This is a genomic window from Brevibacillus thermoruber 423 (assembly GCF_000454065.1).
Lineage (GTDB): Bacteria > Bacillota > Bacilli > Brevibacillales > Brevibacillaceae > Brevibacillus > Brevibacillus thermoruber.
This window is the reverse complement of record NZ_ATNE01000017.1, coordinates 1-56,777: the sequence shown is the minus strand read 5'-3', so window position 1 is coordinate 56,777 and position 56,777 is coordinate 1. Positions and strand designations below refer to the sequence as shown.

General features: G+C 58.2%; 62 protein-coding genes and 1 rRNA gene (1 of these 63 running past the window's edge). 59 read left to right on the top strand and 4 right to left on the bottom strand.

Translation table 11 applies throughout. From position 1 onward, the window contains the following. The 5 genes from ftsH to nadA all read left to right on the top strand — a co-directional run. Positions 1-1,440: the 3' portion of an ATP-dependent zinc metalloprotease FtsH gene (ftsH, locus tag M516_RS0104175; protein ID WP_029098005.1), read on the top strand. It extends 486 nt beyond the left edge of the window; only the last 1,440 of its 1,926 coding nucleotides appear in the window; its start codon lies off the left edge, out of view; it ends in the stop codon at positions 1,438-1,440. Positions 1,441-1,885: 445 nt separating this feature from the next. Beyond that, positions 1,886-2,251, top strand: coding sequence for a hypothetical protein (locus M516_RS0104170; protein ID WP_029098004.1), 366 nt, complete (start codon positions 1,886-1,888; stop codon positions 2,249-2,251). A 201-nt stretch (positions 2,252-2,452) separates the two neighbouring features. Continuing rightward, positions 2,453-2,866 carry a hypothetical protein gene (locus M516_RS0104165; protein ID WP_029098003.1) on the top strand — a complete coding sequence of 138 codons (414 nt, stop codon included), beginning with the start codon at positions 2,453-2,455 and terminating at the stop codon, positions 2,864-2,866. A 234-nt stretch (positions 2,867-3,100) separates the two neighbouring features. Next, positions 3,101-3,964, top strand: coding sequence for an HAD family hydrolase (locus tag M516_RS0104160; protein WP_029098002.1), 864 nt, complete (start codon positions 3,101-3,103; stop codon positions 3,962-3,964). Positions 3,965-4,058: 94 nt separating this feature from the next. Next, positions 4,059-5,003, top strand: a complete 945-nt coding sequence (nadA, locus tag M516_RS0104155; RefSeq protein ID WP_029098001.1) for a quinolinate synthase NadA — start codon at positions 4,059-4,061, stop codon at positions 5,001-5,003. A gap of 132 nt (positions 5,004-5,135) precedes the next feature. Here nadA and M516_RS0104150 read toward each other — a convergent pair whose 3' ends face one another. Beyond that, the gene (locus tag M516_RS0104150) at positions 5,136-5,627 is read right to left on the bottom strand and encodes a PCYCGC motif-containing (lipo)protein (RefSeq protein WP_029098000.1); all 492 of its coding nucleotides are present in this window, start codon (positions 5,625-5,627) and stop codon (positions 5,136-5,138) included. Positions 5,628-5,796: 169 nt separating this feature from the next. On the opposite strand from M516_RS0104150, the gene M516_RS0104145 reads away from it, so the two are divergent. The 8 genes from M516_RS0104145 (at position 5,797) to M516_RS24255 (ending at position 13,698) form a co-directional block, all read left to right on the top strand. Then, entirely contained in the window at positions 5,797-6,810 is a 1,014-nt protein-coding gene (locus M516_RS0104145) for a metal ABC transporter substrate-binding protein (protein WP_029097999.1), read from the top strand. A 159-nt stretch (positions 6,811-6,969) separates the two neighbouring features. Beyond that, positions 6,970-7,740 (top strand): metal ABC transporter ATP-binding protein, encoded by a 771-nt coding sequence (locus tag M516_RS0104140; RefSeq protein ID WP_029097998.1) that lies wholly within the window; start codon positions 6,970-6,972, stop codon positions 7,738-7,740. 31 nt (positions 7,741-7,771) lie between these two features. Beyond that, positions 7,772-8,611, top strand: a complete 840-nt coding sequence (locus M516_RS0104135) for a metal ABC transporter permease (protein ID WP_029097997.1) — start codon at positions 7,772-7,774, stop codon at positions 8,609-8,611. 31 nt (positions 8,612-8,642) lie between these two features. Continuing rightward, on the top strand, positions 8,643-9,065 hold the full coding sequence (locus M516_RS0104130; protein WP_029097996.1) for a Fur family transcriptional regulator: 423 nt from the start codon (positions 8,643-8,645) through the stop codon (positions 9,063-9,065). Positions 9,066-9,396: 331 nt separating this feature from the next. Continuing rightward, entirely contained in the window at positions 9,397-11,019 is a 1,623-nt protein-coding gene (gene nadB, locus M516_RS0104125; RefSeq protein ID WP_029097995.1) for an L-aspartate oxidase, read from the top strand. Further along, positions 11,009-11,854 carry a carboxylating nicotinate-nucleotide diphosphorylase gene (gene nadC, locus M516_RS0104120; protein WP_029097994.1) on the top strand — a complete coding sequence of 282 codons (846 nt, stop codon included), beginning with the start codon at positions 11,009-11,011 and terminating at the stop codon, positions 11,852-11,854. The genes nadB and nadC overlap by 11 nt, the downstream gene beginning before the upstream one ends. 11 nt (positions 11,855-11,865) lie before the next feature. Then, positions 11,866-12,630 (top strand): type III pantothenate kinase, encoded by a 765-nt coding sequence (locus M516_RS0104115; protein WP_029097993.1) that lies wholly within the window; start codon positions 11,866-11,868, stop codon positions 12,628-12,630. 378 nt (positions 12,631-13,008) lie between these two features. After that, the gene (locus M516_RS24255; protein ID WP_051188097.1) at positions 13,009-13,698 is read left to right on the top strand and encodes a hypothetical protein; all 690 of its coding nucleotides are present in this window, start codon (positions 13,009-13,011) and stop codon (positions 13,696-13,698) included. 260 nt (positions 13,699-13,958) lie between these two features. On the opposite strand, the gene M516_RS0104100 is transcribed toward M516_RS24255, so the two are convergent. From M516_RS0104100 to M516_RS22700, 3 genes are all read right to left on the bottom strand, one after another. Beyond that, positions 13,959-14,354, bottom strand: a complete 396-nt coding sequence (locus M516_RS0104100; protein WP_029097990.1) for a hypothetical protein — start codon at positions 14,352-14,354, stop codon at positions 13,959-13,961. A gap of 250 nt (positions 14,355-14,604) precedes the next feature. Then, the gene (locus M516_RS0104095; protein ID WP_029097989.1) at positions 14,605-15,033 is read right to left on the bottom strand and encodes a GNAT family N-acetyltransferase; all 429 of its coding nucleotides are present in this window, start codon (positions 15,031-15,033) and stop codon (positions 14,605-14,607) included. A gap of 36 nt (positions 15,034-15,069) precedes the next feature. Further along, positions 15,070-15,432 carry an FmdB family zinc ribbon protein gene (locus M516_RS22700; protein ID WP_035288849.1) on the bottom strand — a complete coding sequence of 121 codons (363 nt, stop codon included), beginning with the start codon at positions 15,430-15,432 and terminating at the stop codon, positions 15,070-15,072. A gap of 310 nt (positions 15,433-15,742) precedes the next feature. Between M516_RS22700 and cpaB the strand changes: the two genes are divergently transcribed. The 46 genes from cpaB to M516_RS0103850 all read left to right on the top strand — a co-directional run. After that, positions 15,743-16,468, top strand: coding sequence for a Flp pilus assembly protein CpaB (cpaB, locus tag M516_RS0104085; RefSeq protein ID WP_029097988.1), 726 nt, complete (start codon positions 15,743-15,745; stop codon positions 16,466-16,468). Continuing rightward, complete coding sequence (locus M516_RS0104080; RefSeq protein WP_029097987.1) at positions 16,468-17,868, top strand: CpaE/TadZ family protein; 1,401 nt, start codon at positions 16,468-16,470, stop codon at positions 17,866-17,868. Before cpaB ends, M516_RS0104080 begins: the two co-directional genes overlap by 1 nt. A 12-nt stretch (positions 17,869-17,880) precedes the next feature. Further along, the gene (locus M516_RS0104075) at positions 17,881-19,365 is read left to right on the top strand and encodes a TadA family conjugal transfer-associated ATPase (RefSeq protein ID WP_029097986.1); all 1,485 of its coding nucleotides are present in this window, start codon (positions 17,881-17,883) and stop codon (positions 19,363-19,365) included. Between the two features lie 12 nt (positions 19,366-19,377). Further along, positions 19,378-20,277: a type II secretion system F family protein gene (locus M516_RS0104070; RefSeq protein ID WP_029097985.1), complete on the top strand. Its 900-nt coding sequence runs from the start codon at positions 19,378-19,380 to the stop codon at positions 20,275-20,277. Between the two features lie 4 nt (positions 20,278-20,281). Then, positions 20,282-21,190: a type II secretion system F family protein gene (locus M516_RS0104065; RefSeq protein WP_029097984.1), complete on the top strand. Its 909-nt coding sequence runs from the start codon at positions 20,282-20,284 to the stop codon at positions 21,188-21,190. Positions 21,191-21,255: 65 nt separating this feature from the next. Next, a complete protein-coding gene (locus tag M516_RS0104060; protein ID WP_029097983.1) occupies positions 21,256-21,432 on the top strand; it encodes a hypothetical protein in 177 nt (58 codons plus the stop codon). After that, positions 21,429-21,908 carry a prepilin peptidase gene (locus tag M516_RS0104055; protein ID WP_029097982.1) on the top strand — a complete coding sequence of 160 codons (480 nt, stop codon included), beginning with the start codon at positions 21,429-21,431 and terminating at the stop codon, positions 21,906-21,908. The genes M516_RS0104060 and M516_RS0104055 overlap by 4 nt, the downstream gene beginning before the upstream one ends. 4 nt (positions 21,909-21,912) lie before the next feature. Further along, positions 21,913-22,332, top strand: a complete 420-nt coding sequence (locus M516_RS0104050; RefSeq protein WP_029097981.1) for a TadE/TadG family type IV pilus assembly protein — start codon at positions 21,913-21,915, stop codon at positions 22,330-22,332. Next, a complete protein-coding gene (locus M516_RS0104045; RefSeq protein ID WP_152523341.1) occupies positions 22,329-22,838 on the top strand; it encodes a hypothetical protein in 510 nt (169 codons plus the stop codon). Before M516_RS0104050 ends, M516_RS0104045 begins: the two co-directional genes overlap by 4 nt. A 93-nt stretch (positions 22,839-22,931) precedes the next feature. Next, a complete protein-coding gene (locus M516_RS0104040) occupies positions 22,932-23,549 on the top strand; it encodes a DUF4046 domain-containing protein (RefSeq protein ID WP_029097979.1) in 618 nt (205 codons plus the stop codon). 106 nt (positions 23,550-23,655) lie between these two features. After that, on the top strand, positions 23,656-23,934 hold the full coding sequence (locus M516_RS0104035) for a hypothetical protein (RefSeq protein ID WP_029097978.1): 279 nt from the start codon (positions 23,656-23,658) through the stop codon (positions 23,932-23,934). A gap of 149 nt (positions 23,935-24,083) precedes the next feature. After that, the gene (locus M516_RS0104030; RefSeq protein WP_238550913.1) at positions 24,084-24,839 is read left to right on the top strand and encodes a hypothetical protein; all 756 of its coding nucleotides are present in this window, start codon (positions 24,084-24,086) and stop codon (positions 24,837-24,839) included. A gap of 3 nt (positions 24,840-24,842) precedes the next feature. Continuing rightward, the gene (locus M516_RS0104025; RefSeq protein ID WP_029097976.1) at positions 24,843-25,715 is read left to right on the top strand and encodes a CpaE/TadZ family protein; all 873 of its coding nucleotides are present in this window, start codon (positions 24,843-24,845) and stop codon (positions 25,713-25,715) included. After that, positions 25,712-26,500 carry an SAF domain-containing protein gene (locus M516_RS0104020; protein ID WP_029097975.1) on the top strand — a complete coding sequence of 263 codons (789 nt, stop codon included), beginning with the start codon at positions 25,712-25,714 and terminating at the stop codon, positions 26,498-26,500. The genes M516_RS0104025 and M516_RS0104020 overlap by 4 nt, the downstream gene beginning before the upstream one ends. Beyond that, entirely contained in the window at positions 26,497-27,618 is a 1,122-nt protein-coding gene (locus tag M516_RS0104015) for a CpaE/TadZ family protein (protein WP_029097974.1), read from the top strand. The genes M516_RS0104020 and M516_RS0104015 overlap by 4 nt, the downstream gene beginning before the upstream one ends. Continuing rightward, entirely contained in the window at positions 27,615-28,964 is a 1,350-nt protein-coding gene (locus M516_RS0104010; protein ID WP_029097973.1) for an ATPase, T2SS/T4P/T4SS family, read from the top strand. The genes M516_RS0104015 and M516_RS0104010 overlap by 4 nt, the downstream gene beginning before the upstream one ends. Next, positions 28,961-29,860: a hypothetical protein gene (locus M516_RS0104005; protein ID WP_029097972.1), complete on the top strand. Its 900-nt coding sequence runs from the start codon at positions 28,961-28,963 to the stop codon at positions 29,858-29,860. Before M516_RS0104010 ends, M516_RS0104005 begins: the two co-directional genes overlap by 4 nt. Next, complete coding sequence (locus M516_RS0104000; RefSeq protein ID WP_029097971.1) at positions 29,860-30,699, top strand: hypothetical protein; 840 nt, start codon at positions 29,860-29,862, stop codon at positions 30,697-30,699. Before M516_RS0104005 ends, M516_RS0104000 begins: the two co-directional genes overlap by 1 nt. Positions 30,700-30,942: 243 nt before the next feature. Continuing rightward, a complete protein-coding gene (locus M516_RS0103990) occupies positions 30,943-31,143 on the top strand; it encodes a hypothetical protein (protein ID WP_029097970.1) in 201 nt (66 codons plus the stop codon). Between the two features lie 209 nt (positions 31,144-31,352). Continuing rightward, positions 31,353-31,721, top strand: a complete 369-nt coding sequence (locus M516_RS0103980) for a hypothetical protein (protein ID WP_238550912.1) — start codon at positions 31,353-31,355, stop codon at positions 31,719-31,721. Position 31,722: 1 nt separating this feature from the next. Then, the gene (locus tag M516_RS25415) at positions 31,723-31,875 is read left to right on the top strand and encodes a hypothetical protein (protein ID WP_162836733.1); all 153 of its coding nucleotides are present in this window, start codon (positions 31,723-31,725) and stop codon (positions 31,873-31,875) included. Next, a complete protein-coding gene (locus tag M516_RS0103970) occupies positions 31,875-32,291 on the top strand; it encodes a hypothetical protein (protein WP_029097968.1) in 417 nt (138 codons plus the stop codon). Before M516_RS25415 ends, M516_RS0103970 begins: the two co-directional genes overlap by 1 nt. 120 nt (positions 32,292-32,411) lie before the next feature. Beyond that, positions 32,412-32,975, top strand: coding sequence for a hypothetical protein (locus M516_RS0103965; protein WP_029097967.1), 564 nt, complete (start codon positions 32,412-32,414; stop codon positions 32,973-32,975). A 265-nt stretch (positions 32,976-33,240) separates the two neighbouring features. Beyond that, on the top strand, positions 33,241-34,185 hold the full coding sequence (locus M516_RS0103960; protein WP_029097966.1) for a sigma-70 family RNA polymerase sigma factor: 945 nt from the start codon (positions 33,241-33,243) through the stop codon (positions 34,183-34,185). A gap of 308 nt (positions 34,186-34,493) precedes the next feature. Next, a complete protein-coding gene (gene hslO, locus M516_RS0103955; protein ID WP_029097965.1) occupies positions 34,494-35,366 on the top strand; it encodes an Hsp33 family molecular chaperone HslO in 873 nt (290 codons plus the stop codon). 24 nt (positions 35,367-35,390) lie between these two features. Then, complete coding sequence (locus M516_RS0103950; RefSeq protein WP_029097964.1) at positions 35,391-36,293, top strand: peptidyl-prolyl cis-trans isomerase; 903 nt, start codon at positions 35,391-35,393, stop codon at positions 36,291-36,293. 78 nt (positions 36,294-36,371) lie between these two features. Then, positions 36,372-37,304 carry a cysteine synthase A gene (gene cysK / locus M516_RS0103945; protein WP_029097963.1) on the top strand — a complete coding sequence of 311 codons (933 nt, stop codon included), beginning with the start codon at positions 36,372-36,374 and terminating at the stop codon, positions 37,302-37,304. 143 nt (positions 37,305-37,447) lie between these two features. Beyond that, a complete protein-coding gene (locus tag M516_RS0103940; RefSeq protein ID WP_420796314.1) occupies positions 37,448-38,968 on the top strand; it encodes an anthranilate synthase component I family protein in 1,521 nt (506 codons plus the stop codon). Continuing rightward, the gene (gene pabA / locus M516_RS0103935; protein ID WP_029097961.1) at positions 38,965-39,549 is read left to right on the top strand and encodes an aminodeoxychorismate/anthranilate synthase component II; all 585 of its coding nucleotides are present in this window, start codon (positions 38,965-38,967) and stop codon (positions 39,547-39,549) included. Before M516_RS0103940 ends, pabA begins: the two co-directional genes overlap by 4 nt. Positions 39,550-40,010: 461 nt before the next feature. Beyond that, complete coding sequence (locus tag M516_RS0103930) at positions 40,011-41,351, top strand: MFS transporter (protein WP_029097960.1); 1,341 nt, start codon at positions 40,011-40,013, stop codon at positions 41,349-41,351. Positions 41,352-41,484: 133 nt separating this feature from the next. After that, on the top strand, positions 41,485-42,951 hold the full coding sequence (locus M516_RS0103925; RefSeq protein WP_044898857.1) for an aldehyde dehydrogenase family protein: 1,467 nt from the start codon (positions 41,485-41,487) through the stop codon (positions 42,949-42,951). Between the two features lie 30 nt (positions 42,952-42,981). Then, positions 42,982-44,160: an iron-containing alcohol dehydrogenase family protein gene (locus M516_RS0103920; protein ID WP_051188096.1), complete on the top strand. Its 1,179-nt coding sequence runs from the start codon at positions 42,982-42,984 to the stop codon at positions 44,158-44,160. Between the two features lie 52 nt (positions 44,161-44,212). After that, positions 44,213-45,067 (top strand): R2-like ligand-binding oxidase, encoded by an 855-nt coding sequence (locus tag M516_RS0103915; RefSeq protein WP_029097957.1) that lies wholly within the window; start codon positions 44,213-44,215, stop codon positions 45,065-45,067. A 69-nt stretch (positions 45,068-45,136) separates the two neighbouring features. Continuing rightward, positions 45,137-46,543 (top strand): UbiD family decarboxylase, encoded by a 1,407-nt coding sequence (locus M516_RS22695; RefSeq protein ID WP_051188095.1) that lies wholly within the window; start codon positions 45,137-45,139, stop codon positions 46,541-46,543. Between the two features lie 242 nt (positions 46,544-46,785). Continuing rightward, positions 46,786-48,429 carry a PhoX family protein gene (locus tag M516_RS0103905; RefSeq protein ID WP_029097956.1) on the top strand — a complete coding sequence of 548 codons (1,644 nt, stop codon included), beginning with the start codon at positions 46,786-46,788 and terminating at the stop codon, positions 48,427-48,429. A gap of 23 nt (positions 48,430-48,452) precedes the next feature. Beyond that, entirely contained in the window at positions 48,453-48,665 is a 213-nt protein-coding gene (gene tatA, locus M516_RS0103900) for a twin-arginine translocase TatA/TatE family subunit (protein ID WP_029097955.1), read from the top strand. A 107-nt stretch (positions 48,666-48,772) separates the two neighbouring features. Next, positions 48,773-49,495: a twin-arginine translocase subunit TatC gene (gene tatC / locus M516_RS0103895; RefSeq protein ID WP_029097954.1), complete on the top strand. Its 723-nt coding sequence runs from the start codon at positions 48,773-48,775 to the stop codon at positions 49,493-49,495. Positions 49,496-49,542: 47 nt separating this feature from the next. Then, positions 49,543-50,388, top strand: a complete 846-nt coding sequence (gene pabC, locus M516_RS0103890; protein ID WP_029097953.1) for an aminodeoxychorismate lyase — start codon at positions 49,543-49,545, stop codon at positions 50,386-50,388. Between the two features lie 62 nt (positions 50,389-50,450). Then, positions 50,451-51,647: a dihydropteroate synthase gene (gene folP, locus M516_RS0103885; RefSeq protein ID WP_152523340.1), complete on the top strand. Its 1,197-nt coding sequence runs from the start codon at positions 50,451-50,453 to the stop codon at positions 51,645-51,647. Further along, a complete protein-coding gene (gene folB, locus M516_RS0103880) occupies positions 51,640-52,011 on the top strand; it encodes a dihydroneopterin aldolase (RefSeq protein ID WP_029097951.1) in 372 nt (123 codons plus the stop codon). Before folP ends, folB begins: the two co-directional genes overlap by 8 nt. Beyond that, a complete protein-coding gene (gene folK / locus M516_RS0103875; RefSeq protein WP_029097950.1) occupies positions 52,008-52,538 on the top strand; it encodes a 2-amino-4-hydroxy-6-hydroxymethyldihydropteridine diphosphokinase in 531 nt (176 codons plus the stop codon). The genes folB and folK overlap by 4 nt, the downstream gene beginning before the upstream one ends. Continuing rightward, positions 52,490-52,702: a helix-turn-helix domain-containing protein gene (locus M516_RS24565; RefSeq protein ID WP_029097949.1), complete on the top strand. Its 213-nt coding sequence runs from the start codon at positions 52,490-52,492 to the stop codon at positions 52,700-52,702. Before folK ends, M516_RS24565 begins: the two co-directional genes overlap by 49 nt. 98 nt (positions 52,703-52,800) lie before the next feature. Beyond that, positions 52,801-53,829, top strand: a complete 1,029-nt coding sequence (gene dusB, locus M516_RS0103865; protein WP_029097948.1) for a tRNA dihydrouridine synthase DusB — start codon at positions 52,801-52,803, stop codon at positions 53,827-53,829. Between the two features lie 205 nt (positions 53,830-54,034). Continuing rightward, positions 54,035-54,511, top strand: a complete 477-nt coding sequence (greA, locus tag M516_RS0103860; RefSeq protein WP_029097947.1) for a transcription elongation factor GreA — start codon at positions 54,035-54,037, stop codon at positions 54,509-54,511. A gap of 101 nt (positions 54,512-54,612) precedes the next feature. Continuing rightward, on the top strand, positions 54,613-56,133 hold the full coding sequence (gene lysS / locus M516_RS0103855; protein ID WP_035288841.1) for a lysine--tRNA ligase: 1,521 nt from the start codon (positions 54,613-54,615) through the stop codon (positions 56,131-56,133). Between the two features lie 347 nt (positions 56,134-56,480). Further along, positions 56,481-56,777, top strand: a 16S ribosomal RNA gene (locus M516_RS0103850); the annotation flags it as partial.

Genomic DNA, 56,777 nt, shown 5'->3' with positions numbered 1-56,777 from the left:
AAGAAACGCGTTACGTTTGACGATGTGGCAGGGGCAGACGAAGAGAAGGCGGAGCTGGAGGAAGTCGTCGATTTCCTCAAGGACCCGCGCAAATTCAACGCGGTCGGTGCCCGCATCCCCAAAGGGGTGCTGCTGGTCGGCCCTCCGGGTACGGGTAAAACCCTGCTGGCGCGTGCCGTAGCGGGTGAGGCGGGCGTGCCGTTTTTCAGCATCTCCGGTTCCGACTTCGTGGAGATGTTTGTCGGGGTGGGGGCATCCCGCGTTCGCGACCTGTTTGAAAACGCGAAGAAAAACGCGCCGTGCATTATCTTTATCGACGAGATTGACGCCGTCGGCCGTCAGCGCGGAGCCGGTTTGGGCGGCGGCCACGACGAACGCGAGCAGACGCTGAACCAACTGCTCGTGGAAATGGACGGGTTCGCCGGCAACGAAGGCATTATCATCATCGCCGCGACCAACCGTCCGGACATTCTGGACCCGGCCCTTCTGCGTCCGGGACGTTTTGACCGTCAAATTACCGTAGACCGCCCGGACATCAAGGGACGGGAAGCGGTGCTGAAAGTCCACGCCCGCAACAAGCCGCTCGGCGACGACGTGAAGCTGGACGTCATCGCCCGCGGAACCTCGGGCTTTACCGGCGCCGATCTGGAGAACCTGCTGAACGAAGCGGCTCTCCTGACCGCCCGGAAGAACAAGAAACAGATCAGCATGGAAGAAGTGGACGAGGCGATCGACCGCGTCATCGCCGGTCCGGCGAAAAAATCCCGCGTCATCAGCGAGGAAGAACGCCGCCTCGTGGCGTACCACGAAGCGGGCCACACCATCGTCGGCTATCATTTGAAAAATGCGGAAATGGTGCACAAGGTGACGATCATTCCGCGCGGTCAGGCAGGCGGTTACACCGTGATGCTGCCGAAAGAAGACCGCTTCTTTGCCACCAAGTCCGACCTGCTTGACAAGATCACCGGTCTGTTGGGCGGACGGGTCGCGGAAGAACTGGTGCTGGGCGACATCAGTACCGGCGCGCACAACGACTTCCAGCGCGCGACGGCGATCGCCCGCAGCATGATCACCGAGTACGGCATGAGCCGTCTGGGCCCGATGCAGTTCGGCCGCAACCAGGGACAGGTGTTCCTCGGCCGCGACATCGGCCACGAGCGCAACTACTCCGATCAGATCGCGTACGAGATCGACCAGGAGATGCAGCGCATCATCAACGAGTGCTACGAGCGATGCAAAGAGCTGCTCATCAAGCACCGCGACCAGCTTGAGCTGGTGGCGACCACGCTCCTGCGCGTCGAAACGCTGGATGCGGAACAGATCAAGCGGCTGATCGAAACGGGCAAACTGGAAGAAGACGACGCGGCGGACAACAGCGACGTCGTGGTCAATATCCAGCCCAAAAAGGACGAAGAGACAAACGGAGAACCGAAGGAATAAGGAGCGCCGAGAGCGCTCCTTTCCTTTTCCATACATTTCCCTTTTCTGTATAAAGAAAATATGTTCTCTTGGTAGTTTTTACCTCGGTTTTTTGCCTAGATAGGTGAAGGCGACATGATGACCGGTCAAAGTCACTCAGAGAACAGAAAGGGGAAATGTCTTATGGCTAAATATTTTGATTATATGAAAAATTTGGCCGTCCGCTAAACAATCATTCACTTATTACACGGGAATCAATGGTGGGTTCTTTGCAGCAGACAGCTATGACGAACCACCGACAGAAGGTCGTTCCATTGCGTATAACGAGTTTGACGAAGGAGATAAGGTAACCTATAAAGGACGGACGCTTCCGGAGATCTACGAGTATAACGGTACAGCCAAGAATCAGAAATCCAGAAAAACAGCCGTTCTTTTTGAAAAGAAAGGAACCATCAAGGCTGACTACATGTATGCTCGAAACTTGGATGACGTCAAAGCTCGTTATGACAATATTACCAATGTAATTGGGGGAACCAGCTTTGCGGAATCGGATTGGTCTCCTTTGGCATACCAGTTACCTACCTATCGAACGATTTTCGCTTGGGACGATACAAATACATATCTGATCGCATTCACGGACCCTGTCACTGTTCCTCATGCGAAACAGTCTATTGAGTTTATTGGTTTGGATCCTAAGAATGCCATCGTACTGGATGGATCAGGTTCTACTTCCATTCAGGTATACGATGACGGTAATCAGAAGAAAAACTATTGCTTTTACGGAGAAGATCGTTATCTGTTTAACATCGTCAGGGTGAAAAAGGATTATTAAATCTGTAAGTGAATATATTATATTGGACCAATTCCTATGGGAGTTGGTCTTTTTTCCTGATGAAATCCCGCTTGAGAAACTCGATAAGAAATGGGTAATGCATGATACGTATCTACTTGAAATTCCATAAAAATGAAATCTTAATAAATTTTGTTATTTGTCGCTTTCTTATGGTACTATATATGGAGGGGGAATCTGAAAATGATGAAAAACAAGCAGATATGGGTGTTATTGTTGGGTATTAACCTTATCATGGGTGCTTACATGGCTGCCCTTGAGTTAATTATCAATTACTATGACCCTGGTTTGGACAGTTTCGAGAAGGTTTCCAAACAAATGCCCTTTTTTGCTTTTTTCTACTTGTGGGGTTTGTTTTCAATTGCTACTCTAATCAAAAATGGTTTGAGTGTATGGTTCAAGCGGTGGTTGACCCAAAAAATAAGCGTAAACAGCTTTATTTACTACTCATTGCTGGCGATCATGTTTACCCTTTGGTACATGTATGAGATACACCCTGTTTCTGCCTTTTTGTATCCACTCATTCCCGTATCAGAAACATTACTGTTTGCTCTTGTATTTGAAAGAAATGTACAATTGACAAAAAGAAATGGGTGAGTATAACGAGATTATCTGGATGGACCATTCGGGAACAGCCCCCGGCTTACCGGCACGTGGGCGGGGAGCACTACGTCGCTTGTCATCTGGTGTGATCGGGATTTATGCGTACCTCCTATTGAAACTCGGGACAGAATCGGGTACAGTGAAGGTGGATCAACGGAACACGAACGGAATGAAAAAGTGCAGGAGCGGCAGCCTGCGCTTTTCTTTTAGCAAAAGGAGGAGATCGCGTTGTTTTCCCAACTGCGCTTGGCGGCATTTGACATGGACGGTACGCTGTTGAATGAGGACGCACGGATGACGGAGGCGACCCGGGAGGCGTGCCGCCTGCTTCAGGCCAGCGGCTGCAAGCTGGTGCTGTCGACGGGCAGGACGTACGCGTCGGCCCGGCTTCCGATTGACGACTTTCCGTTTGACGGCTACGTCTGCAGCAACGGGGCGGCCGTGTACGAAGCGGACGGACGGCTGGTACAGCGTACCTTTTTGCCGGCGGACATGGTGCGGGAAGTCGTACATACACTCAGGCAGGAGCTGCTGTATTACGAGCTGCACGACACGGCCAGCAACCGCTGGATGGTGCAGGAAGACCGGGAGCGCATAGAATCGCTGATCGGGGAGGATACTTCGGTGGAAGGGCTGGCGCAGCGCCGCTTTTCGTTTTACGAGTGGTCCCGCGTCGCACCGCTGGAGAAGATGATGCGGCTGGTCTCGACAGGCGAGGCGGAGATCGTCAAGCTGTTCGTCTGGCACCCCGTCCCGGAGCGGCTGGAACCGGTGCGCCGGCAGCTGGAACAGTGGAGCGAGTCCGCGGCGATCACCACATCGGGTCCCTACAACATCGAGGTGATTCCCAAACACGTATCCAAATGGGAGGGACTTCTCTATTTTTGCCGCAAGTGGGGCTTTGCGCCGGAACAGGTCATGGCGTTTGGCGACGCGGACAACGACCGCGAAGCGCTGACCCATGCCGGCTACTCCGTGGCGATGGAGAATGCGGACCCGGCGATCAAGGCAATCGCCCGGTTTATCGCCCCGCACCACAACGAAGACGGGGTCGCCCGGTTTATCCGGGAACGCGTGCTCGGGCGCGGGTAAAAACCAGCAGTTCCCCCAAGGACAATACATTGACAAGGGGGAGCGTTGGGATTACAATGGCCCTAAGTTATGACACCATGTAGGGGGATAATCCATGGAAGCCTTGGCGTTAGAGAAAAAAGCGCAGCGAAATGCTGAGTTACGCGAACGGCTGATGCAGTTGAAAAAGGAACGCAATGCCATCATCTTGGCTCACTACTACCAACGGCCGGAGATTCAGGAAGTGGCTGACTATATTGGAGATTCGTTCGGTTTGGCCCAAAAGGCGAAAGAGACCGATGCGGACGTGATTCTGTTCTGCGGTGTTCACTTCATGGGGGAAAGTGCAAAAATTCTCAATCCCAACAAGAAGGTGATCATCCCCGACGAGCGGGCCGGCTGTCCGATGGCCGACATGGTCAACGTGGAAGGCCTGCGCCGCCTCAAAGCCCAGCACCCCAACGCCAAAGTCGTGGCGTACATTAATACATCGGCAGACGTGAAAGCGGAAACATACATCTGCTGTACGTCCTCCAACGCCAAACGGGTGATCGAGTCAATTGACAGCGACGAGATCATCTGGGTGCCGGATAAAAACCTGGGCCATTACGTCTCCCAGTTTACCGACAAGAAAATGATCATCTGGGAAGGGTACTGCAACACCCACGACCAGCTCTCCGTCGAAGACATCATGACGCTGAAACGGCAGCATCCCAACGCGCTGGTCGTCGTCCATCCGGAGTGCCGTCCGGAAGTGGTCGCCCTGGCGGATTACGTCGGCTCCACGACGGGCATTCTGAAATTCTGCCGCGAGTCCTCCCACAAGGAGTTCATCATCGGGACCGAAGACGGCACGCGCTACATGCTGGAGAAGGACAGTCCGGACAAAACCTTTATCTTCGCGTCCAAGTACCTGGTCTGCCCGAACATGAAGGTAAACAACCTGAAAAAATGCGTGGAAGCCTTGGAAAACATGAAACCGGAAATCTACGTGCCGGAGGATGTCGCCAACCGGGCCCGCGCTTCGCTGGAGCGCATGCTGGAAGTGGCGCCGGCGTAACGAAAAAGGCTAGCAAACAGGCAAAAACCTGCACCCTTGTGCGCAATGCGCGGGGGAGCAGGTTTTTTTGCTTGTGGGGGGTTACGGCATTCATGCAGGGGAAGCGTTCCTTGCGGGATGGGATGCGCGTGATTACGACGGCATCGGGGTTGGCGTCGGTTCGGCGTAGCCTTCCTTGTAGGTGTTGTCGATAAACTGGCGGATTTCCTTGACCGATTTGCCCTCCTGCTTCAGCTTGGACGAGATGACGGCGATTTCCATGCAGACGCCGCAGCGCGTGCCGTGATCGTCCCAGACGATGGAGCCGTCTTCCCTTTCTTCCTTGATAAAGCAGTTGCCGTTGTGCTGGTGGCCGGCGCTTTCCCCGCAGCCGCAGTAGCAGGGGATGGATTTCAGCAGGTCGCGGTTGGCGGCGGCGATTTTGTAGGCCTCTACGATCCGGGGATCCAGGTCGTTCAAAAAGCTGGGCAGTTGGTCCGCCGAGGCGGTCAGTTCCTGCAGGTCTCCGTTGGGGGCGTGCTGCTGGTGACCGGCGTGGCCGCCCTGGGCGTTATCCTGTGAAGCGCAGCCGGCAATCAGGGCTGCGGCCAGGAGACTGATGGCGAGCAACGGTTTCCGTTTCATTCGGGACATACCTCCTCGCGACAATCATATCATATCCTTGTGCAGAAAGTGTGAAGGCAAACAGATAAATCGGAACAAATCCTATTTACATTCCGGGCAACTGTCCGTATAATTAAAAACGACATTTTGTAAATCGTAATGATTATGAATTTGGAGAGGACGAGTGAGGATGAAAAAGAGCCTGTTGGCTATGCTGAGTGTCATCACGGCGGCAGCGCTTGCCGGCTGCGGAGCGCAGGAAGCCTCCCAAAACGCGCCGCAGGCGGATGCGGGCGCGTCCAAACTGAAAGTGTACACCTCCATCTACCCGCTGGAGTTCGCGGCCAAGCGGATCGCCGGCGATCACGCCGACGTGGTCAACATCGTGCCGACCGGCGTCGAACCCCACGATTTCGAACCGACGGCCCAGGACATGGTTGGTCTGTCGGGAGCCGATCTGTTCATCTACAACGGCAGCGGCTTTGAGGCGTGGGTGGACAAAGCGGTCGAGGGTCTCGACAAAAACAAGACGGCTGTGGTCAACGCCACGGAAGGGCTGGAGCTGCTCAAGGCGGCGGAGGATCACGAGCACAGCGACGAACATCAGGAGGGGACCGCGGAACAGGGTCACGAGGAGCACCAGGAAGGCTCCACGGCGGAGGCCCACGAGCACGAGCACGGGGAGTTTGACCCGCACGTGTGGCTCGACCCGACCATGCTGAAGGCGCAGGCCGAAAAGATCAAGGCGGCGCTGGCGCAAAAAGACCAGGCGCACGCGGCCGATTACGAAAAGAACTTCCAGCAACTGGCCAGCGACCTGGACCAGCTTGACAAGGAGTTCAAGGAGATGGTGGCAAAGGCGCCGAAAAAAGAATTTATGGTCTCCCACAGCGCATTTGCTTACCTGGCTCACCGCTATGGATTGGAACAGGTGGCCATCTCCGGACTCAACCCGGCGGACGAACCGTCCCCGGCCGACATGAAAGAACTGGTGGAGCACGTCAAGGAGCACAACATCTCCTACGTTCTGTTTGAAACGCTGGTCTCTCCGAAAGTGGCGGAAGTGATCGCCAAAGAGGCAGGCGTGAAAACGGGCACGCTCAACCCGCTGGAAGGACTGACCGAGGAGGAAGCCAAGTCCGGCAAGGATTATCTCTCCATCATGCGCGACAATCTGAACATGCTGCGCGCAGCGCTGCAATAATCGACACGTCGGATGCCGCTCCCCCAAAGCGGCATCTTTTTTATGAAATTGCTGTTTTGCCTGGGTCTGCTGTAAACGGCGGCCTTGTGAAACCGGCCAAATCGTAGTAGGATGAAGTAAGCAAATCAGAACAAATCCGATTTGAGAAGGGATTGCCTTATGGAACGGACACATCAGGAAGAGGCCGTGGTAAAGCTCACCTCGGTCACCTTTCAATACGAAGACAAAGTGGTGCTGGACGACGTCACCTTTACGCTGGAGCGGGGCGATTTTGTCGGCATCGTCGGTCCCAACGGGTCGGGCAAATCGACGCTGATGAAGCTGATCCTCGGCCTGCTGCCGGCGACAAAAGGGAAGGTGGAACTGTTCGGGCAGCCGCTCTCCCGGTTCCGCGACTGGACCAAGATCGGCTACGTCGCCCAGCAGGCTGCCCACGGAGCGGGCGGCTTCCCGGCTACCGTGCGGGAAGTGGTCTCCTCCGGCCTGGTGGGCAAGGTCGGGCTGTTCCGCCGCCTGAAGCCGCACCATCACGAGAAGGTGCGGGACGTGGTGGATCGCGTCGGCTTGACGGAAAAGCTGGACCAGCGGATCGGCAGCCTGTCCGGCGGTCAGCTCCAGCGGGTGTTTATCGCCCGGGCGCTGGTGGCGGAGCCGGAACTGTTGATCCTCGACGAACCGACGGTGGGCGTGGATCAGGAGTCGATCGACCAGTTTTACGAGCTGCTGCGCTCGCTCAAGGAAGAGAACGGCATGACGATGATGATCGTCAGCCACGATGTGGGCGTGATGACCCAGTGGGTGAACAAGGTGGCCTGCCTGCAGCGGCGGCTGCACTTCCACGGGACGGCGGACGAGTTTGCCCACAATCACGAGCGGATCCTGCAGCAGATGTACGGCGACACGGTGAAGCTGCTGGCTCACCATCATTGACAAACGGGGAACGGAAAGAAGGAGTATGACCATGCTGGCTGACTGGTGGCAGTATGACTTTTTGCGCTACACCCTGCTGTCCGGGGTGCTGATTGGACTGATTTGTCCCATCTTGGGGACGTTTTTGATTGTGCGCCGCCTGTCGATGATGGCAGACGGCCTGTCCCACGTGACGCTCTCCGGCGTGGCGGCGGGGATGCTGCTGTCCAAAAAGGTGGCGCTGTTTCAGGCGGTCAATCCGCTGTTTTTCGGCATGCTGTTTTCGGTGGCGGGGTCGCTGTTTATCGAGCGGCTGCGAAAGGTGTACAAATCGTATCAGGATCTGGCGATACCGATCATCATCTCCGGCGGGCTGGGGCTGTTTACGGTACTGATCAGCATCGCCAAAGGGTTTAACGCCGACCTGTACTCGTATTTGTTCGGGAAGATCGTCGCCGTGACCAAGGACGACTTGTATGCGCTGATTGGCGTGGCGGCGGTGGTGCTGGTCACCGTGTTTTTGATGTACAAGGAGCTGTTTGCCGTCTCGTTTGACGAGGAATTTGCCCGCGTCTCCGGCGTGGCCCGCCGGTCGATCAACCTCTGGTTCATGGTGCTGGTCGCGCTGACGATCGCGGCGTCGATGCGGATCGTCGGCGTGCTCTTGATCTCCGCGCTGATCACCATTCCGGTGGCGGCCAGCCTGCAGATTGCCGGCAGCTTCCGCCAGACGATCCTGTACGCGATCGTGTTCGCGGAGACGTCCGTGCTGGGCGGACTCTACTTTGCCTATCTGCTGGACTGGGCTTCGGGTGGTACCATAGTGTTGATGGCTGTCCTCATCTTGTTCGCGGTCTTGGGTGTGAAACGGCTGAGGGCCGCTCTGCGGTAAGACCATAGTTTTGCGGGAAGGAGCGTTGGCGATGACGGTAGAAGAAGCGCTGCAGATACTGAAAGAAAACGGGTACAAATACACCGGCAAACGGGAAGAGATGATCCGCATCTGCGCGGCAGAGAAACGGTACCTGTCGGCCAAGGAAATCATGGAACGAATCAAGGACCACTACCCCTCTCTCAGCTTTGACACGGTCTATCGCAACATCTCCACGTTTGTGGAACTGGGCATCCTGGAAGAGACGGAGCTGGACGGGGAAGGGAAGTACCGGCTGGCCTGTTCGGCTGACGGCCGCCACCACCATCACGTGATCTGCACGGTATGCGGCAAGACGTCGGCACTGCCCGGCTGTCCGATGAGCGTGCTGCAAGCAATCCCGGAGGAATTCCAGGTGACCGGCCACAAGTTTGAGGTGTACGGAACGTGCAAGGAGTGCCGGGCGGCGCAGTGAGTGCGGGGATGGCCCGCCTGCCGACGATACGAGAGGAAGGGAATCCCTCAGAGAAAGGGACGAGATGGGGTTTCCGCCAACGAAAGTGTTAGCGAAACATGCCGCCTGGAAATGGGCGGCATGTTTTCGTTTTGTTCAGCCGCTCCAGGGTTCGAGGGGACTGGAGGCCGTGTGAATGTTCGCGGCTGGCTGTAACGAGCGGCAATCAGCCATTCGCCATCCGTTCGTTTGTCCGGCGGCATACCGGCTTTTGGCTGCAAACGGGTATTTGCTATAATGAGTGGGACAAGATGTGCCATTTGATCACGGAAGAGAGAAGGGACACAGTGGTATGATCCCCCGTTATATCGTTGACTTTGACCTGCATTCCCTGCCTCGCGTAAAAACGGACGTGGCGGTAATCGGCGCCGGGATTGCCGGATTGTACACGGCGCTTCAGGCGAGCGAGTACGCCGACGTGGTGATGATCAGCAAGAAGGGGCTGGACGACAGCAACACTCGCTGGGCCCAGGGCGGGATCGCCGCTGTGACGGCCAAATCGGACTCCCCCGCGCTGCACCGGCAGGATACCTTGATCGCCGGAGCGGGCCTCTGCTCGTACGCGGCGGTGGAGGTGCTGGTGCACGAAGGGCCGGAGCGGTTGAAAGAGCTGATCGCGTACGGTACGGAATTTGACAAGGACGCCCAGGGGCGTTATGAGTTGACCAAAGAGGGAGCGCACAGCAAGCGGCGCATTTTGCACGCCCACGGCGACGCGACCGGGGCGGAGATCGTCCGCGCCTTGTCCGCCCGTGTGCGCGAACACGCCAACATCACCGTGCTGGAAAACCACTTCGCGATCGACGTGGTGACGCAGGACGGCGAGTGCGTCGGCGTCATCGTGCAGAACCCGGAAGGCGGCCTCTTTTTCCTCGAGTCAAACGCAACCGTGCTGGCGACGGGGGGAGCGGGCCAGCTCTACCGCTACACGACCAACCCCGACATCGCCACGGCGGACGGGATCGCGATGGCGTACCGCGCCGGGGCGCGGATCAAGGACGTGGAGTTTATCCAGTTCCACCCCACCGCGCTTTACTACCCGGGGGCGCCCCGTTTTCTCATCTCGGAGGCGGTGCGCGGCGAAGGAGCCATTTTGCGCAACACCAGCGGCGAACGGTTCATGGAAAAGTACCATCCGCAAAAAGAACTGGCTCCCCGCGACGTCGTGGCCCGGGCGATCGTGTCGGAGATGGAGAGGACCCATTCGGCCTACGTGTACCTGGATATTACCCATGAGTCGGAAGAGCTGATTAAGCACCGGTTTCCGACCATCTACCGGTTCTGCCTGCAGTACGGCCTGGACATGGTGACGGACTGGATTCCGGTGGCGCCCGCCTGCCACTACATCATGGGCGGGGTGCAGACCGATCTGAACGGCGAGACCTCCACCAGGCGGCTGTTTGCCTGCGGGGAGGTGTCCTGCACGGGGGTGCACGGCGCCAACCGGCTGGCCAGCAACTCGCTGTCGGAGGCGGTGGTGTTCGGCCACCGCATCGTTCGCCGCATCCGCGAGCTGCCGCCGCTGCCCGAGGTGCGTCCGTTTGCCGCGGTGGAACCAAAGCGGACGTCCCGCAGCGTGGACACGCGGGAGCAGCGGGTCCGACTGCAAAAGCTGATGCTGCGTCACGTGGGATTGAAGCGGCAGGAGAAGGGACTGCGAAAAGCGCTGGACGAGCTGGAGCGCATGCAGCGGTTCTTTTACGGTGTGTACCGCGACCGGGAAGCGTTTGAGTTTCTCAACCTCCTGAATACCGCCGTGCTGACGACGCGCGCGGCGCTGCTGCGGGAGGAAAGCCGGGGCGGTCACTATCGTATCGATTTCCCCAACAAGGACGACCTGATTTGGCGCAAGCACATCATCCAATCGATCGGCGAAGGCGTGCGCGAGGAGAGTGAACAGTACGATGTGGAGTAAACGGGAATTGCAGCGCAAAATCGAAGAGTGGCTGCAGGAAGATATCGGCTTTGGCGATGTGACCACGATGAGCACCATCCCGGAAGCGGCGCAGGGCGTCGGGATTCTGTACGCAAAGGAAGCGGGCGTCATCGCCGGTCTGCCGATGGCGCAGTTGGTGTTTGAGACCGTGGATCCGGCGCTCTCTTTTACCGCGCTGGTGAAGGAAGGGGCCCGCGTCGAAAAGGGGGAGCAGATCGCCGAAGTGAGCGGCTCGGTCCGCTCCATTCTCAGCGGGGAACGGCTGGCTCTCAACCTGCTGCAGCGCCTCTCCGGCATCGCCACCCGGACCAGCCAGTACGCCCAAGCCGTCGCCGGGACCAAGGCGCGGGTGGTGGATACGCGCAAAACCACGCCGGGGCTGCGCATGTTGGAGAAGTACGCGGTCCGCGTCGGCGGCGGACACAACCACCGCTACGCCTTGTACGACGCGGTGATGATCAAGGACAACCACATCAAGGGCGCCGGCGGCATTGCCCGGGCGGTGGCAGCGGCCCGCGCGGCGGTTCCGCACACGATGACGATTGAGGTGGAGACGGAGACGCTCGACCAGGTGCAGGAGGCGCTGGACGCGGGGGCGGACATTATCATGCTGGACAACATGCCGCTGGACGTGATGAAACAGGCGGTGGCGCTGATTGGCGGCCGAGCCGTGGTGGAGGCCTCCGGCGGCGTCACGCTGGAAACGATCCGGGCCATCGCGGAGACGGGTGTGGACGTCATCTCCGTCGGGGCGCTGACGCATTCGGTCAAGGCGCTGGACATCAGTCTCGATCTCAATACACGGAAACGGTAAGGGGAACCCGCATGCTACTGGTGATGGATGTCGGCAACTCCAATATTGTCATGGGGCTGTACGCGGGCGAAGAGCTGCGGCACCACTGGCGGATCGCCACCGACCGCAACAAGACCGAGGACGAGTACGGCATGCTGGTCCGCAGCTTGTTTGACAGCGTCGGCCTGACGCTGGATCAGGTGGACGGGGTGATCATCTCTTCGGTGGTGCCGCCGCTCAACTTTACGATCGAGCGGATGTGCGACAAATACTTTCGCATCAAACCGCTGATCGTCGGACCGGGGATCAAGACCGGCCTCAACATCAAGTACGAGTATCCCCGCGAGGTGGGCTCGGACCGGATCGTCAACGCGGTGGCGGCCATCCACCACTACGGCGTGCCGCTGATCGTCGTCGACTTCGGGACGGCCACCACGTTTTGCTACGTGGACGAGCGGGGCCAGTACTGGGGCGGAGCGATCGCTCCGGGGATCGGCATCTCCACGGAAGCGCTGGTGAGCCGCGCCGCCAAGCTGCCGCGCATCGAGATCGCCAAACCGCCCAGCGTGGTGGGGCGCAACACGATTGCCGCCATGCAGGCCGGGATCTACTACGGGTTTGTGGGCCAGGTGGAGGGCATCGTCCGGCGGATCATCGCCGAGTACAAAACCCGTCCTACCGTGGTGGCGACCGGCGGCCTGGCCTCATTGGTCGCAGGCGAGACGTCGTGCATCGACGTGGTCGATCCCTACCTGACCTTGAAGGGACTTCGCCTGATCTACGAACGGAATCAATAAGGGGCGTACGCGCAGGAAATGCGTACACAGTGGAAATGAATAAGCCGCAGCTTTGACAGGAACGCTGCGGCTTTTTGCATGCCGAAATAAACAATGGCCGGCCATCGATTCGCTCTCCGTTTTTAACCTCTTGAAAAATGTCGACGATGGTGAAGTTGTATTTATGTACTAAAAATCCCCTGTACAATCACACAGGCTCATCAGAGGTGATCCAACCCACATCTCTATCCCGATCAGGGAAGGGAAGGCTATGGATGTATACCAAGTAATAACAGTAGTGTTCACGTTTGATATATCAATGAGTATTGACTCAAATATTAATCTATGTATAATGAAAAAAGTTGACTAAATGTATAATATTGGAGGAATGACGTTTTTGTGAGCAAAATTACAAGTAGTAGCAACATAGCCAAGCAAAATAAAATCATCGAACAAGCTAAACGTGATTACGAAAAAGCTAAATCCCGTGGTGATAAAGCTGGAATGGAGAAAGCCCATAAAATAGCCGAGCAAGCTAGAAAAAATGGCGGAACAATAAAAGCATCAGAGCCGCTACGTGATAAGGTGGAGATTAGTAAAGAAGCGAGAAAAAATTATTGCACAAGAGCGGAAGTAGAGAAGCAAGCAAAAGACTCAAAAATAAAAAAAAACTACGATAAAAATTATGTGGTAAGTGTTGGAACGTATAGTGGTACATATGGGAAATTGGCAGGTTATAAAGTTGAGCCAAGCTATAAGGTTGGAAACGGATTAGGCGGAACTGCAACGGCTAATCTAATTGAGGTAGGAAACGATAAGGGTGCAGCACAATGGGTTACAAAAGTGGCTAATGCTGAAGCGGAAGCGAGAATAGGTAAAAATGGGGTCGGTCTAGGAGCAGAAGCTTCCATGGTCAAGTATGAAGGCAGTTTGAATGTCCCCATACCTTTCACCGAAAGAACACTTAGTGTGAGTGGTTCTGTAGCACTTGGTTCCATTGGAGCGAAAGTAGAACTTAGTTCTAAAGGCGCTAAGGCCTACGTTGCCCCTGGTCCTGCAGGCTTGGGTGCTGGAGTGGAAATTAAGTAATAATCCAATTCCATACGCTTTAAAATTAGCGGGGGATAACAATGATGTTTAATTATAAAGTGATAAAAAAAATATTGGCTGCATTTGTGCTTTTGGGCTTACCATATATAATTTTTCTAACCTGGATTGAACCTACCTATTCGAACATGGAGAAATTGATATTCACCTTCATATACCTAGTAGCTTTGCCGAGCATATCATTTGGTATTTACAGAGGACTCAAGTTTTTATTAAGAGACGACTCGAAGAGATAAAGCATACTACGTTAATTCTTCAAAATTCACCCCACCAAAACGATGCTCTATATTTGATATTTCCTTGTTAATAGCAACAAGTTGGTAGGTGTACTGATGTTTTTTACCATGTAAAAAATCTGTTGTATCGACAGCTGGGATAGCTCTCCACTTAACGTAGACATTCAATGCATTTTTTTTAATTTGTGTGATCTCAATGGAAGAGTTAAACTCTGAAGTAACTCGTTTAGCAATGAGTATGTACATCTTCCCATGTTGATGCCAAACAAAATTGATTAAGTTGTTTGGTCGGATGAAGGAAAGAAAGTCATGAAAGATAAGCATGTATTTTAATATCTTTTGCATGGAAACGGGTGCTTCTGAAATTTTTAACGTTTCAAAGGATATGTTGTTAGCAAACAAGCAAACCCCTGCTTTCCGAAGGTCATAAAACATACTCTATTTTACAGTGAATCAGCTCTTTTTGGAATCTATACAATTTTCATGAAGAGCTGTTTTATCGATGTTTGCCGGTAAATGACGATATATTCAAAACGATCATTTTGGACGTGAGGATCGAAAGGAATAAATACGGAAAACAAAAAGTTGTCGACTCCATCTCGAAAGTTAAATCATTCCAAACCAAATGACGTCACAAAAAGCCGCAGCTTCGTCAGGAACGCTGCGGCTTTTTGCAGGAAAGCACCTCCGGGTCGCCGGGGTCGAGGTTGTCGATCATGCCGCTCGGCACATACCCCAGCCGGCGGCAGAGGCGCTGCATTTGCTTGTTGGAGAGGTTGGTCGAGACGAACAGCTTCTCCGTCGGACAGACCGCCTCCAGGTGAAGGAGCAGCGCTTCGCCAATGCCTTTTCGTTGATGGCGCGGATGCACAACGATCAGTTCGACAAAGCTCTGGCGAAAAAACGACTGGTCCATGAACGCAAACCCCACTACCTCGCCGTCTTGCCGGGCTGCGTAACATCGTCCGGCAGCGATCCACTGCCGAAGCTGCCCGTTTCGGCCCATGTCGCCCAGCACGGTCGCGTCGATACGGCAAATGGCGTCGGCGTCGCGTGACGTCGCCTGTTCAATCGACATCATTCCAGCCACCTGCCCTGCGGGTAGATCGAGGTACCTCTAATCATACCACGATTCAATGGCCAACCTGCCACGGACAAATGGGGACATGGGCGAGGCGCCGTATCGGTGTGAGCGGGCATGGGTGTGGTGCTCGTGATGTCCGTGGTGGCCGAAATGTCCGTACCGGCCGTGCTGATGCTTCAAGCTGCGGGCCGGCTCCTTTTTCCCCACGTGGAGCACCGTGTTTTGTTCGCTCCGGGTGCGCACCGCCTGGGAGGATGCAGCCGGACCGACCGGGGAAAAGAGCCGGGCCGCCGGTTTCCGGCACTCGGGACAGTGGACCGGCTCCGCTGCCAGGGCTGTGCTGCGGTGCAGGTCAAACACACCGCATGTTTCACAGAAAAACGGGTAAATGGGCATGGGCGTTCCCCCTTTTTGGCAATGTCTCGTTGCTGCCCCCTAGTAAGTCCATATGCGGGGAGGTGGGGAAATAAACATGGTTTTTGACGGGGGGGCGACTGGATGATCTCAGGGCGGGAAAGAAAAGGGTAAACCGCAAATCGCTGCTCCGCTGGGTAGGGTTTCGCATGTCGCTCTGCCTGGAAACATGCTTCTCCGTCAATCCAAACGTTTTGTCCTCCGTCTGTGCCGCTCCACACCTGGAGCGGCTTTTTTTGTCCCGCCGTCCACCTGTACGCTGATGGCAGAACACAGGAGAGGAGGTTGCGGGATGTCGATACATCCGCTGCGGCTGGTGGCGATCCTGCTGTTGGCGGCCTGCGTGGCGGCCGGTGCATATCACGTGCTGAAGCCGCACACCATCGCCTACGTCAAACTGCGGGAGGGAGTCGCCAAAGAGAGCGGCCAACGGCTGGAAGCGTCCGACCTGGAGCGGGCGGAGCTGTCGCTGGGCGGCCTGTTTCGCATGCAGTCGTCTCCGGTGCCCGGGCTGATTGCGTGGGAGGAGGCGCCGCGCTTCGTCGGCCGGCCCCTTGCCCGCCGGGTGGAGGGAGGACGGCCGCTGTTGGCGGAGGATGTGGAACAGCCGGGAGAAGCAGGGCAGGAGCGGGCATTGGGAGCATCCATGACCGGCATCAGCATCCCCGTCGACAACGTGTCCGGTGTGACACCCTACGTCGCCGTCGGGGAGCGGGTGCACGTGTACGCATCGTTTGAAGACGACGCCGGCGCCCACACGGGGCTGCTCCTGAAAAACATGCCGGTCATCGGCGTCCAGCGGGAGATGGAGGGGGATCATCCCCGGCTGCAGGCGGTGACCCTGTCGCTCGAACTGGACGAGGCCGTTCTGCTCACCCATGCGCTTCACTACGGCAAAATTCGCCTGGGACAGGCGTCAACGGCGGACGGGCAAAAAGCGGGCATTGGCGACGCGGCGTTTGCCGGCGCCTTGATCAAGACCAAAAAACGATGGATCGACGGAGAGGAGGAACGTTAGTGAGAAAACGACTGCTGATCGTGGATGACGATCCCGCCGTGGGCAGCGCGCTTGGGGAGCAGTTGGCGGGCAGCCGGTGGCTGGAGCCGTGCGGCCAGGCGGAGAATGTGGAAGCCGCCTGGCGGATGCTGCGTGACGCCCGGCCCGATCTGGTGCTGCTGGGCGGGATCAAGGAGGCGGAACGGGGCGTGCTGTGCCAGCAATTTCGGCTGGCGTTTCCCCATTTGGCGTTTATCGCCGCCTGCGGGACCCGGGAGCTGGCGTGGGAACCGTTTTTTCGCAACCTGGGCATCTGGGTGATCGCCAAGCCGATCCAGCCCGGACAGTTGGAGGCGCTGGCGATGCAGCTCGCTTCCCTGCAGGTCCTGCCGATGGGGGGAGTGCAGGCGGGAGGAGCCCCATCGTTTGCCGGGGAGACAGGACCTACGCCCGGTCTGCACGCCGCCGAGGCGAGACCGGTCCAGCCTTACCTGGCGGGCCGCTCGTCGACCAAGCACCTGATTACCGTCTACGGCCCCAAGGGAGGGGTGGGAAAGACCTTTCTGTCGCGGGAGCTGGCGGTCTACTTTTCCCTGCAAAAGCGGGACGGACGGCCGCTCAAGGTGCTGGCAGTCGACTTTAACCTGGATCTGGGCACGTTCGCCACGTCGCTCAATCTGCCGCGTTCGCCCAACCTGTTCACCTGGGTGCAGGAAATCGATGCCCGGCTGCACGAGCTGGTTCGCCGTCACGGCCGAGATCCGCTGGACGTACGCCCCGAGGAGTGGCAGGAGTATGTCGCGGCCGTACACACGCAGCCCGAAGAGGTGGACAAGTACGTCGTCACCTATGAAGAGACGGGCCTTCACGTGCTCACGTCGCCGCGGGACATCCGGCACAGTTTTGAGATTCGCGACTACCACCTGTACCTGATGCTGGAAACGCTCAAACACAGCGCGTACGACGTGATCCTGATCGACACGGCTCCCGATACGACGGACGCGACGATCCAGGCGCTGTTTTTTGCCGAGCGGGTGGTCATGGTCGGAAATCCGGTGGTTGATTCTATTGAAAATATTCAACGGATGTTAAAACTGCTCCGGGAGGCGGAATACCCGGAGGAGCGGATTCAATTGTGCATGAACCGGCTGCAGAAGAGGGAGATGTTTACGCTGGACGAGATTCGGGCGTATTTTCACCTGCATCCGAGCAAAAAGATCCATCCGATCCCGGATGACGCCGAAGTGAAAAAGTCGATCAACACCGGGACGCCGGTTGTGCTTCATCCCGGCAGAAGCGCGGCGAAAGAGGCGATCGAAGCGCTCGGCAGCATCCTGCTGCCGCTGGACGCGGCCGAAAGCGGCAGCGTCAAGGGAAAAGCGAAGGAGCGGCCCGCCTTGTTGAAATGGCTGTGGCGGTAAGGAGGGGAAACGATGAATTTTGACCGAAAAACGCTGCTGGGGATTCAGGCGGCGGGACGGGAGCGGTTTGACCTGCGGTCGCATGTGCGGGAAACGGCGCGTGCGTCGCAAACGCTGAACGAGCGGATGCACATGCCGCAGCCGGCCGGGGACAAGCGGGTGCCGGCGGAAACAGAGGCGGCCGTCCGCACGCAGATTGTGGAGAAACACGGGAAGCGGCTGTGGGAAGAGAAGCATCAGCCGGCGTATCTGGACGAGCTGGCCCGCGATATCCGCCTGCTGCTGGAGACCGACACGACGCTTGCCTCCGCCCATTTGGAAGCAGAGGTGGAGCGGCTGCTGCGCTCGCTGATTGGCTGGGGCCCCTTGGACCCGCTGCTGGAGGACCCGGACATCACGGAGATTTTGTTTCACCGCTACGACCGCTTGGTGGTGGAGCGAAAGAGCACGGGAAGGCTGGAGGTGCCGGATGTTCCCGTGTTCCGGGACGAGGAGGAGATGCTCCGCCTGCTGGAGCAGATGGCCGCCGCGATGGGCCGGGAGTTTAACGAAACCAAGGCGGAACTGAACACCCAGCTCCCTGACGGCTCTCGAATCGCGGCTGCCCACCGCTCCATTTCGCCGGACGGCCACATGCTGACGATACGCAAACACCGCGATCTGCTGACAGAGGCGGACTACCTGGCCTACGGTTCGATCTGCGAGCCGATGCTTCTCTTTTTGCAGTGGGCGGTCGGCCTGTCCCGCGCATCCGGGCTGGTCAGCGGCGGGACGGGGTCGGGCAAGACCCATCTGCTCAATCTGATCTCGCAATACGTGCCCCACCACTTGAGCATCATCACCATCGAGGATGTGCTGGAACTGAAGCTGCAGCATCCGTTCGTCCGCCGTTTTCTGGCCAAACCGCCCAACCACGAGGGAAAAGGCGGGTTTTCCATCCGAGATTGTGTCCGCCTTTCGCTGCGCAAGCGGCCGGACGTGATTATCGTCGGCGAGGCGCGCGGAGGGGAGATCGTCGACATGCTGTGGGCGATGAACACCGACCACCCGGGAAGCTGGAGCACGGCCCACGCCAACTCACCGCGGGCGCTGGTCGATTCCACCCTGCCCATCCTGTTCGGCAAAGCGGAAGAGACGTACAGTTCGTTGGAGCGCAACCTGATGATCGGTTCGGCTCTCGACCTGATCGTGCAGGTCAAGCGGTTCGAGGAGGACGGCAGCCGCAAAGTGGTGGCGATCACCGAGGTGGTGGGAACCGGCCAGTCGCACGAGGAGCTGATCCGGCGGGCCTGCAACGTCCGGCAGGTCATTGGCGACCGCGTCTATTTGCAGGACATTTACGTGTACGAACCGACAGGCGTACGGGACGGCAGAGTGGTGGGACAGTTCAAATGGACCGGCTACAAGCCGGAGAAGCTGGTGCGGCGCTGGCTGGAAAAGGGATTGCGTCCGGAAGAGGCGGAACGCGTCTTCTTTCCGACGCCCATCCCGATGTAGGAGGGACAAACGATGGCCGATATCGGAATGTTGGTTGCCGCCGGGGCCGGCGCGGGAGTCGTCCTGCTGCTGCTTCCCCGCCGTTTCTTTCAGGGCGGACCGGCGGGCAGGCACGCGATCGTCGATCAGCTTCAAAAGGAACGAAAGACCGTGTGGGACCGGCTGGACGAGCGGCTGCAGCAGTCGGGTTCAGGAATGGGGGTCCATCAGTACGCGGCGCTGGTCTGCCTGTTCGGACTGGTTGCATACGGGCTGAGCGGGCAGATTTTGCGCTCCTGGTGGCTGGCGCTTCCCGCCCTGCCCGCAGGCATCCTGTTTGCGGAGCGGCTGGTCAGCGTGTTGGGGGCGAGGCGAAAAGACCGGTTTGAAGAGGATAACGTAAAGGCGATTCGCTTGATGGCAAGCTCGCTCCGGACCTCCCCGTCCTACCTGCACGCATTTGAACAGGTGGCAGCCAGTCCGTACGTGAACAAGACCGTGACGGACGAATACCGCCGGGTGGTGGAGCTGCTGCGGGCGCAGGTGCCGCTGGATAAGGTGATGGCGGCCTTTTACCGGCGGACGGGCTCGGCAGACGTCCGGTATCTGGCGACCATCGTGCAGATTCAGCGGGAAATGGGCGGAGACATGGCCAGAACGCTTGATTTGGCGGCGTCCACCATCCTCAGGCGGCGCCAGTCGCTGCGCAGGCAGAGGGCGGCGACGGCACAGATCGTGGCGCAGGTCAACGTGCTGAGCGTCATGCCGTTTGTCTTTGTCACCGCCTTGTACGCAAACAATCCGCACCATTTTGATCCGCTGACGGCAACGGTTCAGGGGCGCCTGTCCATCCTGGGCGCGCTGCTCTCCATTTTGACCGGCGGAGAGGTGATCCGCCACCTCGCCCGCAAAGGCATTCACAAAGGAGGATGACCCGGTGTTGTTGATCAGCGCGCTGGCCGGGGTGGCCGTGCTCTTATTTGGGCTGCCCGCCTGTCTGGAAAAGACGGCTGCGGATGAGGGAAATTTGTTCGGGCGGATCGAGCGGGAGCGGCAGGCCCGCCTGGCGGAATCCTTTCGCCGGCGGCGTTCCTCCTGGACGATCGTACGCGCATTGGAGCGGCGTGAACGGTGGCTGGAGTCGCTGTGCCGATGGACGGGCGTGGACCGAAAGAAAACGGCGGACATGCTCTACCGTCTGCGCTCCCCGATCACGGTGACGGAAGTGGTGCTGGCCAAGGCGGTGGGCGGTGCCGTCATGCTGGGAGCGGCCTTGCAGATGGCTGCCCGGCTGTACAGCGGGCGGGAGTGGAGTGTGCTGGCTGCCTGGCCGATGCTGGGGGCCGTCCTGACGTTTTTGCTGCCCACCCTGCTCCTGGAATGGGCGGACAAGCGAGCGAAAGCGGAGATGGCGGAACAGGTGCCGGTCTTTTTCAGCATTGTGCAGGCGCTCGTTGAGGCGGGCATGCCGATACAGGCAGCGGTCAAACAGGCGGCCCGCCGCTTTGACGGGAGGCTGGGACGCGAACTTGCCAGGCTGGAAGTGGAAGAGAAGCGCTGCGGCAGTTGGCGCAAGGCGCTGGAGGAACTGGCCTTTCGCTGGGAAGTGGATACGCTGACGGCCATCGCCTTGGAGATCAACGAGGCGATCGGCAAAGGCGTAAGCGTGGCCCCCATGCTGGCCGTACAGGTGGAGGAGCAGGTCCGCCAGCAGGAAGACGAGGCTTCCGCCCACATGAATCGGCTGAACGTCCGGCTGCTGCCGTTTGTGATCGTGCTGATGGGCGTACCCCTGCTGTACCTGGTAATGGGGCCCGCCTTCATGGGCATTGGCGCCCGGCTGTAATTTTTTTTTGCGGCACCCGCTGTCTTTTGTCAGAGTGATAGTACACACCGCAAAGGAGGGATTGTATGTCGTTCGTTCGCGAATATGTGCGCAGATTTGCCCGGGAGGAGGATGGCGTCACGATTGTGGAGATGGTGATCATCATCGCCGTCATCCTGATTCTGATCATTCCCACGCTGGCTACCCTGGGAGAAGCGGAGGACGCCAAGCTGAAGGAACTGGAGGAAAAGATCAGCAAATGAAAGAGGCGGTCTTGTTCACCCTGCTGGCGGCGGCCGCGTGGTCTGACTGGCGCTGCCGCAAGGTGCCGAACAGGTTGACCATGCCCGCAATGGCCGCGGGTCTGCTCTATCAGTGGCAGAGCGGGGCGGGATGGCCGGCGTTGGGCGGTTTGCTGGGGGCGTTTCTGCTGACGGTCGGGCCGGTCGCGGTGCGGGGCATGGGGATGGGGGACCAGAAGCTGCTGATGGCGGTCGGCGCCTGGACCAGTTGGGCGGAGGTGTATCCGCTGTTTCTGCATGCGCTGCTGCTGTGCCTGGCTGTGGTCTGCTGCCGTCCGGGGACGTGGCGGCGGCTGCGCCTCAATGTGCACGGCCTGGCGGCGGGCTGGACCGCCCACAGGCAGTTGTGGCTACCTGGACGGGCAGAATCGGCCCTCGTTTTTCCCTATGCGGTTTTCCTGCTGGCCGCCTATTTGCTGCAGCCGGCCTGGAGGTAAGCGGATGAGAAAGCGATGGAGCCGTTTCGTTTGGGACGAGCGGGGCAGCCAGCTCCTGGAGTTTGTTCTGGTGTTTCCGCTCGTCTGGATCTTGTTCGTGTTTACGTTTGACCAGTTTACCGTTCTCTACAACCGGCAAAAAGCGCTGGAGGCCGCCTACGAGGCCGGTCGGATCGCCGCCGTGCAGCCCAATTTCGGCCTGGCGCAGTACCACGCCAGGGAACGGGGAGAGGCGGAACTGGAGCAGGGCATTGGCACGACGTGGGGGGAGGTGCGGCTGTCCCTGCAGGGCGGGACGTGGAAAAAAGGAAATCACGTCGAGGCGAGGGCGACGATCGCGTTTCGCCTGCTTGCATCCGGCACGCCGCAGGAAGTGACGGAAAGCTATCACGTGATGATCGAAAACGCGGAGGAAGGAAGATGATGCGCTTGCGCGGGATAAGTGAGCGGATGGCGGAGGAGCGCGGGACCATCACGTTGACCGCGCTCTTTTTTCTCCTCTGTCTGGGCGGACTGGTATCGCTGCTGCTGCTCTTGGGCCAGGCGGGACTGTTGAGCATGCAGGCGCAGCAGACGGCCGACATCGTGTCCAAAGGGGCGCGGGCGGCAGGAAAGTGGGAGTACATCGACGACCAGGGCAGCAAGCGGACGTATCTGTTCGCCACGACGAGGGAAGCGAGGCGGCACAATGCCGACATCGTTCGCGGCGCGAGGGAGGAGGCGGACATTCTGTGGCGCCTGAACAGTCCGGTCGTGGAACGGCGGGCGGATGAAGCAGTGATCATTCATCAAAAGGGAGAGCAGAAACATTTGTACCGGCAGGGCATTTATCACGTACGCGTGCAGGTTTTCAGCCGACTTCCTCTCCTGTGGCAAGAGGTCGAAGCCGGGCTGGACAGAACGTCCCAGTCGGGAATCTATGATTTTTGAACCAGATGCGCACGGGCGAACCGTTATTTTTGTCCTATTTCCGCATGGTAACGTAACAGTATATTCCAGAAATGGGACAGGAGTGAGGTAGCAGTGCCGTCAAGAATTGTCGAACGGTACAAGCGTATTCTCAACGGAGAACAGAAGCGCTTTTCGCCGTACGAATTTGAAGATGCCCAATACCGCAAGCAAAAAGTGCAGCTTGTCTTGCGGTACGCGATCGAACAGGTGAAAAAATGGACACCGGAGCAGGCGCGGAAGGAGTTGAGCATCAAGGACGTCAAGGAGCTGAAACTGCATCTGGTCCGCGAGTACATCGACCCGCCGATCGAGGCAAAGCCGGAGGACGTCTACTACATGGTCGAATTTGCTTATCCGTATCTTCCGCGGATGCCGGAAAAACAAAAGGTGCTGTGGGTGTACCGGGAAGTGCTGGCGGGCGTCCGCCGCCACTTTCCGCCGCTTTACTTTCAGAGCGTCAAGGGGGAGGAACGGGCCAAAATCTGTTTCGACTTCATGTGCCGCGAACTGATGAAGCTGCAGGACCTGCGCCAGCTCCCCCGCATCTTCGGAAAGACGGAGCAGGCGTACAGCCTGCTGAGAAAGTACAAGCTGAAAATCCTGGTCGATACCCTGTATTTCTCCCCTTTCGACATGATCACCGACATGTATCCCGAACTGGCCGATCCTGATTTGTGGAATGAAGCGTAAAAATTATTTGCTTCCATGCGCTGTCTTTTCTTACGGTAAGGGTAGTTTCATTGGCTTATAAGCACATGAAACGGCCGTATGTTGGTGAGAAAAGGAGGCGTTGCGCATGGCAACAGTAGAAGCTCACCAAGATTGCTCCGCAAACGTGGAGCTGCTTTTGGGCAGGCGAGTCCGCTACCAAAAGCACAAGCCCGGCAGGCATCTGTCGTTGGACCGCATGCCGCAGGGAGTCTTTCAAATCGAGTCCGTGCACCGATTTGGAAGCAGAGTTGTACTCAATGACGGGGCTGTCACGATGGAGAGTGCTCCAACCGTCATGGAGCGCGGGGGAAGAATCGCTCTTCTGCTCGCAACGGGAGAGGAACTCTACTTTTTCGCGGAGTAGACCTCTCGGGATTCGCCTTGCACGAGTGCGTGCGAGGCGAATCATCCCCCATTTTTCCGATATGAAAAAATGATTTGACGAAGGGCGAAAGATGTAGCAAAATGTCTATAAATGTATAATTATGTAAATATTGGGGGTAATTTGAAGTGATGGTGAATAGCGCAATCGAATTGGTCGAACGCTGCTACGAACAAACGAATTGCCTGATTTCACTGGAAGAGCTGAAAGAAGTGTTCATTGCGTACGTGTTCGGCAGTTACCAGGAAGAGATCGTTGCCCGGTACGGGCTGGATCGCTTTTACGAACACCTTGACCAAATCCGGTTAACCACATGCCGCAAGGACTTTGACCAGGCGGTGGAAGACTGGTATCTGCTCCAGTACGGCTGCCGGTCGGATGAGGCCAACTACCACGACATTTTGTTTGCCCTTGTCAAAGAGACGATTGTGCACTACCAGTCGGAAAATCGCAGCGCATTGATTCGGGACGTGACCAAACTGCTGACGACGCCGACGGGGTTTATCAAGCGCTGGCAAATGGGACAGGCCCGCGAACGGACGCTGCCCGCCTACTTCAAATACCTGATCAAGCTCGGGATTCGCACGTATGATGACATTGAATCGTTGGTGGACATGTGGCTGGTGGAGTATCCAAACGCGTTTGACAAGAAGCAGCAGCAGCTTTTTGCCAACCCTCCGCGCAAAGGCAGGCCCAACAACGTGGAACTGGCCCTGCTGCAGGACATGGTCAGCCAGGTGAAGCCGGAGCTTACCCCGCAGGAACGCGAACGGCTCAGAAAAATCTATTACTATCACCGCAAGTCGCTGACCATGAAGGAAATGGTGGAAAAATTTAAAAAGTACCTGCTGACGAAAGAGAATCAGAAGGATTCGCAGGCGGGGTAAGCGATGTTTCAGCAGGTAAACCGCTTCGTCACCCAGTTCCGCGAACTGGAGAAAAGGGAATACGCCCGCTCCCGGGAAGAGGAGCGGTTGTGGCAGTCGTTAAAGGACAAACTGTCAGCCTCTCCGACGGAAGAACAACCTTCAGCGGTTCGCCGCTGCATCGCCGTAACCGGGTTGTACGCCCAGGCCGGCGCCAGTTTCCTGGCGGGCAACGCGTCGTTTTTGCTGGCCGGCAGCGGAGTTTCCGTCACGCTGTGCGAGCTGCCCGGTACCGCTTCCTATTATTACTTCGCGCTCGACTGTGAACGCAGAGCGCATCATCGCTTCAAGAACTCATCCGCATCCGTGCTCCTCATGCAATCCAATCACTTGCGCATCTTGGTGGATACCCCTTTGTCGAATGAATCGTCAACCCCGACCGACACGGCGGACTGGCTGCTGAGAATGAGCAAAGAGAGCGCCACGGTCGTCATCGATTTGTCCTCGCGCTGGAAGGAAGAACAGGCTGTCCGTGTAATGGATCTGGCCGACGAAATCTGGGTGGTGTTCGATTCCGACCTGGCCAGGTTTACCCGTCTGTTTCTGACGGAAGAGCCGCCCTCGTGGTGGGAAAAACACGGCGATAAAATCAGGCTGATCGCAAACAAATGGAACGAGTATCTGAGCCGCTCCGCCGTCATGAAAAAGGTGGAAGGAACCGTCTCGCTCTGGAACGGCGAACGATTCGGGCCGGGCATTGACGCCGTCGTTCCCCTGATTGACAGCGAGAAAACGGCGATTGCCCATACAAAAGCTAGCCTCTTGCTGGAGCTGTACCCGGAGGAGGAACATCGGTTCCAATCGCTGCTACACTCGGAAAAGGGAAGGATGTTATGAAAAAGCAGACCCTGCTGCTCATCAGTTTGCTCTCGTTTCTCTTGGCCGGTTCCTGCTTCTACGCGGCGACCCGGTATATCGACGCGCTGGCCGTTGAACGGCTGTTTGCGCCGGTGGTAAAGGTGGCCGAAGGAAAACAGATCGACCCCTTTGAACCGATCACGCAAGACGACGTAGTGCTGGTCCAGGAAGAAGTGGACGAGATTTTGCCCGGGTCCCTTCAAACGCTGGAGAGCGTGTTGGGAAAACGCAGTTCCCAGACGCTCTATGCCGGGGAACAAGTGCTGAAACACAAGCTGACCGATACGCAGTTGCTGCCGGAAAAGGGGGAGGCCCGCTACGAATTTCCGCTGACGTTTATCGACCCCATCACCGAATTGCGGAAAGGAGACCGCGTCAAGCTGTGGGTAAAGTACAAGCCGCCGGCGGAGCTGGAGCATTTGCCCGAACCGACGCATTTTCGCAAGACGAACCCGACGGCCGACCTGCTGTTTGAAAGCCGGTTGGCAACGGTGAAGGACAGCAACGGTACGGAGATTTACACGCTGAAGCCAAGCATGCTTCCGGCCCCCGATCACATGGATGCCGTGTTTAACGGCTCCCGGGAAAAACCGCTCTTGAACGGGGAAAAGCGTTACCGCGACTACCGGGCCCAGCCGACCGCCTTGACGGCCTTTATCGGCTTTAACCTTTCCGATCAGCAGTATGTCACGTTGAGCGAAGCCATGATGTACGGGACCATTCAAATTGGTCAAATTTCCGGTGCGGAGGAACGGACCCCATGAGAACCCTGGTATGTTTTCCGATGAAATCGCTGGCCAAAACCTACATGCCGACGGAATGCGAGTTGCTGGTCGCGGAGTCGGCCGAAGAGTATTTCCGCCTCGCCAAACTGTACCAACCGGAAGCAGCGGTGCTGTTTTCCGAAATGTTCGACGAACCGGTCTGGGAGTGGCTGCCGCGCGTGCAGGAGGTTCTCCCGGAGGGCGTGCCTGTCATCATTGTGCCTTTGTACAAGGATGAATCCCTGATCGCAAAGGTCAAGGAGGAAACCGATCCGGCCGGTTTGTACATCCTCCCGGCCACTCTCAATCAGGAGGAGATCCGGGAAAAAATCGCTTTGATACTGGGTGTTTCGCAAAAAAGCGAGGAGCTGCCCACCGCAAAGGGCGACGGAATTGTCTACACCTTGATGAGCTACGGTTCCTCAGGCATCACCACGTTTTGCATCAATTACCCGATCCTGCTGGCAAAGCGCAATCCCGACAAGCGCATCGTCGTTCTGGACATGAACGCGCAAAAGCCGGATTTGACCCGTTTCTTCAAGCTGCAGCAGCATCATCTGGCATTGTTCCGGCCCGACCTGCTGGAAATGCGAACAGCGGCGGCCCGCAATTGGGAGCGCGGCTGCAAGCAGATCAGCCACATACCCAACCTCTACTATGCCAGCGCCACATGCAGCTGGAAAAGCGGAGAGATCTCCAACCTGCTGACGGCCCTGCGCCAGCAGTTCGATTACGTCTACATCGACTGGGGCTACTGCTTTCCGGAGACGGAGGCCTTACAGCGCTTGATTTACGCGTCCGACCGCAATCTGTTTTTTGTGCGGGCCGATCCGTTTGGCATCGAGAACGCAAAGGCGTGGATTCATTCATGGGCCGAGCGGGGCGTGGAGTATCAGGTGATGCTCAGCCATCTGGACAAGGGGCAGACGTACCGCATCGGCGAAGGAATCTCCGTTTATGGAGTGGTACCGCGCATATCCGATACCCGGCTGATTCAGTCGCACCGCAGTCACAGCGTGCTGGTGGAAGAGATCTTCCCGCCCAAGCCGTACGTCACCAGCCTGCAGGCGATGGTGGATGCGGTACATGCGGACAAAGGAGCTGTGGTCTGCCGATGAAAACCGCTTTCCGACAATGGACCGCATCCCGGCTCAAGGATGTGGAAGACCTCAAGCAAGCAGCCCGCGACTACCTGAATCACTTTGGCACCACTCCCGAGGAGAAGATGGAGATGCAGCGGATATTGACCCTCGCGGAGCTGGGCGACCGGAACAGCCACAGCCATGTCATCCTGCGATTGCAGCATTACTTTGAAGAAGTCCTGAAACGGCCGGTAACCGAGGAAATTTTGCCGCATGTCAACGGATACGAAGGGCTGTTGTTTGCCACGTACGGGTGGGGAATTCTGGATGCCGTCCTGCATTTGTCGCCATGGGTGGAAGAGGTACGGGTGGCGGCAGGACGTCCGGTGGCGTACATCGAGCAGGGGCGGAAAAAGAGCCTGCCGTACACACCCACATGGACGGAAGTGGAGACCCTGCAGCAAAAGCTGACCAACGCGGCCGGCCTGTCCTTTCATGAAAAAAAGCCGCGTTTGAGCGGGTATCTCGATTCGTTGAAAGCCAGGCTGACCATGTTCACCTTTCCCTATTCCCGGGTTCCGACCATCATTGTGCGCCGTTTTACCACGCCCTCGTTTTCGCTGGACCAACTGCGGACGCAGTCGCTGCCCACGTTTGACGAAAGGGTGCAGCTTTTGCTTGAGCAGCAGGTGTACGGCAGGAGCAACGTCCTGGTGATCGGACCGATGGCGGCGGGCAAGACGACGCTGATGCTCTGCATGCTGAAACTGAAAGACCCCCAGACCGAGTACGTCACGATTTTTGAAAGCGAGCATGAAATGCGGTTTGGCGATGTTTGGCCGGGAGAGGTGATCGAACTGCAAAACGTGGAAGAGATCGGCATCGAACTGGAAAGCTGCTTCAAGGACATGTACCGGACCACCGCCAACACGATTCTGATCGGGGAGATTCGGGAACCGATCGAAGCCTATCACTTTGTCAACGCCGGCGTGCGGGGAACCGACGCTACGATCGCCGCCATGCATGAACGCTTTCCGCACAAGGCGCTGCAGGATTTGACCGACCTTGTTTATCAATATGGCGGACGGAGCATTGAACTGACGCAGGAGAGGATCAGCCGGGCGGTCAATTTCGTCAATTCGCTGACCTACCGGAACAATGGTCACCGCTTTATCGACGCCATTCACGTCAGCGAATGGAACGACGTGATGAGCCGGGTCGAGTCCGTGACGCTTGTCTTCCGCAACAGGCAGACGGGTGCCTATGAATGGACCGGAAAGAAGCTGGACGAACATCTGGTGGAATACATGTGCCACGTGGGCAGGGCGGATATGGATGTATTGAGGGAGTTACGTCTCATCGATATGGGCAGGACGCTATGAAACACCTACTGTTTATTCCCATGTCTGTCTGCCTGTTTGCCGGATTTTGGCTGCTCGGGCTTCATTTGTACCGTACCTGGTCCGCTCCCCACGTATTCTTTCCCAAGACGGTGGCCGTGTGGCGGGAGAGGATGCTGCGTCACAAAACAAACCGCATCATATACGAGAGGTACGAGAGATGGTGCGGGATTGCTGGCGGGACGCCGGAAGCCCACATTCTGCTGTCGCTCTTTGGGGGAGCTGCAGGGTTTGTCTCCGGCATCCTGCTTGGCAATATCGTCGTGTCCCTGTCCCTGTTTGTGCTGCTGGTATTGCTGCCGACCCTGCTGCTGTACGCCCGCTATACGGTACGCATCAACAAGAAAATCGGCGCGTTTTGCCGCTTTGTCGACCTGTTTGCGCGTTATTACAGCAGCCGTAAAAACATCATCCTGACGTTCAGAGATATGGTGGAAGAATGTCCGAAAGAGCTGCTGCCCGATTTGCTGCTGCTCATCAACCATCTGTCGGACGGAGGAAATCCCGTCCGGGCGGTGGAGATTTTCGCCGAGCGGATTAATCATCCGTGGGCCCACGATTTTGCCATGTATGCGGCCAGCGGCCTGGAAGGCGAAACGGAGGACATTCAGAACGCACTGAATCGATTGACCAACGAGATGTTTATTCAGCAAGACGAAAAAGAGGAAAGGGACAGTGAAATTTACGCGATCTGGGTCAGCTTGATTCTGGTCATCCTGATCTGCATCTGCCTGATTCCCTACAACCAGAGCCTGCTGAAAGATTCGTACCGCCTGTATTTCTTTACCGCTGACGGACAGGCCATCCTGTCGCTCGCGGTAACGGTCTGGTCTCTTTCCATTCTGTTAGCGTTCATCTGGGGACGGAGGTATCGCTGATGCCCTTGTTGTTCATGTATGCCTGCCTCACGCTGGGATCCCTATTCGTGTTTGTGGCCGTGTTTGCCATCGGCAAGCAGTTGGCGGCGATGCACCGTCCCAGGCTGTTCGTCACCGGGCAGTGGCGCCGCATGTGGGAAAAGGCGGTCAACGCCGAGGAAGACGACGCGTGGGAAAAGCTGCTGGCACGAGCAGGCCGGCCGTTTGGCTGGGGAAAGCCGGAGTGGGTGTTCCTGCAGCTCGCCAGCGGGAGTGCCGTTTGCGTGCTGATCCTGTTGTGGGGGATGCTGAGCGGAAGCGAGTCTTTCCCGCTGTTTTCCCTGGTTGTGGCGTCTGCGGTCAGCTTTATGCTGCCGTACTTCGGCCTGAAGATGTGGGCGGGATACCGCGAGGAAGTGCTCAGCACCGATATCGCCCGCTTCGTCAACCGGTACGTCAACCTGCTGGAAAACCAGGTGCCCATATACAATGCGATGGTCAAGGCAGCCCGGCCTACGCGCAAGCTGAAGGAGTACCTGCCGACCTTGTCGGAGTGGAACAAGGACCGCGATGAAGCGCTGGAGGCGTTCAAGCGCAGGCTCGGTGTGGACGATGCGATCATGCTCGTGTCCAGCATGAGGACGGTAGAACAGCTAAGCGAGGGACAGATGGCTGTCACGATGCAGCGGTTGGAGTGGGCGGTCGACCATCGCCGCATGTTTCGCCACCGCAAGCAGATCAAATCGCTGGGGATTGGCTACAGCGTGATCGTTTACCCGGCTTTCTACATCGGATTGTTGGTGGCCATGTTTCCCTGGTACAAGCTGCTTACCGAGATTCTCGACAAATACTTGACGTAAGGTAGGGTCAGCCGCATGACAAAGCTCTTTTCCATTCTGATGTGCATTGTGTTGACACTGGGCATTATCGTATCGAGTCTGTCAAAGGTTAACGGCTCGATTGTGAATGAGGGCGGTTTGCGCGACAGGGCGGTTCATTGGATTGACCAGGCCATCCCCTAGGGCAAGCCTGTTCCCCCGCTTCATTCGTCCTGCAGATTGTCAATCAAACCTGATCAAATCATGTGAAGGAGAGTGTTTCTCATGTCCAAAATGTTTTTCATCTTCCTGGCGTGCGTCATGGTGCTTGGCATCGGCGTCAGTTCCTACGGAAACGAACTCAGCCCATCGGCCAACCAATCGGCGGAACGTATCAACAATTCGGTCAGCTCGCTCAAATACGACACCAGAAGTGAACGGGTGCAGTTCCAAATGCAGGACGGCACTCCGTATACCAGCAACTGATGCTGAATCTTCAGGCGTTTCTCATCATCCTGGTCATGGTTGGCAGCCTGTGCGCGTTCATATGGGGGACCGACCCCCCGAAACAGTTGAAACAAACCCAACAGGAAAGGGTGTTCAGGGCAGCGACGTTCAGCTTTCATTAAAAAATGGGCGATCGCTGACCGGCTGTGATGGTCAAGACAAAGGTTTTTCTCATCTGCTTGTCTGTCATGATTGTGCTGTTTTCCGCCGTCGCCGCCTGCCAGATGTACGCGATGGAACGAGCGATCGCACGCGGAATTTTCGCCGATGTGCTGGATGACATGCAGGATATCGGCTATCTCGATCCGGCCCTTGCCGATTACTACCGGCAAAAGATGGCGGAGCTGGGCTGGGATGTGACGGGAGACGTGTTTGCGGGGAGCTGGCCGCAAGCGGAACAGCAGCGGGCCTTAAAAGAGCGAAACGAGATGGTCACGCTTACCCTCACCGTTCGGCCTTCCCGTGTCGCTCAATGGTTGAATCAGTTTGCGGAAGGCAATGCCGCGTTCTTTTTTACGGGCAGCCGTCCCTCCGAATATTTCGATCCGGGGTGGTAGTGTGAACAAAATCATTGCCGTGCTTGCATTGATGGTGATCGTCCTGCCCATAACCGTTCACCTGCTGTTGAGCGGCCCCGACAACCTCCTTTCGGCCTGCACGCGGTTTTTCGGGGACCTGCTGGAAAACGCGACGCGGTTTGGGACGGGCTGATGGGACAAGTCGTGGCGGTTCTTCTCAATGTGATGGTGCTTCTGCTGGTCCCACTGGGTATCCTGCAGATTCATACCGTGGTGCAGACGCATAACGAATTGTTGGAGGTGAGCGCTGCCGCCGCCAAATACGTCAGCAATCACGGGGGCGGCAGCGATGCGGAAGTGATGGCTGACGTCCGTTCCTTTGTCTCGCGGGAACTGGCGGAGAAATCGTTTTCCCTGCCGGACGGAGAGCTGTCCGTCCGCATCACCAGAACGCGGGCGGCCGATCCGGTATTGTGGAGTCACGAAGACGAATTTTTGCTGCAGGTGGAAGTCCCCTATCCCCGCCTGACCGAACTGCTTCCCGGAGGCAGCGAAACGATGCGGGTCGAGCGGTACGGGACGATCAATATCATGGATTACGATTTATGAATCGGTCTGCGAATGAGGCGGTCAGCCCAATAGAATGGCGGCGCCCATGGGAAATGGCTGCCGAACCGTTTCGGAAGGGAGGGGAGGCTTACGGGCATCAATGTGCTGTCCATTTCGGCCCTGCTGTTATTTCTGCTGGTCGGTCTGTTTGTCGTCGACGCCGACATCGCCATGCAGAAAAAAACGGAAGTCAAAACGCTGTTGGAACTGGCCAACCATCACGCTACCTTTGCGGTCGAGCCGGTGTTGAAGACAGAGGGCGTCATTGATCTGATCGAGGAAGAGGCGCTGCTCCGCTTTGACCAGCGCATGCGGGAGAACGGCGGCTATCGCCGGGAAGGAAGCGCCTACGTGCCTGCCGCCGACAGCGTCACTACCGATCCGCTGCGGTTTGTTCGCCATTACGTCGACTTTCGTTCCTGGCGCAAAGACCTGCAGCTCCGGCTGCGGTACGACGGAGCCGCCCTGATCCTGGAGCAGGCGGTAACCGGCGCAGAGCGTCCGTCCGGCGGCCATCTGCAGATTGCGGTGGTGACCGAGCGGGGAGAGGAACTCCGGCTTGCCCCGAAAACAATGGTGGGCCCCTCCCATGTGGTAGTCGCGTACGTCGACGAACGTCCGTTTCTGCCGGTGCTGCCCGCTCACGCTTTTCCCGTCGTCAGCGTCGAGGAGTTGAAGCGGTAATGCCGCCTTCGTGACCATCGCCAATCTTCGACTTTTTTCTCCATGCATCCCGTCTTTCCGGGATGTTTTTTATGTAAAGAAACAAAGTCAGCTCGACCTAAAAATGGCAGCGCTTCCATCAACTATTTGCATATACTAACGTTAATATTCTGTAAACAGGGAGGAATTGCCCAAGCTTTGTCGAAATACGCATACAGTAACGCATCCGAGAACACCTGGCTGAACCTCAACGTGAATATCCATTCCAGAGAAGTGAGGGTTGCATATGACTGTGAGTACCTCCACTTTCCAGTCTACTCCCCGTCGCTGGCGGGAAGTCGAAAAGCAGTTGGGAATAACCGTGCCCCGCTCGTTGCGGTCTGACACGTCAGCCCTGCTGTTTCTGGAAAACGTCGCTGCAACACCCATGTTGGACAAAGAGGAAGAGCTGGACTGCCTGGTTCGCTATCAGCGTGACGGCGATTTGAACGCCCGTGAGACGCTGGTGCGGGCCTATTTGCGCTATGTGGTCAGCACAGCCCTGCGCCATTTGAAAAAGGGCATGCCGTTTATGGATTTGATTCAGGAAGGGACGATCGGCCTGTTCACCGCCATTGACAAGTTTGACGTGAGCCGAGGGGTCCGTCTCTACCATTATTCACACTGGTGGATTTCGCAGGCGATCACCCGCGCGATTAACGATAAAGGCACGCTGATCCGCATTCCCGTTCACATGCACGAGCAGATTCGGCAGTATCAAAAGCAGGTGATCCACCTGGCCCACATGCTGAACCGCACGCCGGAGCGGCAGGAAATTGCCGCCTGGTTGGACATCCCCGTGGAAAAGGTGGAAGCGATCGAGTATGCGTTGATGCTGAAAATGGAATCGATTGATGCTGAACTGGATGACGAACCGAACTCGTTTGATCACGATGACGAATGCCTGAGCTACGCGGAGATCGTGGATGACGGCGAGGTGTCGCTGGAGGACTGGATCGAGAAGATCGATCTGCGTGCCCACATGCGGGCCGCGCTGGAACGGCTCAGCCCGCGCGCCCAAGAGATCATCGCCATGCGCTACGGCCTGTACGACGACCAGGTCTACACGCTGGAGGAAGTAGGCAGGATGTTCGGCCTCACCCGCGAGCGCATCCGCCAGATCGAGGCGACCACCATCGATCGGCTGCGCAAGCAAAAGTGTTCCCGCGTGCTGAAAGAATACCTGACATGACAGCGATTCTATACAAAACGCATCCCCTCGCTCGCCGAGGGGTTTTTTGTTGGGAGATACCACCTGTCCGGCTTGTTGGGGCACTCACTGGCCAAGCCGCCGGTCCACAGCGTGTACCGCAGGGATGCTAAATACTGCCCGGATTGGGCGGGAAGCTGCCGCTTTCCCTATTCGCCACCCCCACCAAACGCCCCAAACGTCGCCTTTTTCTGTCGGTGCTCCGCGCTGCACCCCTCGGCTTGAACGGTACCGGTTCTCTTGTGGTACACTACTTCTTGCAGACGTCATGGCAAAAGGAGGATCGCTGCATGAGCGATTATTTGATACGGGCGACCGGGTTTGACGGGCATGTGCGCGCGTTTGCCGCCCGGACGACCGGCATTGTGGAAGAAATGAGACGCCGCCACGACATGTGGAACACGGCGGCGGCGGCCGCGGGGCGGACGTTGACCGTCACCCTGATGATGGGGGCCATGCTGAAAGGAGACGAGCGGCTTTCCGTCAAAGTAAAAGGGGGCGGGCCGATTGGGCAGATTATCGCCGAGGCCAACGCCCACGGAGAAGGCATCGCGTACGTGACCAACCCGCACGTCCACTTCGAACTGAACGACAAGGGCAAACTGGATGTGGCCCGCGCGGTCGGCACCGACGGGTTTTTGTACGTGGTCAAGGACCTGGGGATGAAGGAGCCGTACAAGGGCAGTTCCCCGATCGTCTCCGGTGAAATCGGCGAAGATTTCACCTACTACTTTGTCACCTCGGAGCAAACCCCGTCCGCGGTCGGCGTGGGCGTGCTGGTCAACCCGGAAGATCGCTCCGTGCTGGCTGCCGGCGGATTTATTCTGCAGCTCATGCCGGGTACGCCGGACGAGGTGGTGAGCCAGATCGAAGAGCGTCTGGGGCAGCTCCCGCAGGTCTCCCGCATGATCGGGGAAGGACTGACGCCGGAGGAGATTCTGGCGCGCGTGGTGGACGAGCCGAAAATTCTCAGCCGGACCGACATTCAGTTCCGCTGCACCTGTTCGCCGGAAAAAGTGAGCCAGGCGCTGGTCAGCCTGGGCCGGGAGGAAATGACGGCCCTGATTGAAGAGAAGGGCGAAGCGGAGGTCCACTGTCATTTCTGCAACGAGCGCTACCACTACGATAAAGCGGCGCTGGAGGAGATTCTGCAGGAGATGTAAACCCGTCTTGGGGGAGGGAAAGGTGTGACGAACGCCAAAACGCTGTGGACGCTGATCGGAGCGCTGGTGGTGCTGCTGCTCGTCGTGAGCTGGTCCTGGTACCGATCGTCCGCCGCCTTCCACCCGGCGGCGGTCGTCGGGGAGCGGACGATCAGCGAAGCCGACTGGGTGGCGATGCTCAAACAGAAGTACGGACAGCAGGTCCTGGAGGACATGATCAACCGGGAAGTGGTTTTTCAAGAGGCGAAGCGGCTGGGCGTCACAGTCGATCCCAAGCGGGTGGAGGACGAGCTGGCGCAGATTCGTGAGAGCTACGGCAGCCGCACCGACGCCGAGTTTCGGGAGGCGCTGGCGAAGCAGGCCGGCACCACGTTGGACGCGCTGCGGCAGGAGATTGCCTACCAACTGCTGTTGCAGGAGCTGGCCATCAAGGATATCGCTATCAGCGACGAGGAGCTGCTCGCCTTTTACAGCAGCCATCCGGAGCGCTACGCCCGGCCGATGCAGGTGCGGCTCCTGCAGATCGTGGTCGCCTCCCGCGGCGAGGCGCAGCAGGTGCTGAACGAACTGAACGGCGGCGCCAACTTCGCGACGCTGGCCAAAGAGCGGTCCATCGATTCGCTGACGGCGGCCAACGGTGGCGACGCAGGGTGGGTGACGCTGAACGATTCCCGGCTTCCGGAAGCGGCCAAAGAGGTGATCGCGTCGCTGGGGATGCAGGTGAACAGCGAACCGGTGGAGACCGACGGAACGTTCGCCATCTACCGGATCGTGGATCGCAGGGAAGCGGAACAGGTGACGTTTGAACAGGCCAAGGACGAGATTCGCCGGGAGATGGCGCTCGCCCAGGTGGAATCCCTGGATGTCGTTCTGGAGCGTTTGCGGAAAGCGGTCGGCGTCCAGGTGTCTGGGCAAATGCCTCATTGACCGGCTGGGCATACCTTGTTATAATTATGCCAATAAAACCTAGTATTTTACTCGGTTATAAAAAGGGGGATGGACACAATGCGTGTCGCCAATTCCATTACGGACCTGATCGGGTATACGCCGCTGGTGAAGCTGAACCGCGTCGTCAGCGCTGATATGGCCGACATTTACCTGAAGCTGGAGTTTTTCAATCCGGGCAGCAGCGTCAAGGACCGGATTGCTCTGGCGATGATCGAAGCCGCCGAGGCGGAAGGCAAATTGAAACCGGGAGACACGATTATCGAACCGACGAGCGGCAACACCGGGATCGGCCTGGCCATGGTGGCGGCGGCCAAAGGATACCGCGCCATCCTGGTCATGCCGGAGACGATGAGCATTGAGCGGCGCAATCTGCTGCGCGCCTACGGAGCAGAGCTGGTGCTGACACCGGGCAGCGAAGGCATGGGCGGCGCGATTCGCAAGGCGGAAGAGCTGGTGCGGGAAAATCCTTCCTATTTCATGCCGCAGCAGTTCAACAACCCGGCCAACCCGAAAGTGCACCGGGAGACGACCGGTCGGGAGCTCTTGGAGCAGGCAAAAGAAATCGGCGGGATCGACGCGTTTATTTCCGGCGTCGGCACCGGCGGGACGATCACCGGCGTCGGTCAACTGCTGCGCGAACATTACCCCCATGTCCACATTGTCGCAGTGGAACCGGCCGCCTCGCCCGTCCTGTCCGGCGGCAAACCGGGCCCGCACAAGATTCAGGGCATCGGTGCCGGCTTTGTACCGGCAATTCTGGACACCAATGTGTATGACGAGATCATCAAGGTAGAAAACGAGGAAGCCTTCGAAACGGCACGACGCGTCGCCCGCAACGAAGGGATTCTCGGCGGCATTTCTTCCGGTGCGGCCATTTTCGCCGCGCTGAAGGTGGCGCAGAAGCTGGGCCGGGGCAAAAAAGTGGTGGCGGTCATTCCGAGCAACGGTGAACGCTACCTGTCCACCCCGCTGTATCAGTTTGAAGAATAGGACGGAACGAAACGTCGGCTTGCGGCCGGCGTTTCATTTTTGCATGCGATTCGCTCCGCGCAGCCAATAAGTAGCCGCCAAAAGTCCCCGGTGGTTGTGGTATGCTGGAGGCGAAAATGCAGAATGACGGAGCGTGAATTGATTTGATCCTGCCATCCTTTACCGACATCCAGAAGTATGCCGGCGAGTATCCGTACGTCCCGCTCGCCGTTCGCCTCGCCTGGCCGGACCACCTGGACCCGTGGGAACTGCTGAAGGCCCTGCAGCCCTCCCTTGAGGGGGCGGCGCTCTTGGAGAGCGGACGAGCCGGCCGCTTTACCTACCTCGCCTGGCAGCCTGTCGCGGTGATGCAGAGCAAGGACCTGCAAACCACGGTCGCGTTCGCCGACGGCCAAACCGAACGGATTACAGGGAAAAACCCGCTGTTTGCGCTTCGCGAGCTGCTGGCCCGCTACCGGACGCCGGTTGTGCCGGGGCTGCCCGACTTTTGCGGCGGCGCGTTGGGATACCTCAGTTACGACATGAACCGTTTTTTTGAACCGACCCTGCCGCAGATCGCCGCAGACGACTTACGGCTGCCCGACCTGTATGTTATGATAGTGCAAGACCTTCTTGTCTTTGATCATGCGACGCGGGAATGCTTCTGCCTGACGCACCTGCCGACGAGCGGATTGACGGAAGATTCGTACCGCGACGCGGCGGAGCGCCTGTCACGCCGGGCCCGCGAGCTTACATCCCTGACGCGGGACGCGGAGGCGGACAACACCCACTGGGACGCGCTGCGCAAACGGCCGCTGGAGTCGGCCACCCCGGCCCAGGTGTCGTTTGCCCGGGAACAGTTTGAAGAGGCGGTGCGCCGCGTGCAGGCGTACATTGCCCAAGGGGACGTGTTCCAGGTGAACCTCTCGGTGCGGCAGAGCAAACCGATGCGGGTGGCGGCAGCGGACGTCTACGGCGTACTGCGCAAGCTGAATCCGTCGCCGTACATGGGCTACCTGCACTTCCCCGAGTTTCAACTGGTCAGCGGCTCGCCGGAGCTGCTCATCAAGGTAAAGGGCGGCGCAGTCAGCACACGGCCGATCGCCGGCACGCGTCCGCGGGGGCAAAACGACGCGGAGGACGAGGCACTGGTGCGCGAACTGGTGGAGAACGAGAAAGAGCGGGCGGAACACGTCATGCTGGTCGACCTGGAGCGCAACGACCTCGGCCGGGTATGCCGGTACGGCAGCGTGCGGGTGAGCGAGTTCATGGTCGTGGAAAAGTACTCCCACGTCATGCACATCGTCTCCCATGTGGAAGGAGAGCTGGCGGAGGGAAAAGACGCGTTTGACGCGGTCGCGGCCGCGTTTCCCGGCGGGACGATCACCGGTGCGCCCAAAGTGCGGACGATGGAGATCATCGAGGAGCTGGAACCGGTCAAACGGGGTGTCTACACCGGGTCGATCGGCTGGTTCGGGTTTAACGGCGACGTGGAGGTCAACATCGCCATCCGTACCATGGTGGTCAAGGACGGCATGGCCCACGTGCAGGCGGGAGCGGGCATCGTCATCGACTCCCGTCCCGAGGCGGAGTACGCCGAGTCGCTGAAAAAGGCGGAAGCGTTGTGGAAAGCATTGGAGTTGAGTGAGCAGAGAAAGGCGAGTCGAGAGGAGTTGAGCGTATGATTTTGATGATTGACAACTACGATTCCTTTACCTACAACCTGGTGCAGTACGTGGGGGAGCTGGGCGAGGAGCTGCAGGTCGTCCGCAACGACAAGATCACGCTGGAGGAGATCGAGCGCCTCGCGCCGGACTACCTGATGATTTCGCCGGGGCCGTGCACGCCCAATGAGGCGGGCATCAGCATGGAGGCCATCCGCCATTTCGCCGGCAAAATCCCGATGCTGGGCGTATGTCTGGGCCATCAGTCGATCGGGCAGGTGTTCGGCGGCAAGGTCGTGCGCGCCGAGCGGCTGATGCACGGCAAGACGTCCGAGGTGTTTCACGACGGACAGACGATCTTTCGCGGCATTCCCTCCCCGTTCACGGCGGCGCGCTACCACTCGCTGATTCTGGAGGAGGCGAGCCTGCCTGAGGTGCTGGAAGTGACCGCGCGGACGGCGGAAGGGGAGATCATGGCCGTGCGCCATCGCCATTACCCGATCGAAGGCGTGCAGTTTCACCCCGAGTCGATCATTACCCAGCACGGCAAACAGCTCCTGCAAAACTTCTTGGACACGTACGCGAGACACACGGCAGGATAACGCATAGATACAGACGCTGAGCATACGAAACCGCCCGATCCACTCGGGCGGTTTTTTACGTTTCGACAATGGGACTGCCGGAACCGTCCTTTCCGCAGCCCAACCGGCCAGGGTGAGCAAAAATATAAAAGATAGGTTGATATGATCTTGAAAATGACTATTTCAGAAAATTCGTATTATTAAATCATACATTCTTTCGCCCGCATCGCGTCCACGGCCAATGCTCATCCCGCAAATTGAAACCCCTTACATTTTTGGATCACACACATTGCGGTTAGCCAATCTGACGCGCTTCCGGCAGTGGACAAATAGGGAAATGCTTGCAATTTCCGGGCGGGGAGAAAAGGAGGTGACGTACGGTCCGGCCGGTTGGCGGCGTGTCAGGGACACGATCATCGGGAGCCGGCAGTACCCCATCCATTTCTGGCATGTATCACCCATACGTTGAAGGAGGGAAGAAAATGTCGACGGTTGACGGCACCAGTGCGCTTTCCGCTGATAACGCGACCCACGTCGTTATCAGCCGCCGACAGATGGTCACGGCGTCCGTGGCGTCTTTGTTGGGATGGTCTTTGGATCTGTTTGACTTGTTCATCCTTCTGTATGTAGCTCCCGTGATTGGCACGCTGTTCTTTCCTGCAGACGTTCCGACGCTCTCCCTGGCGGCCGTGTATGCGTCGTTCGCCGTCACCCTGCTGATGCGGCCGATCGGCTCCGCGGTGTTCGGTTCCTATGCAGACCGGCACGGTCGGAGGCGGGCGATGATTGTTGCGGTGACCGGGGTGGGCATCTCCACCGCGCTGTTCGGAGCGCTGCCGACCGTGCAGCAAATTGGAGCGTCGGCGGCTGTGCTGTTCATCATCCTGCGGCTGGTCCAGGGGATTTTTGTTGGCGGCGTGGTCGCTTCGACACACACCATTGGCACCGAGTCCGTTCCCCCGAAGTGGCGCGGATTCATGTCGGGTCTTGTCGGAGGAGGAGGGGCCGGCCTGGGAGCCCTGCTGGCTTCCATCGTGTACTTTCTGGTCTCTGCCGCTTTTCCGGGGCCGGCCTTTCACGAGTGGGGATGGCGGTTCATGTTTTTCACCGGACTGATCAGTTCGGTCCTGGGTCTGTTTGTCTTTCGAGCGCTCGAGGAGTCTCCGCTGTGGATGCAATCGAAACAACAGTCGGCAGGAGCCGCGAAGCCGGTGGTCTCGCCGGTGCGAACGGTCTTTTCGCAGTACTTCACGGTTTTGCTGGTCAACCTGCTGCTCGTCATCGGAGGCGGCACCGCCTATTACCTGACCTCCGGGTACCTGCCGACGTTTCTCAGCGTCATCAACAAGCTGCCGAGCGGGACCTCCTCGATGGTGCTCATGGGGGCCAGCGTGATGGCGATCATATCGGCGGTCTTGTTCGGATCGCTCAGCGACGTGTTCGGCAGGAAGAAGATATTCATGTTCATCGGCGTTCTCAACCTGCTTGTTCTGCCCTTCCTCTATTTGGGACTGGCAGACGCTGCATCCCTGCCGGCCATTGCGTGTTACGCGCTGGCCCTGGCGTTTCTGGGAAATGCGGCGTATGCGCCCATCCTCATTTTTCTCAACGAACGGTTTCCGACCGTGATCCGCTCCAGCGGAACCGGGTTGTCCTGGAACATGGGGTTTGCGGTCGGGGGAATGATGCCGACGTTCGTCTCGCTGGCCAGCAGAACGACAGCCGACATCCCCTATTCGTTGATGTACTTTTCCATCGGGGTGTTCGTCCTGTATCTGATTGGCAGTCTGGTCATCCCGGAAACAAAAGGGAAGTTCGACTGATCCGGTGGCGGAATCCGGTGCAAGCAGGGCGGGCAACAGACGTGTAACCAGTTTCAAGTGGAGGCGAACCTGTTTCAGAGAGTATGGACTGATGGTGTCCGTTCGCCAATCTGACAACAGACGGAGGGGACGCATGTTTGCCGTAACGGAACAAAAACCTGTTGTGTACTACAACTACGTGGGGGGAGAATGGACGGAATCTTCCTCAAAAGAGCGGTTGGAGTCGTATAACCCGGCCACCGGCGAATTGGTGGGCTGCGCGCAGAACTCCACCGTTGCAGACGTGGAGCAGGCGATCGACGCGGTGTACCAGGCATTCCAGCACAGCGATTGGGGCTGCAATCCCAAACGCCGCTATGAGGCGCTGCTCGGATTGGCGCACAAAATCGAAGAGAATCTGGAGCGCCTGGCCGTGCTGCTGACCTGCGAGCAGGGGAAGACCATCCGCGAGTCCCGCCTTGAACTGGCCGGCTGCGTGGACACCTTGAAATACTTCGCGGGTGCGGCGCGCGCCGTGTTCGGCCGCTCGATCCAACTGGAGCCGGGGAATTTCGGCGTGATTGCCAAGGAGCCGATCGGCGTGGTCGGCATCATCTCGCCCTGGAACTGGCCGGCGCTGCTGATGATTCGCGAATTGGCCCCCGCGCTTGCTGCGGGCAACGCCGTGCTGGTAAAGCCGGCCAGCCTGACACCGGCCATTTCCGTGGAGATCGTGAAACTGATTGACGAAATCCCGCAGTTCGCCAAAGGCATCGTCAGCATGGTCACCGGCCCGGGCCGTTCGATCGGAGCAGCCATGGGAGGAAGCAGGAAAATCGACATGATCAGTTTTACCGGAGATACCTCGACCGGAAAGACGATCATGGAACTGGCCACGAGCAACATCAAGAAGCTCGCGCTGGAACTGGGGGGCAAATCTCCCAACGTGGTGTTTGAGGACGCCCGTTTGGATAAAGCGATTCCCCTGATTGGACGCTCCATTTTTATTTCTGCAGGCCAGATCTGCATGGCCGGCTCCCGGCTCCTGGTGCACGAGGCCGTCAAGGATGAGGTCGTATCCCGCCTGCAGGACTATGCCGAACGTCTCCGCGTTGGCAACGGACTGCATGAATCCACAGACATGGGACCGGTGATTTCCCAAACCCAACTGGATCTGATTGCCGAATACTGTGAAATCGGCCGCCGCGAGGGCAGGATCATTACGGGCGGTTATCGGTTGGAGGGCGGGGACTATGACAAGGGCTACTTCTTTGCGCCGACGATTATCGATGATCTGCCGCCCTCCTGCCGTGTCGTGCGGGAGGAAATTTTCGGTCCGGTTCTGGCCGTACAGACCTTTTCCAGCGAGGAGGAAGCGCTTGCCTTGGCCAACGATACCGACTTCGGCTTGTCGGCGGGCGTCTGGACCTCCGATGTGAACCGGGCGCTGCGCATGTCAAAGGGCATCAAAGCGGGAACCGTTTGGATCAATACGTACAACAAAAACTTTCCCGAGGCGGAATTCGGCGGTTACAAACAGAGCGGCTTGGGGCGTACGCGGGGCATTGACGGCTTGATGGAATACTGCGAGACCAAGCATATCCACTTCGAGATCGAGTAATGCCGGGATCAGGAAGGAGGGAGCGAGACGATGCGTTTGAGTCAAACGGTTCAGGGGACGGATTTTGCCTTTTCCTTTCACCTCCCCACGTTGATCGAGTTTGGGTACGGCAGGGCTTCCCGTCTCGGAGAGCGACTGCAGCATCTGGGGGTCACGAACGTGTTTGTGGTGACGGACAAAGGCGTGGAAGCGGCAGGCCTGCTGAATGGACTGGTGGGGTCGCTGCAGTCCGCGGGCATTGCGTTCGACCTGTATACGGAAGTGGAGCCCGATCCCGGTCTGGAGACGATCGATCGCGGGGCGGCGGTCTTTCGCGCAAAACCGTACGACTGTCTGGTTGCGGTCGGCGGCGGAAGTCCGATTGATGCGGCCAAGGGGATGCGGGTTGTCACGTCCTGCGGGGGAAGCATTGCCGATTATGCGGGCGTGAACCGTGTCCCAATGGCTCCGGCAGTCCCGCTTGTTGCCGTTCCCACCACTTCGGGCACAGGCAGCGAAGTCACGATGTTTGGGGTCTATTCCGATTGGCATAACCACGTGAAAGTGACCGTGACAAGTCCGCACATGGCGCCGACCATTGCCCTGGTCGATCCGGCATTGACCGTGAGCCTGCCCGCCAAAATGACGGCCGCGTCCGGGATTGATGCGCTGGCGCATGGAATCGAGACGTTCTTTTCCGTGCGATCACGCCCCGCATCCGACGCTCTGGCCATGGAAGCGATCGCCGCGGTGAATGCCCACTTGCGCCGTGCGGTTCATGACGGATCTGATGTCGAAGCGCGCATCGGGATGTCACATGGCAGTCTGTTGGCTGGCATGGCTTTCACCAATGGATTTCTGGGGCTTGCCCACGCGATTGGAAGTGCGCTTTCCGGGCATTGCCACGTTCCTCACGGGATTGCCATCGGGCTGCTTTTGCCCCATGTGGTCGCCTTCAACGCCCCCGCGCGTCCGGACAAGGCGGCACAGCTTGCGAGACTGTTGGGAGTGGAGGCGAATCCGAGGGAGGAACGAGGGGAAGAGACTTCGGCGGCTGTCGCCCGGATGGTTGCAGATATCGGGCTGCCCACCCGGCTTCGTGACGTCGGTGTCCCTGAAGAGAAGCTCCCCGCGATCGCCAAAGACGCATTCAAGAGCGGCATGATGACGTGCAATCCGCGCCAGCCGACCGAACAGGAAGTAAGGGAATTGTTACGGCGAGCGTTTTGATCGGCGGTGCAGCGGATCATCATCTGATAACATTTTCGGGAGGTATGCGATCATGAGCAGCCATTTTCATCAAGACACGACGGATGAGTTCATCCCCAGCCTGGACAAGACAACGGACGAAGTCGCATGGGATCTGTACCGCAAAGCCATCCGGTTTGGCAATTGGGATCCGGCGGCCATTGACCTCAGCCAAGACAAGCAAGACTTTGCGGCTCTCGACGAGGATTTGAAAGGGTATCTCATTCATTTCTGCACGGGGTTTCTGGATGCGGAAGAAAACGTGGCACTAAAGTTCTGCCCATGGATCATGCTGGGTTCTTCCACGGAACAGCAGGCTTTTCTCAGTACCCAACTGCTCGAGGAATTCAAGCATACCGAGTTTTTCATGCGGTATTTCAAGGAAGTGTTCGGGCGTGAGCGCATTTCCGGTGTAAAAAACATCGTGCAGCAGAAGCTCGATGAACGTGTGAAAAAGATGCTGGCCGCGCTCGAGCAGGGACCCGAGGAACGCGAGGCGGCGTTGGTGGAAGGGCTGACCCACTACCAGGGCATCATCGAAGGCGTTCAGGCCATGACCGGTTACGACGTGTATGAAGCCGTCTTCGGCAGCAAAGGGCTGCTGCCGGGATTAGGCGAAGGGTTTGCTCGGATCAAGGAAGATGAAGGACGTCACGTGGGGTTCGGCCTTCGGATGCTGAAACTGTTTGCCCGCAACCCGGCGCATGCCAGGCGCATCCGCGCGCTGTACGACGAATATCTGCCGCACATCCTGATCCGATACGATCAGCCGGTCGTCGTGGATGGACGGGAATACCCTACGCCGCCTGAGGTTCGGGGACGCGAGCGCTTGACCAAAATGTTTGAGCGTCGGCTGAGAGATATCTTTGGCAAACCGGTATCCGTGTAAGCGAACAGGAGGGGGCCGATAGTGAACGGAAGCATGATGATGGTGAGGGGATCGGAGGCTTGATCGTTGATGAGAGCAAAGACGTTTCGCACGTGGCTGGAATACCTGCAGGCGCAGGACCGGTTGGCCGTCATTGACAGACCGGTCAGCCTGCGGTTTGAGCTTGCCGCGTTGGCCAAAAAACTGGACGGCAGGAAAGCGGTCTTCTTTTCACAGGTGGACGATTACCAGGTGCCTGTGGTTTCGGGGATATGCTCGACGCGGGAACAATTTGCGGAAGCGTTGGAAACCGACCCATACGGCCTTATCCCCAAGTTTGCGCAGGCGGTCGCCTCCCCCGTTCCCTGCCGGCAGGTAAAAAAGGAGGACGCTCCCGTAAAGGACCACATCCGGCTGGATGATATCGATCTGATGCGGATGCTTCCGATTCCCGTGCACCATGAGAAGGACGCGGGCAGCTACATCACCGCCGGCCTGTTTATCGTTCGCGACCCTGTTACCCGGAAGCAGAACGTGTCGATCCACCGTCTGCAGGTCTCCGGGAAAAACCGCCTGGGGGTTTTGCTCCTGCCCCGGCATACCTTTCATCTGTACAAACAGGCGGAGGAAGCGGGCAGACCGCTGGAATGCGCAATCGCCATCGGCGTAGATCCGGCTACGCTGCTGGCGTCGCAGGCGAGTACGCCGTTTGGGGTGGACGAACTGGAAATCGCAGGTGCGCTTCGCGGCGAACCGCTCGAAGTGGTGCGGTGCGAGACGGTCGACATCGACGTCCCGGCGTATGCGGAGATTGTGCTGGAAGGCCGGATACTCCCGCACGTTCGGGAACCGGAAGGGCCGTTCGGTGAGTTTCCCAAGTACTACGGTCCGCGCAGCGACAAGGAAGTCGTCGAAATTACAGCCGTGACCCATCGCAGCCATCCCATCTTTTACACGATTGTGCCGGCGGGGTATGAACATTTGCTGCTCGGCGGCATCCCGCGGGAGGCGAGCCTGTTCCAAACGATTCGGCAAGCGGTGCCGAGCGTCAAGGCGGTCCATATGAGCCCCGGTGGAACGTGCCGCTACCACGCGGTGGTGTCCATCCAAAAAAGAAACGAGGGAGAAGGGAAAAACGCCATCGTTGCCGCACTGGCCAACAGCTTTGACATCAAACATGTGGTCGTCGTCGATGAAGACGTTGACATCTTCAACATGGAAGAGGTGGAATGGGCCGTCGCCACCCGCTTTCAGGCCGAGCGGGATTTGGTCGTGGTGCATGGGGCGCAGTCGTCCAGGCTGGACCCCTCGACCAAGGACGGCGTCGGGTCGAAAATGGGCTTGGACTGTACCGTTCCGTTGGGCAGTGAGCCGATGCGGTACCTGCGAATCAACATCCCCGGATACGAAGAGATCCGGTTGGAGGATTATTTGCGTCCGGGTGGCGGTACGCTTGGGGAAACCTATCTGGAAAGGGGAAAGAAAGCTGTTCGCTGAACAAGCGTGCAGGCAGCGGCCGATCATACCGGCGGGACGATGCAGCAAGGCGGGGCAGGTGAACGTTTGCGTTCCATCTGCCCCTTTTTCCGGTTCGCCGTTCATCATGCAACACGCGCGGCGCACTCGAAAAAACCAAATATTAACACAATATTTATCCAGAATTAACCGTGTGTCGACGATCCGCTTGTACAATCGACGTAAAAGATCCGTAAAGATCCGAGTAAAGGAGCGAACGTGCAATGGACGTGAATCGTCGACAGTTTTTGACGTATCTCGGTGCGGGTACGGCAGCCCTGGCTTCTCTGGCGACCGGCATTCCGGCGCTGGCGGCGGGAGAATCGATCTCCGGCAAAACGGCTGACCACCTGTTCGGGCTGGAGGCGAAAACGCACAAGTTTTCCCCCAAATTCAAACCGATCCAGCCGACCACCAAGGACGACGTGGTGCTGCCCGACGGATTCCGATACGACGTCGTGGCCGTCTACGGCGACAGAATCAACAAGGCTGGCGACACGTTTGGCTTCAACGCCGACTTCACCTGTTTCCTGCCGATTGACGGCAGGGCGGACCACGGCCTCCTGTGGGTCAATCACGAGTATCTGGGCGAACTGGAATACTACGTCACCGGCTATGACGCGCTCAACGCCGATCCGAAAAACAACCAGCGGACTCCGGAGCAAATCAGGAAGTACCTGTATGCGCTGGGCGGTTCCGTGATCGAAGTGAAAAAGGAAAACGGCAGGTGGAAGCTGGTGAGCGACTCCACGTACGGCCGCCGCGTCAGCGGATTGACCAAACACGTGCTGACCGGTCCGGCCGCGTCCATCGCCAAGGAAGTCACCGGCACGTTCGCCAACTGCTCCGGCGGCGTGACGCTGTGGAACACCGTCCTCTCCTGCGAAGAGAACTTCCAGGACGTGGTGAACGACTGCAAGCTGCCGGACAGCCGCCACTACGGATGGGTGGTGGAGGTGGATCCGTTCGATCCGAATTCCACGCCGAAAAAGCATACCGCCCTGGGCCGTTTCTCCCATGAAAACACGGCCATGGTGATCGCTCCGACGGGACAGCTCGTCGTCTACATGGGCGACGACGCCAACGACCAATACGTGTACAAATACGTCTCCAAAGGCACGTTCGACCCGAAAGCGGGCAAACACAACTCCAGGCTGCTGGAAGAAGGCACGCTGTACGTGGCCAACTTCGGCAAGGGCGCATGGATCGCGCTGGACTATGCGGCCAACGAAGCGCTGCAAAAGGCAGCCGACAGCGAAGGCAAACCGCTGTTTGCCTCCCAGGCCGACGTGCTGGTCAACTGCCGCGATGCAGCCAAAGCCGTTGGTGCCACCCCGATGGACCGTCCGGAAGACGTCGAGGTGCATCCGATCGACGGCAGCGTCTTTATCTCGATGACGAACAACGCCAAGCACGGCAACTTCTACGGCCAGATCGTCCGCCTGTTTGAAAAGGACGGCAATCATGCCGGCACCGCGTTTACCTTTGAAATCTTTGCCGCCGGCGGTCCGCAGAGCGGGTTTGCCGCACCGGACAACCTGGCGTTCGACAGCGCGGGCAACCTCTGGGTGGTGACCGACATCTCGTCGTCGTCCATGAACAGCGGCATCTACACGACATTCGGCAACAACGGCGTCTACTTCATCCCGACCTCCGGTGCCCACAAAGGGGAAGCGGTGCAGTTCGCTTCTGCACCGGTCGGCGCGGAGATGACCGGCCCGTGGTTTACGCCGGACGAAACGACGCTGTTCCTCTCCGTGCAGCATCCGGGGGAAAACCTGACGTCCTACGACCGGCCGACCAGCCACTGGCCGAAAGGCGGCAGCGCGGTCGCTCTGCCCGGCGTCATTGCCATCACCGGCTTTTAATCCGCGAGGGAGTGTAGCCTGACATGTTATCCAGCATCGGCATCCCCGGGCTCATCTTGATCCTGATCATCGCCCTGGTCATCTTCGGGCCGAGCAAGCTGCCGGAGATCGGCCGCGCCTTTGGCCGGACGCTGACGGAGTTCAAGTCGGCGGCCAGGGACCTGACCAAAGACGACGATGAGGAAAAGAAAGCGAAGGGTCCGGACGTCTCCGCGAACAGCGGGGAGAAGCGTTGAAGTGAATCAAGTCAGCCATCCGGCACAAAAAGGTGGTGCGTCCCGTGCGCACTGCCTTTTTCCCTGTAGCGTGGCTTACCATGTCGCCTTGTGGAGGAGGGATACGCGTGCGCCAGGAGATGCCGTTTCTCGAACACCTGACCGACCTGCGCCGCCGCCTGATCATCGTTTTGTCCGCGTTTGTCGTCAGCCTGGTGACGTGCTTTTTGTTTGTCGACCATATCTACCGGTTCCTGGCCAGCCGCGCGACGGAAAAGCTGGCGGTTCTGGGGCCGGGCGACATCTTGGCCATTTATCTCAAGCTGGCCGGGGTAGGCGCGGTTGCCGTCACCATTCCGATCGCCGCGTACCAGGCGTGGCGGTTTGTCGTCCCCGCGCTGACGGAGCGGGAGCGAACGGTGGCGCTGATGTACATTCCCGCCCTGTTTCTGCTCTTTTTGTTCGGCTTGGGCTTTGCCTATTTCGTGCTGTTCCCGATGATGTACCGCTTTGTTCTGGGACTGTCCAACGGCAGCTTTGACCTGGTGATTACGGCCAACGACTACTTTACGTTCATGCTGAACATCTGTCTGCCGTTCGGGTTCCTGTTCGAACTGCCGGTGGCGGTGCTGTTTCTCAGCCATCTGGGCCTGCTCAACCCGCACCGGCTGGCCCGCATGCGCAAGCCGGCCTACTTTTTGCTCTGCGTCGTCTCCGTTGCCATCACGCCGCCCGACTTCGTCTCCGACGTGCTGGTGATTGTGCCGCTGATCGTCCTCTACGAGCTCTCCGTCACCATCTCCCGGGTGGTTCACCGCAAACGGGTCGCGCAAGGAGCGCTGAACGGGTAGAAATGTGGTATGATGCTCTCGAATACGGATTTTCGGGAGCGAGCGCGATGCATGTCTACGTAAACGGAACGATCATGCCTGCGGAAAAGGCGTCGGTGTCCGTCCTGGATCACGGTTTCCTGTACGGGATTGGCCTGTTTGAAACGGTGCGCGTGTACCAGCGACGCCTCTTTCTGTGGGACGACCATTACGCCCGGCTCAGCTCCGGGCTTTTGGCGCTGCGCATCAAAGCGCCGTGGACGGCGGAGGAACTGGCCGACGCGATCCTGCGGACGGCGGACGCCAACGGGCTGGAAGACGCGTATGTGCGGCTCAGCGTGACGGCGGGTCCGGAGGGAGTCGGCCTGGCGGCGGACGGGTACGCGCGGCCGTCGCTGTTTATCTTTGCCAAGGAAGTGCCGCCCCTGGCGGAACCGCCCCGACCCAAGAAGCTGCAGACGCTGTCCGTACCGCGCCAGACTGCGGAGGGCCATCAGCGATTCAAATCGCACAACTATTTGAACAACGCGCTGGCCCGCCTGGAGCTGGGGGCGCAGCCGGACGTGGAAGGGCTGTTTTTGACGCGGGACGGCTATGTGGCGGAAGGCATCGTCAGCAACCTGTTTTGGGTGACGAACGGCCGGTTGTACACGCCTTCCACGGACACAGGCATTCTCGACGGCGTGACGCGGCGGCATGTGCTGAACCTGGCGCGGCGGCTCGGCATCCCCGCGGAAGAGGGATGGTACCGGCCGGATGCGCTGGTGCAGGCGGACGAAGTGTTTGTGACCAACTCGGTGCAGGAGATCGTGCCGGTGAGTGAAATCGACGGCCGACCGGTGCCGGCTCCGTACGGGGAACACACCCGTGCCCTGCGACGCGCCTACCGCGAATCGGTAGCGTCCGGTGGGTAAGTATGGTATGCTATCAATCAACATGCCACCTTGTCATGGCAACGTGAAGGGGAGCTGGGCAGATGAAGCACAATCCATTCGTGATACATGGCCGGAGCCGGGCCGAACTGGCGGCGGAACTGTCCGGCCGAAACGGGAGCGAGTCCGACCTGGAGCGGCTGGCCGATGCGGGAGAACCGCTGTTGATCCACCTGGAGCGGCTGGCGCCGGCGGCTGCAGGACTGCTGCGGACAAGCGTACAGGCGTGCGGAGGCGATGCGGTCGTTCTCGACAATCCGGCTGCGTCCGGCTTGTCCGACGTCATCATCCAGGCGACGCGAGGCCAGTTGGAGGGCCTGCTGCACCGTCTGCCGGATCAGGAAGGTGGCCTGCGGGAAGCGGCCGAGGAAGTGCGGGAGCTGATGGCCATGCGTCGGCAGCTTCAGCAGCGCCGGGAGCTGGTCTGCGGCCGTTACGTGCTGCCGTTGGGACAGCGGACTCTGGTGATGGGGATTTTGAATGTGACGCCCGACTCGTTTTCCGACGGCGGCCGTTACGTGGACCTGGATCAGGCGGTTGCCCGGGCCCGCGCGATGGTGGAAGCGGGAGCGGACATCATCGACATCGGCGGGGAGTCGACGCGTCCCGGCGCTGCGGAGGTAGGGCTGGAGGAAGAGCTGGAGCGCGTCATGCCGGTCATCCGCGCGCTGGTGGAGGAAGTGCCGGTCCCGCTGTCCATTGACACCTACAAGTCCGAAGTGGCGGAGCAGGCAATCAGAGCCGGCGCCCACATCATCAACGACGTCTGGGGAGCCAAAAGGGACCGGCGGATCGCCCAGGTTGCCGCGCGCTACGATGTTCCGATCATTTTGATGCACAACCGGGAGGACATGGCCTACACCCGCTTCTTCAGCGACATGGTGCGCGATCTGCGGGAATCGGTCCGCATCGCGCGGGAGGCTGGCGTCCGCGACGAGCAGATCATCCTCGATCCGGGGATCGGGTTTGCCAAAACGCTGGACCACAACCTGGAGGCGATGCGCCGCCTGGACGATCTGGTCGCGCTCGGCTATCCGGTGCTGCTCGGCACGTCGCGCAAATCGATGATCGGCAAGGTGCTCGACCTGCCGGTTCATGACCGGGTGGAGGGTACGGCTGCCACCGTTGCCCTGGGCGTGGCGAAGGGCTGCCACATCGTCCGGGTGCACGACGTCAAGGAAATGAAGCGCGTCGTCGCGATGATGGACGCGATGTGCAAGGGAGGCCTCCCTGTTGGATAAAATCTACTTCAACCGCATGTCGTTTTACGGCTATCACGGCGTGTTCGAGGCGGAGGCGCAGCTTGGACAGCGCTTTTACGTGGATCTGGTGCTGTCGTTGGACTTGTCCCGCGCCGGAGCCAGCGACGATCTAAACGATACGGTCAATTACGCCGATATCTTTGATTGTGTTCGAAAAATCGTCGAAACAGAGCGATACAACCTGGTGGAAGCGTTGACGGCCCGCATTGCCGGCCAACTGCTGCAGTCGTTTCCGATCGCGGAAGTGACCGTGAGAGTGACGAAGCCCAACCCGCCCATCAACGGCCAGTACGACTCGGTTGCCATCGAGATGACGCGCAGAAGAGAGGACAGGAACGCATGACGGTACGGTCGTATCTCGCCCTCGGTTCCAACCTGGGGGACCGGGCGGACAACTTGCGGCAGGCAGTGCAGAAGCTAAACGGACGGAAGGGCATCCGCGTCGTGCGGGTCTCGCCCGTGTACGAAACCGATCCGGTCGGGTACGTGGAGCAGGACGCGTTCCTGAACATGGCGGTCGCGGTGGAAACGGACCTGTCCCCGGAAAAACTGCTGGAGGAAGCGCTGGCGGTGGAACGGGAACTGGGACGGGTGCGCACCGTCCGCTGGGGGCCGCGCACGATCGACATTGACGTGCTGCTGTACGGCCGCCAAGCGGTGAAACAGGAACACCTGGTCATTCCCCATCCGGCGATGGTGGAGCGGGCGTTTGTCCTGATCCCGCTGCGCGACGTCTGGGAGGGAGGGCCGCTTCCCGTATTCGGCCGGACCGTCGAAGACCTTCTCGGGTTGTTGCCGCAGGATGACAAGGGGGTACGAAAATGGGGAACAATCGATTGGGCAATCGCATTCGGTCATTCCGGAAGCTGAAGGGGTACACGCAGCAAACCCTGGCCGACAAGATGGGCGTGTCCCTGTCGTTTGTCGGTTCACTGGAGAGGGGCACCCGCACGCCGACCGAACCGGTGCTGCGCAAAATCGCCAGCACTTTACAGGTGGACTACGAAGAATTATGTGCTATAAATAATAAATGACCTTTTGGATGGGTCTGACGCTCTCCGCATCACCCGCCCGCGCACGTATGCGGCGCAGAGGTCACCTGTACCTTGCGGGAAAAGGAGGTTGAGTATAGATGAAAATCGGTAACATCGAACTGAAAAACAACGTCGTTCTTGCGCCGATGGCCGGGGTGTGCAATCCCGCTTTCCGCTTGATCGCCAAAGAGTTCGGCACCGGTCTGGTCTGTGCCGAAATGGTCAGCGACAAGGGAATCGTGCACGGCAACAAGAAGACGATGGATATGCTGTTTGTCGACGAACGGGAAAAGCCGTTGAGCCTGCAGATTTTTGGCGGGGACAAGGAAACGCTGGTGGAAGCGGCGAAGTATGTCGACAAGAATACCAACGCGGACATTATCGACATCAACATGGGCTGTCCGGTCCCCAAGATCGTGAACTGCGACGCCGGCGCCCGGCTGCTGCTGGACCCGAACAAGATTTACGAGGTCGTCTCGGCGGTCGTCGATGCCGTGGACAAACCGGTCACGGTCAAAATGCGCCTGGGCTGGGACGACGAGCATTTGTACGCGATTGAAAACGCCCAGGCGGTGGAGCGTGCGGGCGCCCAGGCGATTGCCGTCCACGGCCGCACCCGCGTGCAGATGTACAAGGGCAAGGCCGATTGGAACTGGATTCGCCGCGTCAAGGAAGCGGTCTCCATTCCCGTGATCGGCAACGGCGACGTCGCGACGCCCGAGGATGCGCGCCGCATGCTGGACATGACCGGCTGCGACGGCGTCATGATCGGCCGCGCCGCTTTGGGCAATCCGTGGATGCTGTACCGCACCGTTCAGTACCTGACCAAAGGCGAACTGCCGCCGGAGCCGACAGCCCGCGAAAAGGTGGAGATTTGCCTGCTGCACGCGCAGCGGTTGATCGCCTTGAAGGGACCGCGCGTCGGCGTCCTGGAGATGCGCAAGCACGCGGCCTGGTACCTGAAAGGCCTGAAAGGGGCCACCCATACCAAGAACCTGATCAATGCCGTGGAGACGGAGGAGGAGCTGCGCCGCATCCTGATGGACTACGTCGAATGGGTGGAAAACCACGCCGACGATCTCGACGAAGCGGACGTCTCCGTGCAGGAAGAAGCCGTCAGCTATTAACATCCCAGACATTGACAAGGGTTCCTTCATATCCTATAATACGTCGTATTATCAGGACTCAAGCTGCCAGTTCAACCTGGCAGCTTTCCCTATGAAGCCTCATGAGCATGCACGTTCGAGCTGTATATTGTATAGAACATCTACATATAATCCTTTGTACTTTACCAGGTGCGAAGGAATTATCTGTAAACGGGGGAATTGAACCATGTCGGAAAAAGAAGTGATTCTTACACCAGAAGGTTTGGCGAAACTGGAACAAGAGCTTGAGGATTTGAAAACGGTTAAACGAAAAGAGGTAGCGGCGCGGATCAAGGAAGCGATCAGCTATGGCGATATTAGCGAGAACTCCGAGTACGAAGAGGCGAAAAACGAGCAGGCCTTTATCGAAGGGCGCATTCTGACGCTGGAAAAAATGCTGCGCAACGCCCGCATCATCACCAACGAGGATGTGGACACCGGAGTGGTGAGCGTCGGCTCCACCGTCAAGCTGAAAGACCTGGAGTTTGGCGACATCGTCGAGTACACCATCGTCGGTTCCGCCGAATCCGATCCGATGAACAACAAGATCTCCAACGAATCTCCGGTGGGCCAGGCTCTGCTGGGCAAGGCCAAAGGAGCCATCGTCGACGTGCAGGTGCCGGCCGGCGTCATTCAATACGAGATTCTCGACATTAACTTGTAATTCGGAACCACAAGGCGTACCTTAGAAAAAGGGTACGCCGTATCGCTATTTTCCGGACGCCCGTTTCCCGATTGAGTTTTTTGCGAGGAGTGAACAAAGCAATGAGCAACGAGCAAGACCTGCAGCAAGCAGAACAGCAACAGGAAAGCCTTCACGAGCTGCTGCAAGTGCGTCACGACAAGATGAACCAACTGCGCGAATGGGGAATCGATCCGTTCGGCAAAAAATTTGAACAAACCCATCACGCGGCCGACATCGTCAACCGTTTCGGCGGCAAAACCAAGGAAGAGCTGGAAGCGGAAGGACATGTCGTCACCATTGCCGGCCGTCTGATGGCCAAACGGGAGATGGGCAAGGCCAGCTTTGCCCAATTGCTGGACCGCTCCGGCCAGATCCAAATCTACGTGCGTCTGGACACGGTGGGCGAAGAATCCTACAAGGTGTTCGAACTCTGCGACATCGGCGATCTGATCGGCGTCAGCGGCGTCGTGTTTAAAACCAAGACAGGCGAACTGAGCGTCAAGGTAAAAGAGCTTACCTTCCTGACCAAGTCGCTTCGCCCGCTGCCAGAAAAGTATCACGGTCTGAAAGATATCGAGACCCGCTATCGCAAACGCTACGTGGATCTGATTGTCAATCCGGAAGTGCGCGACACGTTCATCACGCGCAGCCGCATCTTGACCTCGATGCGCCGTTATTTGGACAACCTCGGGTTCCTCGAAGTGGAGACGCCCACGCTGCACGCCATCGCCGGCGGTGCGGCAGCCCGTCCGTTCATCACGCACCACAACGCGCTGGACATGCAGTTGTACATGCGGATCGCCATCGAGCTTCACCTGAAGCGGCTGATCGTTGGCGGTCTGGAAAAGGTGTACGAGATTGGCCGCGTCTACCGCAACGAGGGCATTTCCACCCGCCACAATCCCGAGTTCACGATGATCGAGCTGTACCAGGCGTATGCCGATTTTGAAGACATCATGAAGCTGACCGAAGAGATGATCGCACACATCGCCCAGGAGGTGCTGGGGACCACCAAGATCCGCTACCAGGGACATGAGGTGGACCTGACGCCGAAGTGGCGCCGCGTGCACATGGTCGACCTGATCAAGGAACACGTTGGGGTAGACTTCTGGAAGGAAATGAGCGACGAAGAGGCGCGCGCCCTCGCCAAGGAACACGGCGTGGACGTGGAGCCGCATCATACCTTTGGCCACGTGGTCAACGAGTTCTTCGAACAAAAAGTAGAGGAAAAGCTGATTCAGCCCACGTTTGTGTATGGTCATCCGGTGGCGATTTCCCCGCTGGCCAAGAAAAACGAGCAGGATCCGCGCTTTACGGACCGCTTTGAGCTGTTTATCGTGGCCCGCGAACACGCCAACGCGTTTACCGAATTGAACGATCCGATCGACCAGCGCGAACGTTTTGAGGCCCAACTGTTGGAGAAGGCGGCCGGAAACGACGAAGCGCACGAAATGGACGAGGACTTTATCGAAGCGCTGGAGTACGGCATGCCGCCAACCGGGGGATTGGGCATCGGCATTGACCGCCTGGTGATGCTGCTGACCGACTCGCCGTCCATTCGCGATGTGCTGCTGTTCCCGCATATGCGCGCTCGCGACTAGGAAGACGCGGGGAAAACCGTCCGGGATTGCCGGGCGGTTTTCCATTTTTTTCACTTGCATGCGAGAAGGTTTGGTGGTATATTACTTTTCGTTCTCTTCTTGTGTGAAGGGATGCACCGAAAACCGCAAAAATTACCACTTGTCATACTCGATATAATGTGGTAGATTAATAAGGTCGCTGTTGGACAAGAAAATGCGAATGTGAATGCAAAAACTTGTTGACAGCAATCTGACAACCTGATATAATAAAGAGGTTGTTGTAAAAAATGTTCCTTGAAAACTGAACAGCGAAAGCGTTGAACGAGCCTAGCAATTCTTTTTCTTGAAGCTAATGATTCAACTCAACTTTGTTGGAGAGTTTGATCCTGGCTCAGGACGAACGCTGGCGGCGTGCCTAATACATGCAAGTCGAGCGGACCTGTTTGGAGCTTGCTTCAGACAGGTTAGCGGCGGACGGGTGAGTAACACGTAGGCAACCTGCCCGCAAGACCGGGATAACGTAGGGAAACTTACGCTAATACCGGATAGGGCACCTTCTCGCATGAGAGGGTGCGGAAAGGTAGCGCAAGCTATCACTTGCGGATGGGCCTGCGGCGCATTAGCTAGTTGGTGGGGTAACGGCCTACCAAGGCGACGATGCGTAG

Excerpts from the sequence above, each read along its gene's own strand:
- M516_RS0104095 (WP_029097989.1), bottom strand. The coding sequence starts at position 15,033 with ATGATGTCGATTGAACAGGCGACGTCACGCGACGCCGACGCCATTTGC.
- folP (WP_152523340.1), top strand. The coding sequence starts at position 50,451 with ATGAAGCACAATCCATTCGTGATACATGGCCGGAGCCGGGCCGAACTG.
- M516_RS0104035 (WP_029097978.1), top strand. The coding sequence starts at position 23,656 with ATGGCAACAGTAGAAGCTCACCAAGATTGCTCCGCAAACGTGGAGCTG.
- M516_RS0103915 (WP_029097957.1), top strand. The coding sequence starts at position 44,213 with ATGAGCAGCCATTTTCATCAAGACACGACGGATGAGTTCATCCCCAGC.
- M516_RS0104140 (WP_029097998.1), top strand. The coding sequence starts at position 6,970 with ATGGAACGGACACATCAGGAAGAGGCCGTGGTAAAGCTCACCTCGGTC.
- M516_RS0104015 (WP_029097974.1), top strand. The coding sequence starts at position 26,497 with ATGAGAACCCTGGTATGTTTTCCGATGAAATCGCTGGCCAAAACCTAC.
- M516_RS0104115 (WP_029097993.1), top strand. The coding sequence starts at position 11,866 with ATGCTACTGGTGATGGATGTCGGCAACTCCAATATTGTCATGGGGCTG.
- tatA (WP_029097955.1), top strand. The coding sequence starts at position 48,453 with ATGTTATCCAGCATCGGCATCCCCGGGCTCATCTTGATCCTGATCATC.
- M516_RS0104150 (WP_029098000.1), bottom strand. The coding sequence starts at position 5,627 with ATGAAACGGAAACCGTTGCTCGCCATCAGTCTCCTGGCCGCAGCCCTG.
- greA (WP_029097947.1), top strand. The coding sequence starts at position 54,035 with ATGTCGGAAAAAGAAGTGATTCTTACACCAGAAGGTTTGGCGAAACTG.
- M516_RS0104030 (WP_238550913.1), top strand. The coding sequence starts at position 24,084 with ATGGTGAATAGCGCAATCGAATTGGTCGAACGCTGCTACGAACAAACG.
- cysK (WP_029097963.1), top strand. The coding sequence starts at position 36,372 with ATGCGTGTCGCCAATTCCATTACGGACCTGATCGGGTATACGCCGCTG.
- M516_RS0104070 (WP_029097985.1), top strand. The coding sequence starts at position 19,378 with ATGGCCGATATCGGAATGTTGGTTGCCGCCGGGGCCGGCGCGGGAGTC.
- cpaB (WP_029097988.1), top strand. The coding sequence starts at position 15,743 with ATGTCGATACATCCGCTGCGGCTGGTGGCGATCCTGCTGTTGGCGGCC.
- M516_RS0104145 (WP_029097999.1), top strand. The coding sequence starts at position 5,797 with ATGAAAAAGAGCCTGTTGGCTATGCTGAGTGTCATCACGGCGGCAGCG.
- M516_RS0104005 (WP_029097972.1), top strand. The coding sequence starts at position 28,961 with ATGAAACACCTACTGTTTATTCCCATGTCTGTCTGCCTGTTTGCCGGA.
- M516_RS0103925 (WP_044898857.1), top strand. The coding sequence starts at position 41,485 with ATGTTTGCCGTAACGGAACAAAAACCTGTTGTGTACTACAACTACGTG.
- M516_RS0103970 (WP_029097968.1), top strand. The coding sequence starts at position 31,875 with ATGGGACAAGTCGTGGCGGTTCTTCTCAATGTGATGGTGCTTCTGCTG.
- M516_RS24565 (WP_029097949.1), top strand. The coding sequence starts at position 52,490 with ATGGGGAACAATCGATTGGGCAATCGCATTCGGTCATTCCGGAAGCTG.
- M516_RS0103980 (WP_238550912.1), top strand. The coding sequence starts at position 31,353 with ATGATTGTGCTGTTTTCCGCCGTCGCCGCCTGCCAGATGTACGCGATG.
- M516_RS0104055 (WP_029097982.1), top strand. The coding sequence starts at position 21,429 with ATGAAAGAGGCGGTCTTGTTCACCCTGCTGGCGGCGGCCGCGTGGTCT.
- M516_RS0104170 (WP_029098004.1), top strand. The coding sequence starts at position 1,886 with ATGTATGCTCGAAACTTGGATGACGTCAAAGCTCGTTATGACAATATT.
- lysS (WP_035288841.1), top strand. The coding sequence starts at position 54,613 with ATGAGCAACGAGCAAGACCTGCAGCAAGCAGAACAGCAACAGGAAAGC.
- M516_RS0103930 (WP_029097960.1), top strand. The coding sequence starts at position 40,011 with ATGTCGACGGTTGACGGCACCAGTGCGCTTTCCGCTGATAACGCGACC.
- M516_RS0104020 (WP_029097975.1), top strand. The coding sequence starts at position 25,712 with ATGAAAAAGCAGACCCTGCTGCTCATCAGTTTGCTCTCGTTTCTCTTG.
- M516_RS0104135 (WP_029097997.1), top strand. The coding sequence starts at position 7,772 with ATGCTGGCTGACTGGTGGCAGTATGACTTTTTGCGCTACACCCTGCTG.
- M516_RS0104060 (WP_029097983.1), top strand. The coding sequence starts at position 21,256 with ATGTCGTTCGTTCGCGAATATGTGCGCAGATTTGCCCGGGAGGAGGAT.
- M516_RS0103960 (WP_029097966.1), top strand. The coding sequence starts at position 33,241 with ATGACTGTGAGTACCTCCACTTTCCAGTCTACTCCCCGTCGCTGGCGG.
- M516_RS0104045 (WP_152523341.1), top strand. The coding sequence starts at position 22,329 with ATGATGCGCTTGCGCGGGATAAGTGAGCGGATGGCGGAGGAGCGCGGG.
- M516_RS0104010 (WP_029097973.1), top strand. The coding sequence starts at position 27,615 with ATGAAAACCGCTTTCCGACAATGGACCGCATCCCGGCTCAAGGATGTG.
- M516_RS0104130 (WP_029097996.1), top strand. The coding sequence starts at position 8,643 with ATGACGGTAGAAGAAGCGCTGCAGATACTGAAAGAAAACGGGTACAAA.
- M516_RS0103920 (WP_051188096.1), top strand. The coding sequence starts at position 42,982 with ATGCGTTTGAGTCAAACGGTTCAGGGGACGGATTTTGCCTTTTCCTTT.
- M516_RS0104075 (WP_029097986.1), top strand. The coding sequence starts at position 17,881 with ATGAATTTTGACCGAAAAACGCTGCTGGGGATTCAGGCGGCGGGACGG.
- nadC (WP_029097994.1), top strand. The coding sequence starts at position 11,009 with ATGTGGAGTAAACGGGAATTGCAGCGCAAAATCGAAGAGTGGCTGCAG.
- M516_RS22695 (WP_051188095.1), top strand. The coding sequence starts at position 45,137 with ATGAGAGCAAAGACGTTTCGCACGTGGCTGGAATACCTGCAGGCGCAG.
- nadA (WP_029098001.1), top strand. The coding sequence starts at position 4,059 with ATGGAAGCCTTGGCGTTAGAGAAAAAAGCGCAGCGAAATGCTGAGTTA.
- M516_RS0103905 (WP_029097956.1), top strand. The coding sequence starts at position 46,786 with ATGGACGTGAATCGTCGACAGTTTTTGACGTATCTCGGTGCGGGTACG.
- dusB (WP_029097948.1), top strand. The coding sequence starts at position 52,801 with ATGAAAATCGGTAACATCGAACTGAAAAACAACGTCGTTCTTGCGCCG.
- folK (WP_029097950.1), top strand. The coding sequence starts at position 52,008 with ATGACGGTACGGTCGTATCTCGCCCTCGGTTCCAACCTGGGGGACCGG.
- M516_RS0104000 (WP_029097971.1), top strand. The coding sequence starts at position 29,860 with ATGCCCTTGTTGTTCATGTATGCCTGCCTCACGCTGGGATCCCTATTC.
- pabC (WP_029097953.1), top strand. The coding sequence starts at position 49,543 with ATGCATGTCTACGTAAACGGAACGATCATGCCTGCGGAAAAGGCGTCG.
- M516_RS22700 (WP_035288849.1), bottom strand. The coding sequence starts at position 15,432 with ATGCCCATTTACCCGTTTTTCTGTGAAACATGCGGTGTGTTTGACCTG.
- M516_RS0104050 (WP_029097981.1), top strand. The coding sequence starts at position 21,913 with ATGAGAAAGCGATGGAGCCGTTTCGTTTGGGACGAGCGGGGCAGCCAG.
- M516_RS0103990 (WP_029097970.1), top strand. The coding sequence starts at position 30,943 with ATGTCCAAAATGTTTTTCATCTTCCTGGCGTGCGTCATGGTGCTTGGC.
- pabA (WP_029097961.1), top strand. The coding sequence starts at position 38,965 with ATGATTTTGATGATTGACAACTACGATTCCTTTACCTACAACCTGGTG.
- hslO (WP_029097965.1), top strand. The coding sequence starts at position 34,494 with ATGAGCGATTATTTGATACGGGCGACCGGGTTTGACGGGCATGTGCGC.
- nadB (WP_029097995.1), top strand. The coding sequence starts at position 9,397 with ATGATCCCCCGTTATATCGTTGACTTTGACCTGCATTCCCTGCCTCGC.
- M516_RS0104165 (WP_029098003.1), top strand. The coding sequence starts at position 2,453 with ATGATGAAAAACAAGCAGATATGGGTGTTATTGTTGGGTATTAACCTT.
- M516_RS0104025 (WP_029097976.1), top strand. The coding sequence starts at position 24,843 with ATGTTTCAGCAGGTAAACCGCTTCGTCACCCAGTTCCGCGAACTGGAG.